At 63.6% G+C, this 51,805-nt stretch carries 52 protein-coding genes, 5 pseudogenes and 2 riboswitches; of the genes and pseudogenes, 27 read left to right on the forward strand and 30 right to left on the reverse strand.

The window, feature by feature from the left end; genetic code table 11:
* Positions 1-451: 451 nt before the first annotated feature.
* The 7 genes from COA07_RS18045 (at position 452) to COA07_RS18050 (ending at position 7,917) form a co-directional block, all read left to right on the forward strand.
* Positions 452-1,432, forward strand: coding sequence for a hypothetical protein (locus COA07_RS18045; RefSeq protein ID WP_037447557.1), 981 nt, complete (start codon positions 452-454; stop codon positions 1,430-1,432).
* The gene (locus COA07_RS16060) at positions 1,429-2,037 is read left to right on the forward strand and encodes a zinc metalloprotease (RefSeq protein ID WP_035386815.1); all 609 of its coding nucleotides are present in this window, start codon (positions 1,429-1,431) and stop codon (positions 2,035-2,037) included. The genes COA07_RS18045 and COA07_RS16060 overlap by 4 nt, the downstream gene beginning before the upstream one ends.
* Before the next feature lies 1 nt (position 2,038).
* A complete protein-coding gene (locus tag COA07_RS18640) occupies positions 2,039-2,518 on the forward strand; it encodes a hypothetical protein (RefSeq protein ID WP_231376736.1) in 480 nt (159 codons plus the stop codon).
* 827 nt (positions 2,519-3,345) lie between these two features.
* A riboswitch (cobalamin riboswitch) is annotated at positions 3,346-3,577 on the forward strand.
* Between the two features lie 176 nt (positions 3,578-3,753).
* Positions 3,754-5,685: a TonB-dependent receptor plug domain-containing protein gene (locus COA07_RS16070; RefSeq protein WP_037447551.1), complete on the forward strand. Its 1,932-nt coding sequence runs from the start codon at positions 3,754-3,756 to the stop codon at positions 5,683-5,685.
* A gap of 11 nt (positions 5,686-5,696) precedes the next feature.
* Positions 5,697-6,251: a hypothetical protein gene (locus COA07_RS16075; protein ID WP_051749615.1), complete on the forward strand. Its 555-nt coding sequence runs from the start codon at positions 5,697-5,699 to the stop codon at positions 6,249-6,251.
* Between the two features lies 1 nt (position 6,252).
* Positions 6,253-7,182 (forward strand): cobalamin-binding protein, encoded by a 930-nt coding sequence (locus COA07_RS16080; protein ID WP_037447548.1) that lies wholly within the window; start codon positions 6,253-6,255, stop codon positions 7,180-7,182.
* A 103-nt stretch (positions 7,183-7,285) separates the two neighbouring features.
* Positions 7,286-7,486: riboswitch (cobalamin riboswitch) on the forward strand.
* 182 nt (positions 7,487-7,668) lie between these two features.
* A complete protein-coding gene (locus COA07_RS18050) occupies positions 7,669-7,917 on the forward strand; it encodes a hypothetical protein (RefSeq protein ID WP_119587874.1) in 249 nt (82 codons plus the stop codon).
* Positions 7,918-8,284: 367 nt separating this feature from the next.
* On the opposite strand, the pseudogene tnpC (COA07_RS16085) reads toward COA07_RS18050, so the two are convergent.
* Together tnpC (COA07_RS16085) and COA07_RS16090 are read right to left on the reverse strand one after the other, a co-directional pair.
* A pseudogene (gene tnpC / locus COA07_RS16085) lies at positions 8,285-9,001 on the reverse strand (IS66 family transposase); the annotation flags it as partial.
* A gap of 94 nt (positions 9,002-9,095) precedes the next feature.
* A complete protein-coding gene (locus COA07_RS16090; RefSeq protein WP_015449245.1) occupies positions 9,096-9,356 on the reverse strand; it encodes a hypothetical protein in 261 nt (86 codons plus the stop codon).
* A gap of 337 nt (positions 9,357-9,693) precedes the next feature.
* Between COA07_RS16090 and COA07_RS16095 the strand changes: the two genes are divergently transcribed.
* Both COA07_RS16095 and COA07_RS16100 read left to right on the forward strand, forming a co-directional pair.
* On the forward strand, positions 9,694-10,215 hold the full coding sequence (locus COA07_RS16095; RefSeq protein WP_093067816.1) for a TonB-dependent receptor domain-containing protein: 522 nt from the start codon (positions 9,694-9,696) through the stop codon (positions 10,213-10,215).
* Positions 10,215-10,670: a PhoD-like phosphatase N-terminal domain-containing protein gene (locus COA07_RS16100; RefSeq protein WP_096641337.1), complete on the forward strand. Its 456-nt coding sequence runs from the start codon at positions 10,215-10,217 to the stop codon at positions 10,668-10,670. The genes COA07_RS16095 and COA07_RS16100 overlap by 1 nt, the downstream gene beginning before the upstream one ends.
* Positions 10,671-10,723: 53 nt before the next feature.
* Here the strand turns inward: COA07_RS16100 and istB are convergent, their stop codons facing one another.
* The 7 genes from istB to COA07_RS16135 form a co-directional block, all read right to left on the reverse strand.
* Entirely contained in the window at positions 10,724-11,452 is a 729-nt protein-coding gene (gene istB / locus COA07_RS16105; protein ID WP_017977237.1) for an IS21-like element helper ATPase IstB, read from the reverse strand.
* The gene (gene istA / locus COA07_RS16110) at positions 11,439-12,950 is read right to left on the reverse strand and encodes an IS21 family transposase (RefSeq protein WP_096641338.1); all 1,512 of its coding nucleotides are present in this window, start codon (positions 12,948-12,950) and stop codon (positions 11,439-11,441) included. Before istA ends, istB begins: the two co-directional genes overlap by 14 nt.
* A gap of 178 nt (positions 12,951-13,128) precedes the next feature.
* The gene (locus COA07_RS16115) at positions 13,129-13,536 is read right to left on the reverse strand and encodes a hypothetical protein (protein ID WP_037447536.1); all 408 of its coding nucleotides are present in this window, start codon (positions 13,534-13,536) and stop codon (positions 13,129-13,131) included.
* 17 nt (positions 13,537-13,553) lie between these two features.
* Positions 13,554-14,903, reverse strand: coding sequence for a S1 family peptidase (locus COA07_RS16120; RefSeq protein ID WP_037447533.1), 1,350 nt, complete (start codon positions 14,901-14,903; stop codon positions 13,554-13,556).
* A gap of 285 nt (positions 14,904-15,188) precedes the next feature.
* Complete coding sequence (locus tag COA07_RS16125) at positions 15,189-15,494, reverse strand: HigA family addiction module antitoxin (RefSeq protein WP_205499322.1); 306 nt, start codon at positions 15,492-15,494, stop codon at positions 15,189-15,191.
* A gap of 122 nt (positions 15,495-15,616) precedes the next feature.
* Positions 15,617-15,892, reverse strand: coding sequence for a type II toxin-antitoxin system RelE/ParE family toxin (locus tag COA07_RS16130; protein WP_037447529.1), 276 nt, complete (start codon positions 15,890-15,892; stop codon positions 15,617-15,619).
* Positions 15,893-15,971: 79 nt separating this feature from the next.
* Positions 15,972-16,541, reverse strand: a complete 570-nt coding sequence (locus COA07_RS16135; protein ID WP_051749614.1) for a MobA/MobL family protein — start codon at positions 16,539-16,541, stop codon at positions 15,972-15,974.
* 690 nt (positions 16,542-17,231) lie between these two features.
* On the opposite strand from COA07_RS16135, the gene COA07_RS18055 reads away from it, so the two are divergent.
* From COA07_RS18055 to COA07_RS16175, 9 genes are all read left to right on the forward strand, one after another.
* Complete coding sequence (locus tag COA07_RS18055) at positions 17,232-17,549, forward strand: hypothetical protein (protein ID WP_125962618.1); 318 nt, start codon at positions 17,232-17,234, stop codon at positions 17,547-17,549.
* Between the two features lie 452 nt (positions 17,550-18,001).
* A complete protein-coding gene (locus COA07_RS16140; protein ID WP_231729974.1) occupies positions 18,002-18,292 on the forward strand; it encodes a hypothetical protein in 291 nt (96 codons plus the stop codon).
* A 20-nt stretch (positions 18,293-18,312) separates the two neighbouring features.
* Positions 18,313-18,732 carry a periplasmic heavy metal sensor gene (locus COA07_RS16145; protein ID WP_046407154.1) on the forward strand — a complete coding sequence of 140 codons (420 nt, stop codon included), beginning with the start codon at positions 18,313-18,315 and terminating at the stop codon, positions 18,730-18,732.
* Positions 18,729-19,301 carry an RNA polymerase sigma factor gene (locus tag COA07_RS16150; RefSeq protein WP_066713763.1) on the forward strand — a complete coding sequence of 191 codons (573 nt, stop codon included), beginning with the start codon at positions 18,729-18,731 and terminating at the stop codon, positions 19,299-19,301. Before COA07_RS16145 ends, COA07_RS16150 begins: the two co-directional genes overlap by 4 nt.
* Positions 19,302-19,397: 96 nt before the next feature.
* Positions 19,398-21,404 carry a copper resistance system multicopper oxidase gene (locus tag COA07_RS16155; RefSeq protein ID WP_066706728.1) on the forward strand — a complete coding sequence of 669 codons (2,007 nt, stop codon included), beginning with the start codon at positions 19,398-19,400 and terminating at the stop codon, positions 21,402-21,404.
* Positions 21,394-22,692 (forward strand): copper resistance protein B, encoded by a 1,299-nt coding sequence (locus COA07_RS16160; RefSeq protein ID WP_066706730.1) that lies wholly within the window; start codon positions 21,394-21,396, stop codon positions 22,690-22,692. Before COA07_RS16155 ends, COA07_RS16160 begins: the two co-directional genes overlap by 11 nt.
* A gap of 47 nt (positions 22,693-22,739) precedes the next feature.
* Positions 22,740-23,114 (forward strand): DUF305 domain-containing protein, encoded by a 375-nt coding sequence (locus COA07_RS16165; protein WP_066486611.1) that lies wholly within the window; start codon positions 22,740-22,742, stop codon positions 23,112-23,114.
* Between the two features lie 60 nt (positions 23,115-23,174).
* On the forward strand, positions 23,175-23,624 hold the full coding sequence (locus COA07_RS16170; RefSeq protein WP_004212951.1) for a DUF411 domain-containing protein: 450 nt from the start codon (positions 23,175-23,177) through the stop codon (positions 23,622-23,624).
* A 383-nt stretch (positions 23,625-24,007) separates the two neighbouring features.
* Entirely contained in the window at positions 24,008-24,529 is a 522-nt protein-coding gene (locus tag COA07_RS16175; RefSeq protein WP_245842209.1) for a DUF2231 domain-containing protein, read from the forward strand.
* 179 nt (positions 24,530-24,708) lie between these two features.
* Here COA07_RS16175 and COA07_RS18645 read toward each other — a convergent pair.
* Positions 24,709-24,834: pseudogene (locus tag COA07_RS18645) on the reverse strand (DUF305 domain-containing protein); the annotation flags it as partial.
* Between the two features lie 24 nt (positions 24,835-24,858).
* Positions 24,859-25,842, reverse strand: coding sequence for an NAD(P)/FAD-dependent oxidoreductase (locus COA07_RS16185; RefSeq protein WP_342747678.1), 984 nt, complete (start codon positions 25,840-25,842; stop codon positions 24,859-24,861).
* Positions 25,843-26,064: 222 nt separating this feature from the next.
* Between COA07_RS16185 and copC the strand changes: the two genes are divergently transcribed.
* The 4 genes and pseudogenes from copC (at position 26,065) to COA07_RS16205 (ending at position 32,506) form a co-directional block, all read left to right on the forward strand.
* Entirely contained in the window at positions 26,065-26,433 is a 369-nt protein-coding gene (gene copC, locus COA07_RS16190) for a copper homeostasis periplasmic binding protein CopC (protein WP_007407009.1), read from the forward strand.
* Positions 26,434-26,437: 4 nt separating this feature from the next.
* Positions 26,438-27,364: a copper homeostasis membrane protein CopD gene (gene copD, locus COA07_RS16195; protein WP_066706733.1), complete on the forward strand. Its 927-nt coding sequence runs from the start codon at positions 26,438-26,440 to the stop codon at positions 27,362-27,364.
* A 249-nt stretch (positions 27,365-27,613) separates the two neighbouring features.
* Positions 27,614-30,298: a vitamin K epoxide reductase family protein gene (locus COA07_RS16200; RefSeq protein WP_066706759.1), complete on the forward strand. Its 2,685-nt coding sequence runs from the start codon at positions 27,614-27,616 to the stop codon at positions 30,296-30,298.
* A gap of 257 nt (positions 30,299-30,555) precedes the next feature.
* Positions 30,556-32,506 (forward strand): annotated as a pseudogene (locus COA07_RS16205) (FTR1 family protein).
* 127 nt (positions 32,507-32,633) lie between these two features.
* Here COA07_RS16205 and COA07_RS16210 read toward each other — a convergent pair.
* The 3 genes from COA07_RS16210 to COA07_RS16220 form a co-directional block, all read right to left on the reverse strand.
* Positions 32,634-32,966 (reverse strand): four-helix bundle copper-binding protein, encoded by a 333-nt coding sequence (locus COA07_RS16210; protein ID WP_046985870.1) that lies wholly within the window; start codon positions 32,964-32,966, stop codon positions 32,634-32,636.
* Positions 32,967-33,078: 112 nt separating this feature from the next.
* Positions 33,079-33,507 carry a Cu(I)-responsive transcriptional regulator gene (gene cueR / locus COA07_RS16215; protein ID WP_082731082.1) on the reverse strand — a complete coding sequence of 143 codons (429 nt, stop codon included), beginning with the start codon at positions 33,505-33,507 and terminating at the stop codon, positions 33,079-33,081.
* A gap of 11 nt (positions 33,508-33,518) precedes the next feature.
* A complete protein-coding gene (locus COA07_RS16220) occupies positions 33,519-35,984 on the reverse strand; it encodes a heavy metal translocating P-type ATPase (protein ID WP_281254096.1) in 2,466 nt (821 codons plus the stop codon).
* Between the two features lie 122 nt (positions 35,985-36,106).
* Here COA07_RS16220 and COA07_RS16225 point away from each other — a divergent pair, with 122 nt between their 5' ends.
* Positions 36,107-36,301, forward strand: coding sequence for a heavy-metal-associated domain-containing protein (locus COA07_RS16225; RefSeq protein WP_066706735.1), 195 nt, complete (start codon positions 36,107-36,109; stop codon positions 36,299-36,301).
* 146 nt (positions 36,302-36,447) lie between these two features.
* Here COA07_RS16225 and COA07_RS18650 read toward each other — a convergent pair whose 3' ends face one another.
* The 12 genes and pseudogenes from COA07_RS18650 to COA07_RS16280 all read right to left on the reverse strand — a co-directional run bounded on the left by COA07_RS18650 (position 36,448) and on the right by COA07_RS16280 (position 44,015).
* Positions 36,448-36,600: a DUF6118 family protein gene (locus tag COA07_RS18650; protein ID WP_007407005.1), complete on the reverse strand. Its 153-nt coding sequence runs from the start codon at positions 36,598-36,600 to the stop codon at positions 36,448-36,450.
* Between the two features lie 293 nt (positions 36,601-36,893).
* Positions 36,894-37,360 (reverse strand): annotated as a pseudogene (locus COA07_RS18065) (Ti-type conjugative transfer relaxase TraA); the annotation flags it as partial.
* 90 nt (positions 37,361-37,450) lie between these two features.
* Positions 37,451-37,816 carry a DUF305 domain-containing protein gene (locus COA07_RS18070; RefSeq protein WP_037487153.1) on the reverse strand — a complete coding sequence of 122 codons (366 nt, stop codon included), beginning with the start codon at positions 37,814-37,816 and terminating at the stop codon, positions 37,451-37,453.
* A 122-nt stretch (positions 37,817-37,938) separates the two neighbouring features.
* Entirely contained in the window at positions 37,939-38,385 is a 447-nt protein-coding gene (locus COA07_RS16240; RefSeq protein ID WP_081796470.1) for a DUF305 domain-containing protein, read from the reverse strand.
* A gap of 95 nt (positions 38,386-38,480) precedes the next feature.
* Entirely contained in the window at positions 38,481-39,083 is a 603-nt protein-coding gene (locus COA07_RS16245; protein WP_037447092.1) for a plasmid pRiA4b ORF-3 family protein, read from the reverse strand.
* Positions 39,080-40,624, reverse strand: a complete 1,545-nt coding sequence (gene tnpC / locus COA07_RS16250) for an IS66 family transposase (RefSeq protein WP_037447087.1) — start codon at positions 40,622-40,624, stop codon at positions 39,080-39,082. The genes COA07_RS16245 and tnpC (COA07_RS16250) overlap by 4 nt, the downstream gene beginning before the upstream one ends.
* A 61-nt stretch (positions 40,625-40,685) precedes the next feature.
* Positions 40,686-41,039 (reverse strand): IS66 family insertion sequence element accessory protein TnpB, encoded by a 354-nt coding sequence (gene tnpB / locus COA07_RS16255; protein ID WP_037447084.1) that lies wholly within the window; start codon positions 41,037-41,039, stop codon positions 40,686-40,688.
* A complete protein-coding gene (gene tnpA / locus COA07_RS16260; RefSeq protein ID WP_234703086.1) occupies positions 41,036-41,398 on the reverse strand; it encodes an IS66-like element accessory protein TnpA in 363 nt (120 codons plus the stop codon). The genes tnpB and tnpA overlap by 4 nt, the downstream gene beginning before the upstream one ends.
* Before the next feature lie 216 nt (positions 41,399-41,614).
* Positions 41,615-42,049, reverse strand: a complete 435-nt coding sequence (locus COA07_RS16265; protein WP_141396558.1) for a hypothetical protein — start codon at positions 42,047-42,049, stop codon at positions 41,615-41,617.
* 45 nt (positions 42,050-42,094) lie between these two features.
* Positions 42,095-43,306, reverse strand: coding sequence for an NO-inducible flavohemoprotein (hmpA, locus tag COA07_RS16270; RefSeq protein ID WP_066706741.1), 1,212 nt, complete (start codon positions 43,304-43,306; stop codon positions 42,095-42,097).
* A gap of 29 nt (positions 43,307-43,335) precedes the next feature.
* Positions 43,336-43,611, reverse strand: coding sequence for a TehB family protein (locus COA07_RS16275; RefSeq protein ID WP_066706747.1), 276 nt, complete (start codon positions 43,609-43,611; stop codon positions 43,336-43,338).
* Positions 43,611-44,015 (reverse strand): group III truncated hemoglobin, encoded by a 405-nt coding sequence (locus COA07_RS16280; protein WP_066706749.1) that lies wholly within the window; start codon positions 44,013-44,015, stop codon positions 43,611-43,613. Before COA07_RS16280 ends, COA07_RS16275 begins: the two co-directional genes overlap by 1 nt.
* 113 nt (positions 44,016-44,128) lie before the next feature.
* On the opposite strand from COA07_RS16280, the gene COA07_RS16285 reads away from it, so the two are divergent.
* Complete coding sequence (locus COA07_RS16285) at positions 44,129-44,554, forward strand: Rrf2 family transcriptional regulator (protein ID WP_066706751.1); 426 nt, start codon at positions 44,129-44,131, stop codon at positions 44,552-44,554.
* A 100-nt stretch (positions 44,555-44,654) separates the two neighbouring features.
* On the opposite strand, the pseudogene COA07_RS16290 reads toward COA07_RS16285, so the two are convergent.
* Positions 44,655-47,552: pseudogene (locus COA07_RS16290) on the reverse strand (Tn3 family transposase).
* Positions 47,553-47,647: 95 nt separating this feature from the next.
* On the opposite strand from COA07_RS16290, the gene COA07_RS16295 reads away from it, so the two are divergent.
* Positions 47,648-48,277 carry a recombinase family protein gene (locus COA07_RS16295; RefSeq protein ID WP_004213007.1) on the forward strand — a complete coding sequence of 210 codons (630 nt, stop codon included), beginning with the start codon at positions 47,648-47,650 and terminating at the stop codon, positions 48,275-48,277.
* A complete protein-coding gene (locus COA07_RS16300; protein ID WP_004213004.1) occupies positions 48,274-48,831 on the forward strand; it encodes a hypothetical protein in 558 nt (185 codons plus the stop codon). Before COA07_RS16295 ends, COA07_RS16300 begins: the two co-directional genes overlap by 4 nt.
* A 621-nt stretch (positions 48,832-49,452) precedes the next feature.
* On the opposite strand, the gene COA07_RS16305 is transcribed toward COA07_RS16300, so the two are convergent.
* From COA07_RS16305 to COA07_RS16315, 3 genes are all read right to left on the reverse strand, one after another.
* Positions 49,453-49,866: a type II toxin-antitoxin system PemK/MazF family toxin gene (locus tag COA07_RS16305; protein ID WP_066706755.1), complete on the reverse strand. Its 414-nt coding sequence runs from the start codon at positions 49,864-49,866 to the stop codon at positions 49,453-49,455.
* A complete protein-coding gene (locus tag COA07_RS16310) occupies positions 49,863-50,348 on the reverse strand; it encodes a helix-turn-helix domain-containing protein (protein ID WP_041043290.1) in 486 nt (161 codons plus the stop codon). Before COA07_RS16310 ends, COA07_RS16305 begins: the two co-directional genes overlap by 4 nt.
* Before the next feature lie 283 nt (positions 50,349-50,631).
* Positions 50,632-50,961, reverse strand: coding sequence for a hypothetical protein (locus tag COA07_RS16315; RefSeq protein ID WP_211280987.1), 330 nt, complete (start codon positions 50,959-50,961; stop codon positions 50,632-50,634).
* 330 nt (positions 50,962-51,291) lie between these two features.
* On the opposite strand from COA07_RS16315, the gene COA07_RS16320 reads away from it, so the two are divergent.
* Complete coding sequence (locus COA07_RS16320; RefSeq protein ID WP_245842210.1) at positions 51,292-51,690, forward strand: ArdC-like ssDNA-binding domain-containing protein; 399 nt, start codon at positions 51,292-51,294, stop codon at positions 51,688-51,690.
* Positions 51,691-51,805 lie beyond the last annotated feature (115 nt).

Raw genomic sequence — 51,805 nt, forward strand, 5'->3', positions numbered from 1 at the left:
GAAAGTCGTCATCGGCAGGTCTATGTTGCCCTAGTTTTCTTTACCGGGTAGATTTACGTCGAACAGGCCGGTTTGGCAACGCGAGCGGACTCGCATGGCGATGGGCAGGCAAATCTCCGTTTTCCTTACCTGCGACACGGACCGTCGGCGGTGACGCCTGGCGCCGCCGCCTTTCCCGAAAAGGATCCCATGCGAGACGGGATCGCTACGCGTTGGGGTGTCATTCCGCCCCCAACCGGACCCAGCCACCAGCGGCGCATTTTTCAACAGCCCCGGCCGTTTGTTGAACAACCGTCCTTAACAATCCGAGTGTCCGGGCAAAAAAGGCTTGCAATGTAGGATTCTAAATCGTTCACCCTTTGTTCCGTACTCATGGTGAGTCGGGCTTCGCAGGGGAACGGGTCGCTCCAGCTCCAGCGGGGATGATGAATGTAACGAACCAGGAGGATGTATGCGTAATCGCTTAATCCCGTCGGGCGCTCTCGCCTGCGGCGTGGCGGCTCTGTCGCTGCTCACGTCCGGCGTGGCCGCCCAAGAAACGAGCACACCGCCCGCCACACAGGACGAGGCCGTTCCTCAGGCTGACCCGGCTGTGGTCAACGCCCGCCAGAACCGAACCGATGATCAAGCCGTTGCCGGTTTTCTCGATCGCAAGCGTGAGCGGCAAGCCCGCCGTGAAACCGCTCTCGGTCGCCGTGGTGCCGGTGGGGACCAGCAGGAGCTGCGTCGTCTCTACCGTGCGCTCAACATCCCTCGTCCTAACCCGCGTGCACAAATCTCGGCCGCGAACCAGTCGGCGCTGGCGGAGAGCTTCGAGACTGACTCGATCCAGCTTCTCCAGTCGCTCGACTTCAAGCCGGCACGGGTGCGTCGCCTCGCGGATGCCGGGCTCAACCCGCTTCAGGCGGCCGCAGCCTATACGCGTGGGACAGCGAGTGTGACGGACTACGCGTTGCTGTCCGACGTTGTCGCGGTCGCCCGGGTTGTCGAAGTACGGAACGAGCGGCTGGGCGACGGTTTCCGTTCGACGGTGCTCCTTGAGATCACCGACTCGATCCTCGGCCGTGCTCCCAATCGGCCGATCGCACTTCGTCAGCGCTCGGGCGAGGATGAGAATGGTCAGACGCTGCGGGTAACGAGCGAGCTTCAGGCCGTCGATGGTCAGAGCTACCTCGTGATGCTGTCCGCGGGGCTTTATGGCCAGCTTGCCACCGAGGGAGCTGGAAATCCTGCTGCTTCCGCACGGGGTGCGGCCAGGAACTATGTCCAGCTCGGGCCAACGTACCTCGTCCAGGGCGACACGCTGACGCCGGTCGACACGGGCGAGGTGTCCCCCACGACGCTCTCGCAACTCAAGGCAACGCTCGCGCCGGTCGCGCGGGCTCGGAACACCGCGGATGACGCCGCGCCGGCGCAGGAGACGGTACAGTGAAGAAGATCACGCTCATCGCGGCCTTGGCCGCCATCATCAGCTCGGGCTCCGCATCGGCGCAGACGATCGGCCCGCGCTGGCCGACCACTACCAAGTCGGTGTACCTGCACATCGCCATGCCGGCGGGCTGCGACCCTGCCCTCGGGCGAGCGGTCAGCAACTGGAACGCTCAAGGGTCGCGCTTCTACTATCAGTGGGACGCGGCGAATAACCTGACCACCACGCGAGGGACCGAGACCACGGCTCAGATCGTGACCGTGGAGGACGGCTATCCCACCAACTCGACCGCCCTCGCGTCGACCAACCTGTGGACCAGCGGATCGACCATCACCCAGGCAGACGTGATCGTGAAGGCCGATTACCTCTGGTATTATGGCGATGAGTCGGGTGGGCGGTTCCATTGCCCGTCTACTCGGTCGAGCCCTCCTTCCGGCTCGTTTGATTATGAGTCGACCATGACGCATGAGCTCGGCCATGCTTTGGGCTTCGGTGAAGCCAACAACACGGCGTGCGTCATGCACTATAGTCAGCCGGCGGGCGTGGTGCGTCGCACCCCGTGCTCGACGGAGACGACAGCGCTTCGCAACGCCTACGGAGTGCGGTGATATGAGGGTCGCGGTGTGGTCGGTAGCGGGATTGCTGCTAGTGTCCTGCTCGCCGAACGCACCGCAACCCGAGGTCCCGGCCGGCTGGAAGTCGGTCGGGATCCCTTCGTGCTGCACGGTCGCCATTCCATCAGATGCGACTCTGAAGGCGGGAAAGGACCCGGTAGACGATCCGGTGTTCCTGCTGCGCGGGCCGGGCTACGAAGGCATGTTCACAGTGACAGGCCGAGGATCGGCGCTGCCGATCGCGAGCTCCGGGACCAACTACAAAGCGGATCAGCTCACGCTCGACGGCCGCCCCGCAGGCGTAGCTTCCTACCGTGTCGCCGACCCGAACTATCCCGAGCGCCGCAGCCTTCTGTGGACGTTTGCTGGGCGGAACGACGGATCGGGGAAGAACCTGGTGCTTGATCTTTCCTGCAAGGAAACGGGTTGTGCCGTATTCCTGCCTATGATCGGCTCCCTCGACGCAAAACCATGAATACTCGCTGCCTTATGGGTCAATGCCGACCGGGAAGCCGATCCGGCTTGTCGGCCGGCTGGAGCGTTCGTTATGGGGCGACGACGACTTTGGCCGGTTCCAGCTAGACGACGCCGCGGTCATCGCAGTCGACGGGCCACGTTGAGGCGGGCCCGGCTGGGCCGAAGGTCGAGCCCACGGGTTGGGTAGGCGGGATAACGACGCAGCCGCTACGATCGGGGCGGTTCCTTTATACCGGCTGGGGCATGAAGAGAATCCTATCCCGACCATTGATCCCATTCGGGACGGTCGCGGCCAGCGCGCTTCGACTGGTTCAGTCGTAAACGTATATCTGTGCCCGCTCTATGCGCCACCCGCTGTTCGCAAAAGCCTTCCTTTCTGACGACCTTGCCGGCGGGCCATGGTAAGCGTCCGGTCGAAACCGTTGTCGGCAATGGCCAGTTTCGGGATGCGGGTGGCGGCACCGGAATGACCGATTGGAGGGTGGGTGTGCGCCGGTCGGCTTTTAGGCCGCGCATTCAATATAGAGGACATTGAACCGGCGACGAAGTTGGACCGTATGCGATCTGTCCGGCTTGCGCATTAGAAACTAAAATGCTGCCGTACGGCTTCCGACACCATTCGCGATATTTAAGAAAGGGTTGAGAATCGATCTCAGACGAAAGCGAAAGCTGGTGCCAATCCAAAGGTCGACGGATCAACATCTGGGCTTTTCAGTTGGTGACCTAAACAGATACGATGGATTAAGTTCACCTACCCCCTAAAACGGCGACCATCGTCTTGCTGCGTTGCTCTGGAACTGCGCGCTTGCCGCTCATTCGACCAAAGTCTATGAGACGAGCGTCGGCAGAATCAAATGTCGATAAAGCGTGCCGGTAACGGGAACGCAGTGAGGTCTCGATAGGCCAATTCTGCGGCTGTCCCTGCAACTGTAAGCGGCGAGCGCGTAACATGGGTGGGGTTGGCTCCACAACCACTGGGCGGCAATTGTCGTCTGGGAAGGTATGTTTCGTGCGACAACCCGTGAGCCAGGAGACCGACCGGCGCGTGTCGCTCTTGCCGGGCTCATGGGATTGGCCAGGCGCGAAACGAATTTCGTCCGGGCGACGAGTAGCGGTTGGAGCCGCATCGGCAGGACTGCCGGGGGATGCACGCGTCCGTCCCTAGCAGTCTCGTCGACCGCACTCGTGCGGACGCTCCGGCCAAGTCGCCCGGCGCCCCGGAAATTCGTTCTCATGAAATACATTCACCTGTCGCTTCTGTCTTCCGTGCTTCTGCCGGCTCCATCGCTCGCTCAGACCATCGATCCCGCTGCCGATCCAGAGACATCCAACACCTCGATCGTCGTCACCGGGAACCGCGCCACCGATCCCATGCCGCTCGACCGGATCGGCGGATCGGTCACCGTCCTCGACGAGCAAATCCTCGACCGGAGGCAAGTCCGCGAGGTGTCCGACGTGCTCCGCGACGTCCCAGGGGTCGCGGTCGGACGGGTTCCCGGTCAGACACAGCTTCGGTTGCGCGGTGCTGAAGCCAACCATACGCTCGTCCTCGTTGACGGGATCGAGGTGTCGGATCCCTATGCCGGCGAGTTCGATTTCGGAACGCTTATCGCCGACGAGGCTTCGCGGATCGAGGTGCTGCGCGGACAGCAGAGCGCGATCTACGGGTCGGACGCGATCGGCGGCGTCATCCAGTACATCACTCTCGACGGCCGCGATGCGCCCGGGGCGGTCGCGCGGATCGAAGCCGGTTCGTTCGGCATGGTGAACGGTGCTGCCCGGATCGCTGGATATAGTGGCGATCTCGACTACGCGCTGTCCGCCACACTCAATACCACCGATGGCACGCCAGGCGCCCGGAACGGCACGCGCGATCTTGCGAACGACAGTGGTGCGGTCTCGCTGAAGACGACGTTCGCGCCATCAACCAATGCACGCCTCACTGGTGTATTACGCTACGCGCGCACCAATGCCGAATTCAACGACAGCGATTCCGATCCGGGAAGTCCGACCTTCGGATTCCAGGTCGATAGCCCCGGCAACCGCTTCGAGAACGAGGCTATCTATGTGCTCATCAGGGGCGAGCTAGACTTGCTCGACGATCGCTGGACCCAAGCGTTTTCGGCCCAGATCGCGGATACCCGGCGCGACGGTTTCGCTTCGACTGGACGCAGCTATGGCAGCGAGGGCCAGAGGTTGAAAGGGTCCTACGATACGACGTTGCGTATCGAGGCTGGCGGTCTGACCCACCGGGTCACGGCGGCTCTCGATGTCGAACGCGAACGCTTCCGTAACACCGATCCGACCGGCTTCGCATTCACCGGTCGCCGACAGATCGACAATGTCGGTCTCGTCGGCCAGTATGCGATCGATCTCGGAGACCGAGCGAGCGCGTCCGCATCCATCCGCAGGGACTGGAACGACCAGTTCGCCGATACAACCACGTACAGGCTTCAGGCGAGCTATCGGATCGCTGCGGCTACGCGAGTGCGCGGGGCCGTCGGATCGGGGGTGAAGAACCCCTCGTTCTACGAACTATATGGGTTCGTGGACGGCCGTTTCATCGGCAATCCCGACCTCAGGCCCGAGAAGTCGAGCGGATGGGAGATCGGGATCGACCAGTCGCTGTTCGGTGAGCGCGCTTCAATCGGGGTCACCTATTTCGAGAGCGAACTGGACGAAGAGATCTTCACTTCTTTTCCGCCCCCGAACTTCGTCGCCAGCCCTGGCAATCGCGATACCGTATCCAAGAGAAACGGCGTCGAAGTGTTCGGCGAGGCGCGCTTCGCGGAAGCTTGGCGCGTCAATGGAGCCTACACCTATCTGCGTTCCCACGAGGATGGCGCGCGCGAAGTGCGGCGGCCCTCCCATACCGCCAGCCTGGCTGTCGACTGGCGCGCTCCCAAGGATGCCGGAGGGGTCACGCTCGTTGCGCGCTACAATGGAGAGACGATCGACAGCGCTTTCATCGATCCCTCGTTCGTGCCGGTTCGCGTGCAACTGGACGACTACTTTCTGCTGAACGTCAACGCCGACGTGAGGGTGATGGATAATGTCGAGCTGTTCGGCCGAGTCGAGAATTTGACGGCCGCCGATTACGAGGATGTCTTCAGTTTCGCGACGCCCGGACGCTCGTTCGCCATTGGCGCGCGCGCGCGTTTCTAAGGAGAATTTCGATGACGGATGAAATGATAGCAAAGTCCGACATTGCGAGGTTCGCATGGCCTGTCACACTTGCCTTGGCGACGGTGGGCGGATCGCTGGTTGCCGCCTGCATGATGCCGTTCGTGGCTGTTACGATCGTGACCGCCGCGACCATGCGCCGCTCGCTCGCGTTAACGACGATCCTCGCGATCTGGGCGACCAACCAGTTGCTGGGGTTCACCGTCCTCGGCTACCCGCACACGGGATATGCGTTCGCCTGGGGCGGTGCGCTGGGCATCGCATCTATTCTCGCCATGCTCGCCGGTGCCATCATCATGGGAGAACAAAACGAGCTGAGCACCCTCCGGACATTTGGCGCCTTTCTGATCGGCTTCGCTGTTTACGAGGCTGCGCTATTCGGGTTTGCTTTGGTGGTAGGCGGGACAGAGACTTTCACGATGGCGATCGTGGGACAGATCTTCGCGAACGATGCATTATGGTTCGCAGGACTGTTGTTGGCGTCCTGGCTCCTCGCCAGAGCCGCTCCCACGCTATTCGGACCTTCTCCGCGAATACGGTTCGCCTGACATGGCGCAGCCGCGCATCGTGTCCCTCCTGCCGAGCGCGACCGAAATCGCCGTCGCACTCGGATTGGGAGAGAGCCTCGTCGGTCGCTCGCACGAATGCGATTATCCGCTTTTCGTAAAGGCATTGCCGGTCGTCACGTCGACCAGACTCGAGAAAGGACTGACGTCGCGGCAGATCGACGACCGGATCCAGGAAATCGTGAGGCAAGGACTGTCGGTATACGAAGTCGATACCGCGCTTCTGCGGGACTTGCGGCCCGACCTCATCTTGACCCAATCGCAATGCGCGGTCTGCGCGGTCACCCCTGCCGATCTGGAAGAAGCACTCGGCGACTGGATCGGAACCGCCCCGACGCTGCTGTCGCTGGCACCCGATACATTGGAAGATGTATGGAGCGATTTCGCTAAGGTCGCCGAAGCGGCGGGAATTCCCGAGCGTGCATCATCGGTCGTCGGTGACTTGAAGGAGCGGATGTCAGGGCTATCCCGAAGTAGCGCGGAGAGGATGGATCGCCCGCGTGTCGCCGCGATCGAATGGATCGATCCGCTGATGGCTGCAGGAAACTGGGTACCCGAACTAATCGAGGCGGCCGGCGGTCACCCATTGTTCGCGCGAGCCGGAGAACATTCCTCGTGGCTGAATTGGGACGACTTGATTGCCGCCGATCCCGATCTGATCGTTGCGATGCCCTGCGGATATCTGTTGCCACAAACGCTCGCCGATCTGGGGTCGCTCGTCGACCACTTCGGTTGGAAAGACCTTACCGCGGTTCGCAAAGGGAAGGTCTTTGCCGTTGATGGCCACCATCTTTTCAATCGTCCTGGCCCACGACTCGTCGAATCGGCTGAACTGATCGCGCAGTTGGTTGGGGCGACGCCAACACAGGCATTGGAGATGGGACGGGATTGGATCTCCATCGATGGGGTTTGACGATGTTTTTCGCGCTATTCGACGCGAAACGAGCGCATCAGCCCTTGTTTTCAAAGCTGCGTACCGATACTCAAAATCAGCTGCATGCAAAGTTGCGCGCATTCAGCTTCAAGTTCGCACCGGTAACGGGAACACAGTGAGGCCCTCCAAGGTCAAATCTGCGGCTGTCCCTGCAACTGTAAGCGGCGAGCGAGAAATACTGGCGGGTCACTCCGCAACCACTGGACTGATTGTTTGGTTCGGGAAGGTGTATTTCAAGTGATGACCCGCGAGCCAGGAGACCGACCGGAGCGAGTCGCTCTTGCCTGATTCATGGGATTGGTCGGGCGCGGAATCATTTTCGTCGGAGCGACGATAAGCGGCTTGGATTGCTCCGAGCACGCCCGGTCGGCGTATCGCGTCCGTTGACCAGGCTGCTCGGCCGAGGTCCGGAGATCCAAGCCACTATATCGGCGTGAAGGGCTCAGAGCCCACGGAGAAAATACCATGTTCAAAACTAAAACGAAGGTTCTGGCACTCTCGGCTGCAATCGCATTTGGCTCTTCTGCCGCGGTTGCTCAGCAAACGGATATCGGGCCATTTCTACCCGAAGTGGGACAGGCCATAGCTGCGGCCGAGCAAGGTGCGCAAAACATCTGTGCTTCGAATGGCGGTCTGGCATCTTTCAACGTCATTCGCATAATCCAGAACGCCGGTTATTTCGCGGCGCAATTTGAGTATTCATGCAACGGTTGATTCTCAGGCCACTTCGCATTGAATGAGAACGATGAACGGCGCTGGCTTAAACCCGGCGCCGTTTTCGACTGCGGTTCGCGACCGCCCTTTTGTCGACCGCTGACATTCTGAATTTTTCGCGACGATTTGTTGTGTCTCGGAGAGTGTAGCGCGTAGCTGCCGCTAATACGATCAACTGTTTTTGGGCGTTCAGATCTCGTACCAGAATGGCTGGGATTGAGGCGCGTTACCAACGACAACCGGTTCTTCATGAACGACCGCTTTTGGCGATAGGTCGAATGCGCTGCTACCACCGAAATGGGGTCGCTTGCTGAATGTCGGCTTCTGGCGGAAAATCGCAGATAGCTGCCATCGGCGCAATGGGTCCTCACGCAGCGTCGGGGTCACTGGAACGAGCCGCCTTCCACGCCCATGGCAGGAGCTCGTCGAGGCGGTTGATGGGATGGCCTTTGCCGATGCGGTCGAGGACGTCGGTCAGCCAGACCTGCGGGTTCACGCCGTTGAGCTTGGCGGTCTCGAGCAGCGAATACGTCGCGGCTGCCCGCTCGCCGCCGCAATCCGCGCCGGCGAACAGCCAGTTCTTGCGCCCGACCGCGATGCCGCGCAGCGCGTTCTCGGCAAGGTTGTTGTCGATCTCGAGCCTTCCGTCCTGGGTGTAGGCGAGCAGCGCTGGCTTCAGCTTGAGGGCATAGCGCAGCGCCTCGGCAAGCGGTGAGCGCGCCGATGCCTGGTCGAGAGCGCTGTCCGCCCACGCAAAGAAGTCGAGGGCAATGAGCTTTGATGCTGAGCGCTGGCGCAGACGCTCCTGGGGAGGTTCACCCTCGATCAACCGTTCGACCTCGTAGAGCTGCGCGATCAGGCCGAGTCCCTTGCGCGCAGCGGATCGATGATCGGCAACAAGCACATCGTGCAGCTTGCGCCTCGCATGCGCCCAGCAAGCGACGGGGGTGATGGGACCCGGCTCCCGGCCTGGGTCGTAGAGCGCGTTGAACCCGGCATAGGTGTAGGTGCTTGCAATCGTAGCGGCGTTTGCTTGCAAACAGAGCCTTTTTTTGCTCGGATTATCTGACAACCGGCTCGGCGATCTGCTCGCGCTATCTGCCAGTGTGCTCGCCATCATCCTGCGCTGCTCGCAATCATAAAGGTCTGCTCACATCCCCTGCCAGCGAAACAGGGCGTCAGCGCGGCACCCGGATGGAACCTTCCGCGATCCCCTCGGCGACATTGGAGAGCATGACGGCGTAGCGATGCAAACCGGGGAAGCGACCAGCGTTCTTGTCGATTTCACCGCCGTATCCGGCGTCGAGCAACGCCTTGAAGTCGGGCATCACGTCGAACATGCCGCCGAGCAGATCGATATCGGAGGCCCCGGTAAGCAACAGGGCGTTCGCATGGGCGTCGAGACGCTTCATCGTTTCCAGCATTTCGGTCCTGGTCATCGCATCCTGTCCGCTTGCGGGGTTCCATCGCCTAGCACGACGCGCCGGCCCTGTTCGCGAAAACCTTCCTTTCTGACGACCTCGCGGGCGGGCCATGACGACAACGCATTTCTGCGGCCCGCCGCTTGTCAGAACTGTTCTGGAAACCTGCTTCGCAAAAGCGCTTGCCGGCTACGGGTTTGGAGAGCCCATTGGCACGGAGCGTGAGCACAACGCCCCGTTTGCAAGCAGCGCCGGATGATGGCGAGCACACTGGCAGATAATTCGAGCAGGACGCTCCCCGCCAGTGGCAGAAAGCGTGAGCAGGAAATCAGGCTGTTTGCGAGCACACGCCGCTATGATTGCAAGCGCCTACACCTATGATGGCGCCACCACCAGCGTACGCACCAATGTGGGCAAGGCGCGCAGCTATGGCGGCGAGGCCAGCTTCACGATCCGCCCGGTGCGCCCGATGACCATCAATTTCGGCGTCGCGCTGCTCGACACGAAGGTCACCGCGATCGAGGCGATCACCGCTGCCGAAAAGGCGCGCCTGGGCAACGACTTGCCGTTCGCGCCGAACATGACGCTGAACGGCTCGATCCGCTACGAGTTCGCGCTGAACGATCGCATGACGCTGACGCCTCAGGTCGATGCCCGCTACGTCGATGCCTATTATGGCGATCTCGACAATACGGCGCCGGTCGGGGACTTCGCGCTCGTCAATGCGCGCATCGATCTCAAGATCGACCAGCGCTGGACCGTGGCCGGCTTCGTGCGCAACATCGCCGATGTCGATTACACGACCGGCGGATCGGCGACGCAGGCATTCAGCGGCACGCCGCGCACCTGGGGCGTTTCGCTCGGGGCGCGTTTCTGATGGCGCTGACGCGGCGCGGCGTTCTTGCGGGATCGGCGGCGGGCGGGCTTTTGCTCGCCGCCGGTCCCGCCGGGGCAAAAACGAACATGGTCTTCGCGCATGGCGTGGCGAGCGGCGATCCGCATGCCGACAGCGTCCTGCTGTGGACCCGCGTGACCGATCCTGCCCATGGGCCGGTCAGCGGCACATGGGAAATGGCCGAGGATGAACTGTTCACGCGCATCGCTGCGCGCGGATCGTTCAGCACATCGGCGGCGCGGGACCATACGGTCAAGGTGATCGCCTCCGGCCTGAAGGCGGGCCGCGAATATTTCTACCGCTTCCGTGCCATGGATGTCAATCGGCGTCCAAAAAGGACCCCCTATCGGCGTGCAAAAGGGACCCCCTTCGTCGAGCAGCGTGACGGGTATGACGGGCGCTTTGTTCGCGCTGGTTGCGGCGTAGGGCGGGCGTAGCCCGACCGGAGGCGCAACCAGCGCGAAGCGTTCTCTGCCGGTGGTCCTGGGCGTCAACTGCGGTGCTTGAAGCGCCAGCTGTCATTGCCCGTTTCGACGATGTCGCAATGGTGGGTAATGCGGTCGAGCAGCGCGGTGGTCATCTTGGGGTCGCCAAAGACGGTCGGCCACTCGCCAAAGGCGAGGTTCGTGGTCACGATGACCGAGGTCTGCTCGTAGAGCTTGCTGACGAGGTGGAAGAGCAGTTGGCCGCCCGAGCGGGCGAACGGCAGGTAGCCAAGCTCGTCGAGCACCACCAGATCGAGCCGGGAGAGCTGGGCTGCCAGCGTGCCGGCCTTGCCAAGACGCGTTTCCTCCTCAAGCCGGTTCACCAGGTCCACCGTGTTGAAGTAGCGTCCCCGGGCGCCGGCCCGTACCACATTGGTGGTGATGGCGGTGGCGAGGTGCGTCTTGCCTGTGCCCGTCCCACCGACAAGCACGACGTTGCGCCGGCCCGGAAGAAACGAGCCGCTGTATAGCGAGCGCACCAGTCCCTCGTTGATGGGGGTGTCATCGAAGACGAAGGCGTCGAGGTCCTTCACCGCGGGCAACCTGGCGGCCGACATCCGGTAACGGACCGACGCTGCATGGCGGTGCGTCGCCTCGGCACGCAGCAGGTCGGTCAGGACCTCCATGGTCGTGCGCTTGCGCTGGAGACCGGTGGTGACCGCCTCGTCGAAGGCGCCAGCCATGCCCTTCAGCCCCAACTCGGTCATGGCCGTCATCATCTCATGCCGCTGCATGGAGGCCTCGCAGGCTGTCGTAGCGGGTGCAGTCGGCGCGGGGCGGGTGGCGCAGCGCCAGGTCCTCGGGCGTGACGATGGTCAGCGGCCGGGGCGGCTCGCGTCGGCGGGCCAGGATGTTGACGATGACGTCGTCGCTGGCGGTGCCCGCCAGCAATGCTTCGCGCACGGCCGCTTCCACCGCCTCCAGCCCGTCGTCGAGCACGGCTGCCAGCACGCGCACGAACCGCCGGTCGGCATCGTCACCGGCGCCGAGCTTGCGGCGCAGTCGTGACAGCGCAGGCGGCAGCTCCCAGCCCTGGAACGGCGCGCCATTGCGCAGGGCGCCCGGCTTGGTCACCAGCACCGGCAGGTAATGCCAGGGGTCGTAGATGGTCCGGTCACGCCCGAAGAACCGGGGATGGTCGGCGACGACCTGGCCGTCGCAGCGCACGACGATGCGGTCGGCATAGGCGCGGACCTGGACAGCCCGCCGAACCGCCCGGGCGGAGACGGAGTAGCGGTTGCGGTCGAAGCTGATGAGGCATGTGCCGCTCACCGCGTGCTCGCTCTCATGGAAGCCGTCGAAGGGCGCGACGACCGGCTGGAGCACGCCACGCTCGGCAGCCCATGCCTGCGCGACGGTCAGCTCCTTCTGCTCCGGATGCCGGTGCATGTCGGCCCAGCGACGACACTCCGCCTCCAGCCAGCCGTTCAGCTCCTCGATGCTGGCAAAGCGCAAGCGCGGCTGGAAAAGCCTGCCACGCGCGGTCTGCACCTGGTTTTCGACCTGGCCCTTCTCCCAGCCTGACGCCGGCGAGCAGGCCGTCGGCTCGACCATGTAGTGGTTGGCCATGACCAGGAAACGCCGGTTGAAGACCCGCTCCTTGCCGGTGAACACGCTCGTCACCGCCGTCTTCATGTTGTCGTAGATGCCGCGCGTCGGCACGCCTCCGAAGAAGGCGAACGCCCGCGCATGGGCGTCGAACACCATCTCCTGTGTCTCGCGCGGATAGGCTCGCACATACATGGCCCGCGAAGCGCACAGCCGCACATGGGCGACCTTCACGCGCATCGGCTTGCCCGCGATCTCGACGTCCTCGTGGCTCCAGTCGAACTGATACGCCTCGCCCGGCCGGAACAGCAGCGGGATGAACGCCGGCGCATCCATCACATCGCGACGTCGCGCCTGCCGCCAGCGGGACGCATAACGCCGCACCGCGTCGTACGAGCCGTCGAACCCCTCGCGTAGCAGCAGGTCGTGGATGCGCGTGAGGCGCAGCTTCTCGCGCCGCGGCCGTGCCTCGTCTTCCTCCAGCAACGCATCCAGTCGCGTCTGAAACGGCCCCAGCTTCGGCAGCGGCTGCACCTCCCGCCGGTAGCCCATGTCCGCCTCCGGCGCCCGGATCGCCTTGCGCACCACCTTGCGCGACAGGTGCAGGTCCCGCGCTATCGCCTTGATGGCCTTCCCCGACGCGTGCTCGCGCCGGATCCTCAACACCGTCTCCAATACCAGCATCCCGATCTCGCCGCCTGACACACCGCCAAGCGAGCACCCTAGACCACCGGGATGAGGGGTCCTTTTTCGACGCCGATCACCCCGCTACCGGGGTCCCTTTTCCACGCCGATCCACAAGCGTGAGCAGGAAATAGCGCTGTTGGCGAGCAGACACCGCTACGATTGCAAGCCCCTACACCTACCCGGGCGAGCCCATGCTAAGGAGCCGTTGAGAGCATCTATCGGGCAAGCCGATCGAGGCGGCCGCCTCGCCGGCTTCGGCGCCGACCTCCGAAGCAAAGGACAGGCTGTACTCCCGCCCGATCGGAAACCGCCTACCTCCCACGACGATCGCGTCGCCGCGAGCGTCGAGGGTCGATCCTAGCGGCAGGACCGGCGTCAGGACGGTGGAGCCGACGCGGACCTGAAGGCAGCCATCCTTCACGAAGAAGGTGCCATAATCCCGTGTGGCGTTCCGCAACCGGTTCGCGGCCTCCGGCAGCTCGGTCACGACCGTCACGCCCGAGCTTTGGCCAACCGCGAACGGCCATACCTTCTTCTCCCGGTCAGCGTTACAGGCGGCGAGCGCCCCTAACGCCAACATCATCGGGACCGCTCGGGCGCTCAAGGCACCAATAGCCCTTGGGTGGTGTGGATCAGGAAGGGAACCCTGTCGTTCACCCGATCGATCGGCATATATGAGAACGAACAAGCGCTCCCGGTGCAGGGACGCCCATAAGCGTCGGTGCTGCCTCCCTTGAGAATGCCATAGGCGACGATCTCGTACGAGCCGTTCGGGTATGAGAATACAGGCGCCCCGCTGTCGCCGCCGAAGGCGATCACCTGCTGGCTCGATCCGCTGACCTTCACGAAGCTCGAATAACTCACGCCTCGATCATCGGTGCCCGACACCGAGCTTGACTGGACGGTGCCGCAGGTGAAGCCGGTCGTCATGCCGCTCTTGCACACGGGCATTCCGATATAGTGGTTCGAGTTGTAGGACGACTGCTTGAGCGTACCCCGGGTGGTGAAATAGCCATCTCCATAGAAGCCCGGAACCGTGTTCACGTAGGACGGGTAATCGGTCACCGCCTTGGAGTTCTGGAAATAGACCCAGTACCCGGTGCTAAGGCCGACCACCGGATGATAACGGAAATCATAGAGGTCGCCATAACGCGTCTCCGTTGCGGCCGGCAGTTGCACCAGGTGGCTACCATCGGACCCGACCACGTAGGGCGGGTTCGTCCGGCAGTGGGCGGCGGTCAGGATCGAGTCCCGGCCGTTGCTGTCCCTTCCGGCGAAACCGTAACTACAGGTCGCGCGCCCGGTCGAGTCGACCAGCTCCCATCCGCCATAGACCGCATCGCCTGGCCGCACGTTGGTCTGGAAGGTTTGTAGAATCGGCCCCACCTCGACCTTCACGGCCGAGCGCAACGTCGGGGGGATCAAGCCCCGGGCCGTCTGAGCAGCCGCTTGGTCTTTCACCGTGACGACATAATTCTGGCTTCTCGGCTCGAAATACGTCTCGAAGGGAAGCTTGGCGGCGGTGATGGCCTTCAAGATCGCATCCAGGTCCTGCTGCGCCGCCGCGAGCGATTTGGTCGCGTTGCGCAGCTGCACATAGCGCCGCAGCTTCGCCGGAATCTGATCCAGGAACGCCTTGCGCTCGTCCTGGCCGGTGAATGCGACGATGATCTTGAACGTCGGCGTGTGCTCCACCCACAGGCCCGCGAAGCCGTCCGGATCGCTGGCGACCGCGACGTCCACGATTTGCTGGACATCGCGGAGGACGTCGACACGCTCTGCCGCCTCCGCGGCCGAGATACCGTATTGCTGGGCTAGGTACTCGACCTGGAGGTCCTTGCCCGACCCCTTGGAGTTTTGCGGTGTCGGGAGTGGGGGAGCCTTCATCTCCTGCGCCGCGAGCGGCGTGGTGCAGAGAAGGGCCGAAATGACGGTAAGCAACGTACGCATGCATTCTCCTGATGACGATCATCTACAGCATGGACGGCCCGACCGTTGCGGCGGACCACCCAAGCCCGACTCACCATGAGTGCGGAACAAAGGGTGAACGATTTAGAATCCTACATTGCAAGCCCTTTTTGCAGGTCCGACCTGCGCTTCTCTGAAACGAGGGCGTATGAGAAAGCCCGCCTCGCTGTCGGCGTAAAGCGGGCGGCGAGGCGGGCTTTTCCCAGAATTTGTTCCCAATTCACTTTTCCCGAAATGGCTCGACCTCGACGGGAAATCGAGAAAGGATCAGGCGGCTTCCAAGGTCGGGATACGCGCGATGATATCGGCATCCTTCACGGCCTGCACGCGCAGGTCGTAATTGCGCTGCATGTTCACCCACATTTCGGGCGTGGTGCCGGTGAGCTTGCCGATCCGAAGCGCCATAGTCGGGGTGACATCCTGCTTTTCAGCGAGGATATCGTAGAGGGTCTGCCGCGACACCTCGATCAGCCTGGCGATCTCCGCCTTGGGCTTGTTGAGCGCGGGCAGAATGTCCTCCCGCAGCAGCTCACCGGGGTGCATCGGGGCAAGGCCGGATACGAGCTGGTTCATCATCTGTCTCCTGTCCGGGCCGATCCCGGATCATCATGCGTCTCTGTGTAAGTCCTATGTGTAAACTAAAGCCTTACATGTCAAGCAATGACTGACAGATTTTTAGGAGGGGGGACACCCTCCTAGTGATAGTCCTCGATGTTCACGTCGATCGCATCGCCGTCATCCCAAGCCCATGTGACCCGGTAATTGCCGCTGGCATCGACCGCATATCGTTTGGGCTTGGTGCTCAACCCATGAAAGCGAAAGCCCGGAACATTCATGTCCTCGGGCTTCGTGGCAGCATCCAGCGTGAGCAGGATGCGGCGAACGCGGTTGTGGTTCTGGACGGGAAGTTTTGAGCCATCTCCCTTGGTGGCGAAGGCTTCGAGCGCCTTGCTGGTGTATGTTTTAATCATAGACACATTGTAAGGCATTTCCTGACATTTGTCAAGCATTACCTTACACTCTGCCGAAAACGATTCTTCGACAGCGACCCTACCGCCCGAACCCGACATCCGGCCCGTCACGTCCACGCTGACGGTCTAGCTCCTGCTCTCGCTGCCGATCGCGCCCACGCTGCCCCGATTGGTCCAGCTCAATCGCCGGCACCTGGTCGCGCTGGGGTGACTGGTCGAGCGCCGGCACCGCCCCGAACCCGCCCTCGCTGCTGGTCTGTAGCCCCGATCGCATCGCCCGCGCTGCGCCCTGGACCAAGCTGGACATGCCCTGCATCGCTAGATCGGCACGCTCGCGGAGTTGGTGGGACCACTCCCGTATCCGCTCCTGACCACGCTCGATGTAGAAGCCCAGCCCCCGCTTCTCCATGATCGCCTCGTTCATCTGCCCGCGCGGGGTAACGGCGTGCGGCTCCTTGCCGGCCGCGATCTGCTCGGCCGACGCGCGCCGCTCGATCGCGGCCGACGCATGGCCCATCTTCACGGTCGGTTCGATATCCAGCCCCTGACGCTCGTAACTGCGGTGATCGACCCGCTCGGCTACCTGGGCGTGTTCCAGCGCGCTGTTGACCATCCCGGCCCACCGCTCGCGGATCGCCTCCACCTCCACCGAGGCCGTCGAGCGCTCGTACGACCAGTCTCAGAACCGAAAACTTCCCGCACCGCCCGCGCCCTCGTCAAAGACGATAAGCATCCCGGCTACGGCCAAACGGGCAAGGCGGCCCTCAGGCCACGCTTACAGCTTGTCTTGCTCGCAATCAGCGTAGATTCCTGCTCACGCTTGGTGAGAACGGGCGACCGCGCGTGCTCGCGCTCAACGACGCTGTGCTCGCATTCAGCGTAGCTTGCTCGATATCGGTGCCCTCATGCTCACATTGGGGTCACGACACGAAAGTGAGTTTTGCGTACGCTAGGAGCGAACAGAACGTGTCCGTAAACCCGTTGCGCGCCGATCTTGTCCGGCAAGCCGTCAAAACCGTGCGCTGCCGGACACTCTGACGCTGACCGGCATACCAGCGTTTGACGGCGACGGCAGGAACCGCCCAAATCCTGCCGTTCAGTAAATCGTCTCGGCGTTTCGAAACCGGCCATTTGCCGTGCAGAAATATTCCCGCTTTCCCATGTACGACGGGCTGTTTTGAGAAAACTCAATCGGGAACAGATTTCGAGAAAGTAGCTCCCCTAGGCGCATCAAGAGAACGATCCTGCCCAGCTTTCTCGCTGCGCCTTCCCAATCGGGAATAGGCGGCGAGCAGACAGCATTATTGCGGAGCCGATCATACGTGTTAGGCGTGTACGCATGACCAATACATACATGGCACTGGCGCTATCGTTAGCAGGACAGTCTCTTGGCTATCCCGTTTATGTTCATGTCGAAGAGGGGGTATGCCATTTTCAAATCCAAGATATGGTCATGTCGAAAGAGCGAGAAGTTCGCGATTGGTTAAGAGAATTGCCAGATAAGCAACGGAAAATCGATTTGGTTTCAGACGACAAGCGGGCAGCTAGTTGCGTTCGTAAGGCTGAAGCGATCGTGCGGCGATCTGGGTTCTTCCATATCGCTGTGCGCCGAGGTACAATGAACGACTACCCAGATGGCTTGCGGCCGGGAAAGTAAAAGCGACATATCGAAGGCTGCCGCCGCAACGGGAGGGATAGTCACTTTCCCATTTCTCGATCCCATGCGAGACGGGATCGCTATGCTTTGGGGTGTCATTCCGCCCCCAACCGGACCCGGCTACCAGCGGCACGTTTTTCAACAGCCCCTAGGGTTTCCAAGAGATAGCACATTCATTTGTAAACAGCGGAAGAGCCGTGCCGACCGGTGTCGCCCGGCTCCTCTATTTCTAACGCCGCGGCGTCCGCTCAGTGGCGCGCTCGGCCTGCAAACAGAGTTGCCAAGGAATTTGAACAGCGGGACGCGTGGATTGTCGGCTGCGTAGCCAGCTGCGAGCGATTGGACGCAATGGAAGAGTGCGCAGTCGCGCCGAGGGGCGTGTGGCATTCGTTCACTTCAGATTGGAGGGGTGTTCGCCGGCCGTGCGTAATGGATGTGAGGACGGCGGAGGAATGACCATGGACATGGATTTAGACAGCGCGTTGCGCCGCCTTGGCGAGCAACCGCTTGATCCCCGGCTCGCTGAACTGGAAGGCGAAGTCATGCGACTGATCGCGGCGGAGCGCCGCGCGGGTGGCGTAGTGGCGCTGCGATCCGGCATGCTGGCAGCGCTAGGCGCAGTCGCCTTGGGAGTGGTGGGCGGCGGATTGTCGTCCACAGCGGCGACTGCGCAGGTGCCGACGCTAACACCCTTCGGGCCTGCCATGCCGCTAGCGCCTTCGACCTTGCTCGCGTTCCAGTGACGAGCGGCGCCCGGAGGGCGATGCTGATCGCCATCATCGCGTTCGTGGCGGCGGTCGCAGGCGTTTGGGCTGGACGTGAGTTGTTCCCGTCCCCGCCAAGCCCGGGCGTTGAGCTTCACAGCTTGCTCCACGACGGGCTCGAGCTAGACGAAGCTCAACGGACTAAGCTCCAGGCGCTGGAGTCTCACTTCGCCGTTCGAAGGCGTGCCTTGGAGCTGGAGCTCAGAGCCGACAACGCCCGGCTCGCCGCCGCCATCGAGGCCGAACATGGTAACGGGCCGCAGGTCGCGGCGGCCGTCGATCGTTCGCACGGCGCGATGGGTGAGCTCCAAAAGGAGACGTTGAACCATATGTTCGCGATGCGGCAGATCCTGCGGCCGGATCAGACGACGGCGTTCGACCGCGCGGTGGTGAAGGCGCTGACCGCAGACGCGCGGTGAGCCTCGATCTCGCGGCCTGCACGGACGGCGAACTCGCCGCCTTGACGCTCGGCGGACGTCAGGCTGCGTTCGCTGAGATCATGCGGCGGCACCAAAAACCGGTCTACCGCCTGATCCGCTCGCATATCGGCGACGCCGAAGAGGCGCTTGACCTCACTCAGGAATGCTTCGTGGCCGCCTTTCAGAACTTGCGAAAGTATGACGGAGAGCGACCGCTCGCTGCGTGGCTGACCCGCGTGGCGATCAACAAGAGCCGCGACTGGCACAGGCGGCGGCGCATACGCCAGATACTATCGTTCGCCTCTTCGCTGCCGCCCGAGACCATGGAGAGTGGGCGGGACGAGGCGCCAGGTGCCGACGCGGTAACCTTCGATCGCGCAGAGCTTGCGCGGCTTTCGCGCGCGGTGTCCGAGCTGCCGGCCACGCTCAAGGAGACGCTTTTGCTGCGGACCGTGGAGGGCTTGTCCCAGGCGGAAACCGCCGCCGCGCTGGGGATCAGCGGAAAGGCCGTGGAGACGCGGCTCCGGCGTGCGCGTGAAAGATTATCGAAAATTCTCGACTTCGCGTGAGGGGATGAGCCTATTTGCGCGTAATGAAAGATAAGGTCGGCGGCCCCCCCCCCCCCGCCGCCGGCCGCAAGCATTGAACTGGAGCGAAGGAAAGGCATGAGCCGCAATCTAAACCGGCGCGACGTAATGCGCGGAACCGCCATGCTTGGCGGCACGCTGGCCATGTCGGCCTACCTGCCGGCTTGGGCGCAACCTGTGTCGCGCGGCATCGCCAGGCCCCTGCCGACCGTGTCGGGCACAAACATCGCGCTGACGATCGACAGGATGAAGCTCGTCATGGACGGGATCACGACGCCCGCGATCGGGGTAAACGGCACGGTCCCGGCACCACTCGTCCGCCTCAAAGAGGGCCAGAAGGTCCGCCTTGCGGTGACCAACAACCTCGACGAAGATAGCTCGATCCACTGGCACGGGCTCATTCTGCCGTTCCAAATGGACGGCGTACCCGGGATCAGCTTCCCCGGCATCAAGGCGCGTTCGACCTTTGTGTACGAGTTCCCGATCTTGCAGTCCGGCACCTACTGGTATCACAGCCACTCGGGCGAGCAGGAGCAGGCAGGACTCTACGGACCCATCGTGATTGATCCGGCGGGTGCCGACCCAGTCGCGTTCGACCGCGAGCATGTGATCGTCCTCTCCGACCATAGCGAAATGACGGGCGAGGAAATCTTTCGCAAGCTCAAGCAGATGGGCGGCGCCTATTTCAACTATCAACGCCCGACGCTGAGTGGGCTGCTGGCCGGCCGCGAAATGCGCCTTAAGGATCGCCTCGATTGGGGGCAGATGCGGATGGACCCGGCGGACATCGCGGACGTCACTGGTTCGACCTACACCTTCCTGGTCAATGGCTTTGGACCTTACGACAACTGGACGGGTCTCTTCCGACCGGGCGAGCGGGTTCGGCTGCGCATCGTCAATGCCGCGGCGCAGACGAACTTCAACGTGCGCATCCCTGACCTGCCGATGACGGTGGTGCAGGCCGACGGCCAGAACGTCCGGCCGGTAACCGTGGACGAATTCCAGATCGGCGTCGCGGAAACCTTCGACGTGATCGTGACGCCCGAGGACCGCGCCTACAGCTTCGTTTCCGAGGCGATCGACCGATCCGGCATGGGGCGCGCGACACTGGCCCCGCGCGAGGGCATGATCGCCCCGGTCCCGCCGCTCCGCCCACGCACGTTGCTGACCATGACCGACATGGGCATGGACATGAGCGGGATGGAGGGGATGTCCGGTATGGCGGACGAGAACCCGGTCGCAAAGCGCGGGCCGGATCCCACGTTGATGCAGAATGCCTCGCGCAACCTGTGGAAGCTCACCGGGTGGAAAGAGCCCACCGATCACGGAACGAAGGCGATAGGCGCTGCGATGGCCAGCATGGCTGGGATGGGGGGCGACCAGATGAGCGGCGCTATGCCTGGGATGGACCATAGCCAAATGGCGGCGGGCGCTGCCGGGATGGCGGGCATGGACCATGGTCAGATGAGCAGCGGCGGCATGGACGGGATGGATCATGGGTCAGGCGGCAGCATGGACATGAACATGCGCAACCCCAAGAACGCGCCCGGCGTCAAGATGGGGCCGGGAGTGCAGACCATCTCGCCGATGCCGAAGGACCGCACGGGCGAGCCGCCGCAGGGGCTGGAGGATGCGGATCATCGCGTGCTCACCTATCGCGACCTTGTCGCGCTGGACCGCAACCCGGACGTTCGCGCCCCGTCGCGTCAGTTGGAGATCCACCTCACGGGCAATATGGAGCGCTACATGTGGGGCTTTGACGGCCAGAAGATGAGCGACCCTGCCGACCCCATCCCGTTCCGCAAGGACGAGCGCGCGCGCGTTACCCTGGTCAATGACACGATGATGCCGCACCCCATCCATTTGCACGGCCACTTCTTCGAGTTGGTGACCGGACATGGCGACTTTGGGCCTCGCAAGCACACTGTGAATGTGGCGCCAGGCGGTAAGATGACATTCGACGTAACGGCCGATGCGCCCGGCGACTGGGCGTTCCACTGCCACAATCTCTATCACATGACCGCGGGGATGATGCGTGTCGTGACGGTTCGCCCGATGGGCGAGGAGAATCGCGATGCAGCCTAAGTTCCTCCTGATCGCCGGCGGCGCGGCGCTTGGCCTCGCAACGCCGGCGGCCGCGCAGATGGACCATTCCAACATGCCCGGCATGAAGATGCCGCCGCCAAAGGCGCCAGCGGTAAAAAAGCCTGCCGCCAAGAAGCCCTCAGCGACCAAGCCCGCCGTGCACAAGGAGTCCGCGAAGCCTGCCGCCAGGTCGACACCGCGCGCGAAGGCGGGATTGGGGGCCAAGCCTGCCGCAAGTCGGTCCGCCAAGCCTCCGGTCGGTGGACCGGCTGTTGCTGATCCTCACGCCGGTCATGACATGTCCGCCATGCCCGGTATGAATATGCCTGAAGCCAAACCTGATGCCAGTTCGGGGCACGACATGTCCGCGATGCCAGGTGCGTCCGGCGGCGCCAACCCCGCTGAGCCAGGTGCTATGCAAGGCATGGACCATGGATCGATGCCGGGAATGGGCCAAAGTTCGGGCGCGATGCAAGGCATGCCGGGACACGGCATGGGAAGCATGCCCTCAGCCACGGGCGCGGCGATGATCGGCACCAACCTTCAGGCCGGCACCGCTCCGCCGCCGCCCATCCCGACCGATCGGGCCGCGGACCAGGTCTACTCTGCCGCTGCTATGGCGCATTCGCAGCAGCATCTGCGGTCGATGCACGGCGGGCAGAATTTCTCCCAGGTCATATTCAATCTGGCTGAAGTCCAGATCCGGGACGGTCGCGATGGTTACCGGTGGGACGGCAGTGCCTGGTATGGGGGTGATATCAACCGGCTGGTGCTCAAGACCGAGGGCGAAGGGAATATCGGGGGAAGTCTGGAAGCGGCGGAGGTACAGGCGCTTTATTCGCGCGCCATTGGCCCATACACCGATATACAGCTTGGCGTCCGCTACGATTTCAAGCCCAACCCCTCGCGCGTCTATGCGTCGGTCGGCTTCGAAACGCTGGCACCCGGCTTCTTCGATGTCGAGGGCGCACTGTTCCTGTCCAACAAGGGCGACCTGCTGGGGCGCCTGGAAGGTTATTACGATCAGCGGATCACGCAGCGGCTGGTTCTTCAGCCACGCGCCGAACTCAACTTCGCCGCGCAGGACGTGCCGGAAATCGGCATCGGCTCAGGCCTTTCCACGGCCGAACTCGGTCTGCGTCTCCGCTACGAGATCAGGCGCGAGTTCGCGCCCTATGTGGGCATATCGTACGACCGCAGCTTCGGGGACACAGCCCGCTTCGCGCGCGCCGAAGGCCAGGGCGCGGCGTCGACCAGCCTCGTTCTGGGCATTCGCACATGGTTCTAAGGCCAACTAGTCTTGTTGCGTTGGCCAAGGCCAAGAAGGAGAAATCGATGTTCAAGGCAGTAACGCTTCTGGCTCTGGCCGCGATGTCGGCGAGCCCCGCTTTGGCTCAGCAGGGCATGGACCACTCGAAAATGCAAGGCATGAACCACGACAACATGCCTGGCATGAACACGCCCTTCATGCCCGCCGAAATGGCGATGCATGAAAAGATGATGAAGGCCAAGGGCGCTAATGCGAGCGAGACGTGGGTCCGCAAGATGATCGAGCATCACCGCGGTGCGATCGCCATGTCGCAGATCGTTCTCCGGGAGTCGCCCGATGCGAAGACCCGGCAAATGGCTCAGAAATCGATTGCCGAGCAGAACAAGAGCATCGGTGAACTCCAGGCGATGCTCCGGTCGATGGGCAAGCGTCCTCAGTAATAAGCCTCATTCCTCCCGCCCCCAGCGAGCAACGGGAGGAATGACCAAGGAGATTTTTCCATGAAGTCAGCGTTGCGATTTGCGCTTACTGCCGCAGCCTTGTTGGTTCCGGTTGCCGCCAGCGCGGCTACCCCGATCGTTATGCACCGCGACCCCGGCTGCGGCTGTTGCGCCAAGTGGGCGGCGCAGGTGCAGCAGCAGCTCGGCCGGCAGGTGCGCGTCGTCGATGATTCTAACCGCCCGGCGCTGCAGAAGCGCGCGGGCGTTCCCGCGGACCTCTCGTCCTGCCACACCGCGATCGCCGATGGCATGGCTTTCGAGGGCCACGTGCCGATCGCCGACATGAAGCGGGCTCTTGCGACCCGGCCCAAGGGCGTGCGGGGCCTGGCGGTCGGCGGTATGCCGCTCGGCTCGCCGGGAATGGAAGTGCCGGGCGTCAAGGCGCAGGCCTATGACGTGGTCGCCTTCGGCACCGGCGGACGCCGCTTGTTCGCCCGCCACGGCAGCTGATCGGCGATTTTTCTGGTTAGGGCCGGCAGGACGCGCCTGCCGCTGCCAGCGTGACTCCTCCATCCAGTTCGCGTCGAAGCAGACGAAAAGTCTCACGGAAAGAGCTAGTGGGCGGGTGAGGGGAGAAGGCCGGGCGTGCGTAAACGGGAATGGATGAACACGGATCAAGGGGTCAGGTGATGGGCGGCAAACGAGGCGGGACCTTCGCTATACTTCTTGCGGTTGCAATATCAGTCAGCACGTCGGCATCGGCGCACGAAGATCACAATGCGCTCGGGGCGGGTCCCGGGCCGGTCGCTAACAGCGCAGCCGAGACGCAGAAAGCAGATGGGGCGGACGCTGGCGACGGCCACATGGGCATGGGCTCTATGTCGACTGTGGACATGAACATGGGTGGCCGCGACATCGCCGGCGACGACATGGACATGGGCGGCATGCACGAGGAGACCGCCAACAAGAACAAGAGTTTCGGCGAACGGCTTGTGAGCTGGCTGGGCCGGCTGCACACCATGGTCATTCATTTTCCCATCGCCATGTTCATCGGCGCGTTCGGGTTAGAGCTGTTCGGGTTATGGCGCCGCAACCGGGACTATCAGCATGTCGCACACATAATGCTGGTGGTCGGCGCGCTGGGAGCGATCGCAGCGGCGTTCCTGGGCTGGTTCGCAGGCGGGTTCTACCTGACCGACCGCAACCCTATCCTGATGACGCATCGCTGGCTCGGAACATCGATCGCGGTCTTCGGCGTCGTGCTGGCTTGGATGGCAGCCCGCCACCGCAAGGGTCCCGAGCGGTCGCGGTCGTTGTATTGGGTGGTGCTTGGCCTGATGACGCTCGCGATCTCAATTCAGGGGTTCCTCGGCGGAACCTTCATGCATGGCGGAATAAACCACTTGGCGTTCTGAGGGGCCCGACGCTTAGTAGCCGCTCGCGTGTTGGCGCGGTTCGAAGGAGAATGCGGCAGCGCCGACCTTCGTGCCGTAGGATGCCGCCAGCGATCCCGGCTCCGCTCGGGCGTGTCGAGGAACCCCGACCCTGATAATAGCACACTGTCTCGATGCACTCGCGCGCGAGCCACGGGATCGTGGTACGGGATCATCGAACGGAGAAAGGCCGTGTCGCCGATCGTCGTGTGGATACGAATAAGCGCGAAGCAGCCGAAGAAGATGACAAGCGAGCCGGCGATCAGCGCTTTGTTGGCGGTGTTCGCTCGTCGCACCGCCAGTGGCTCCCGCTACGTCGGCGGTACGCTCCGAGCGGAATACAGCCCGGCGAGGGCGGATGACAATCCACTGTCGCGGTCGCGCAACAGGTTATGAATTGCGGTCGCAGCGATCGCCGCTTGTCCGGCTGCGACGCTGATCTGATCGAGCCCTTCCACGACGTCGCCGACTGCGTAGAGACCCTTAACCGAGGTTTGTTGGTGGGCATTGGTTAGCACGCACCCGGATTCGCTGAGCTGTGCTCCGAGCAAAGAGGCAAGCCGCGTCCGAGGTGATGAGCCGAGTGCGGGGTAAAGCGTGTCGAATTGTAGCTCCAGGCCATTGGCCAGCCTCACCTCGACACACTCGCCAAGACGCAACTGCCCGACAGGCGAGGGGGCGACATCAATGCCCTGCTGGTCCAGCTTGGCAAGTTCGGTCGGCCCAAGATCGAGCGAGCGTTCGGCCAGAAGCGTGACCTTGGCCCCATAAGCCCTCAGGAATTCGGCTTCTTCAGCACCATGACCATCGCCGCCGAGCACCGCCACGTTCATGCGCCGGGCCTCATAACCATCGCAGATCGGGCAATAGCGGAGAAGCCCACGCGCCACGCCGATGTCATGCATCGCATCAGGCATCTCGGGACGCCGGTTGACGACGCCCGTCGCAAGGACAACGGTCCGCGCATACAGGACGTTCAGTTCGCAGCTTGCCGAGAAGTGGTCGCCTGACGCGACGATTGCGTCAATCTCACCTCTCTGGACCGTACCGCCATATTCGCGCAGCTGAGCCTGCAAACGGGCAAGAAACGTGACGCCGGAAATGCCGCCGGGAAATCCTGGCAGGTTGTGCGAGCGCGGGATGGACGCGGCGCGTCCTGCCGCCGCATCGTAGACGACGCAGCTCCTGAGAAACCGCGACAGATAGATCGCGGTCATGAGGCCCGCTGGACCACCGCCCACTATCAGACAGTCGATGACCTCCTCAGGATCTCCAGTCCAGCCCTGATCGGTCAACCGCAACCTCATCATTACCCCGCGCATGCGCCTATCAGGCCCTCGGCACAGTTGGTTTAAGGGGAGACGCAGTGAAAAAGCGCTCCATGCTCCCTTCTGAATACGCGCTGCCACCGCCGACCCCTCATCGAGAGCGGTGCGTCGGCACGAAAAAAGATCGTGAGGGGTGACCCGTCCAGCTGCGTAATACAGGTGAGCCCAATTGAAATGGAGATTACCTAAATGCGCCGCTTGTTCATCACGACTGCCGCCGCCGCCCTGTTCTTCGTAGGCGGCGTGGCGAACGCGCATCCGAAGCTGGTGTCCGCCAGTCCCGCTGCCAACGCGGCGGTCGCGACCCCCGAGAAGATCAGCCTCCAGTTCAGCGAGAAGCTCGTGCCGGCTTTCTCCAAGGCCGACCTTACCATGGCCGCGATGCCTGGCATGGCGGCCATGAAAATGCCCAGCAGCGCCGCAGTCGGCGCCGATGGCCGGACGCTCACCATCACCCCGAAGCAGCGTCTCCCGCGTGGACGCTACAGCGTCGACTGGCAGGTCGTCTCTGGCGACACACATAAAATCACCGGCAGCTACAATTTCACGGTGAAGTGAGCGAATGCTCGACTGGCCGACCGTCGCCATCCGCTTGGCGTTGTACCTGGTCCTGGCGGCGCTGTTCGGCCTGTCGGCCTTCAGCCTCTACGGCCTTCGCCTTGGCGAGCGCGATGATGCAATCGCGCTGCGGCCTTGGCTCACGGCAAGCGCGGCGCTCGGGTTGCTTCTCTCGGCCGCTGGCCTGATCCTCATGGCCTCGGCGATGGCCGGATCTCCGTTCTGGCCGATCGATCAGGCTGCTGCGGCCGCGCTGCTCGGAGGGTCGGCGGTTGGCACCGCCTGGAAGGTGCGTATGGTGGCGCTCGTCATCGCCGGCGGTGCAGCCCTGCTGGCGCGAGGCAGAGCATCATGGCTGGCTATGGCCATGATTGCGGCAGCCGCGGCATTGGCGACACTCGCGTGGAACGGGCATGGTGCCGCGAGCGAGGGAAGCACGGGATGGCTTCACCTCACTGCGGACATCCTCCATCTCCTTGCTGCCGGTCTGTGGGTCGGGGCGCTGTTCGGATTGCTTCTCCTGATGGCGCGGCGCGCCGAGGAGATCGATGCTGCGCACCTTCGGCTGACCCATCGCGCCCTGCACGGGTTTGGCTCCGTTGGTACGCTCGTTGTTGTTACCCTGGTGGTAACTGGTTTGATCAATAGTTGGCTGCTCGTCGGGCCGACCAATTTTATGGCTCTGGGAACGACACTTTACGGCCTGTTGCTGCTCGCCAAGCTAGCCCTGTTCGCCGGGATGCTGGGGCTCGCTTCGCTCAATCGGTTTCGCCTCACGCCGGCCTTTGAGCGCTCGATTGCCATGAACGACCATGGCGGGGCGCTTACGGCGCTGCGGGTCAGCCTTGCGGTCGAGACAGCCTGCGTGATCGGCATCCTGGCGCTCGTGGCATGGCTAGGCACCCTCGCGCCACCCGCGTCGGGCATGTAAGCGCTATGGACCAACCGTCCACGCAAGCGCCGCTCAGGCCTTCCACCTTCTTTTACCCACTTACGCGGCTTAACCCTCGCCTCCCAAGACACCCCCCGCTTGGACTGAGCTTACGTGTCCGACGCCCTAAGTCGCCCACAGGCGCTTGCGGGAAGGCCGCGTCGCGCTGCAAAGCTGGGCGTGCGAGAGGGTTGGTCCGGGTGGGCCTGTCAGTGTTTTCAGAGATGAATGAACAAGGGTGGCAAAGTCATGACCGATGGCAAACGCAGTGAAGCCGGCAGCGGCCAGGGTGGCGAAGTCGTCCTCATCACGGGCGCGAGCGGCTTCATCGCGGCCGCGTTGATCGCCAAGCTTAGCGAGCGCTATAGGGTCGTCGGCCTCGATCGCGCTGGTCCTCCCGATCCGCCGCCGCCCGCCGCAGCAGTCGACTTCGATCTCGGCTCTGACGAGGCAGTGCGCGCTGCACTTGATGAGGTTCGTGCCCGCTATGGCAACCGCATCGCCTCGGTGATCCATCTCGCCGCCTATTACGATATTACGGGCGATGCCAATCCGCTTTATGACAAGGTCACCGTGCAGGGCACCCGCCGGCTGATTGACGGGCTGCAATCGTTCGAAGTCGGACAATTCGTCTTCGCCAGCACGATGCTCGTTCATAAGCCGACCCCCACACCCTACGAGCGCATCAACGAGGACTCGCCGATCGGCGCGTCCTGGGCCTATCCGCAGTCCAAGGTCGACGCCGAGACATTGCTGCATGAGCGCCACGGAAACATCCCCGTCGTTTATATGCGCGCCGCCGGAGTTTACGACGACGACGGACGCTCGGCTTTTCTCGCGCAGCAGATATCGCAGATTTACGAGCACCGCCTGATCTCGCACTTTTATCCCGGCATGCTGTGTGCGGCGCAGTCATCGGTGCACCGCGACGACTTGGCTGACGCCGTGCTGCGTCTGGTCGATCGGCGGCACGAACTGCCGTCAGAACTGCCGCTGCTCATCGGCGAGCCCGACGCACCCGGCTATGCCGAGATCCAGGACATCGTCGGCGAGGCGCTCCACGGCGAGGGCTGGAAGACGATCCGGATTCCGCAGCCGCTCGCGAAAGCCGGGATCATCCTGCAGAACGAAGCGCTCGGCAGCGACGACTTCATCCAGCCCTGGATGATCGACAGCAGCAACGACCACTATATCCTCGATATTTCACGCGCCCGCTTGCTGCTCGGTTGGGAACCGAAGCATCGCCTCCGGGACACGCTGCCGACGATCGTCGCCGCGCTGAAGCGCCACCCGCGGGCCTGGTATCGGAACAACAAGCTTAACGAGAATCTGGTTGCCTGGCACGATAAGCTAAAGGCCGAACCTGTAGCGCCGGGCCAACAACCCGCAGCGGCAGGCGGTGGAATGGCCGGTATGGATCACGGGGCTGCGGACCATAGCAGCATGGACCATGCTGCCATGGGGCACCGACCTGGCGCGGCGGACATGGCGATGACCGGTCACGGTGCACACGGCGATCACATGGCCATAATGGACCGCGACGAGCGCCGTGCGCGCTGGGCTCTTTACGCAAACATCGGTCTTGGGCTGTGGCTCGCCTCCAGCCCGCTTATCTACGACTCCGTGACCACTCACAGTGTCGGCGAGGCGGCGCGCTTCGTAACTATTGATCGCGGGCTGCCGTCGATCGAGTGGCGGGCGAACGCGCTGGCCATCAGCGATGTCGTCAGCGGCCTCGCCATCGTGCTGTTCGGCGCGCTGTCGCTCGTTCCGCGCACCAAGACATGGGCGCAGTGGGCGGTCGCGTTCGTCGGCATCTGGCTGTTCTTCGCCCCGCTGATCTTCTGGAGCCCGAGCGCCGCTCAGTACAACAACAACCTGCTCATCGGCTCGGCCGTGATCGCCCTGTCGGTGCTCGTGCCGATGATGCCGGGCATGAGCATGGCGGGCATGATGGACCCCAAGAACATCCCGCCCGGCTGGACTTATTCGCCATCCACCGACGCACAGCGGCTGCCGATCGTCGCCATGGGTCTGATCGGCCTTCTCACCTCGCGCATCCTCACCGCCTACCAACTGGGGCATATTGACGGCGTTTGGGAGCCGTTTTTCGCCGGCTCCCTGAGCGATCCACGCAACGGCACCGAGGAGATCATCACCTCGGACATGTCCAAGGCCTGGCCGATTCCCGATGGTGGGCTCGGCACGGTCAGCTATGTCCTCGAGATCCTGATGGCGGTAATGGGCACCCGCGACCGCTGGCGGACCATGCCGTGGATGGTGACCTTCTTCGGCATCCTTGTCATCCCGCTCGGCGTCATCAGCATCTATTTCATCATCAGTCAGCCCATCGTCATCGGCACGTGGAGCACGCTGGCGCTGATCGCCGCGCTCGCCATGCTGATCATGATCCCGTTCGCGCTCGACGAGGTGATTGCGATGGGTCAGTTCCTTCTCTGGGCGCGCCGGCAAGGCAAACCGCTGATCCGCACCTTCTTCCAGGGTGACGCGATAGAGGCGGGAGCGGTGGACGCGTCGGACGCGATGGCCTCGCCAAGCACCTTCTGGGCGGACGCAAAGAAGGGTCTGACCCTGCCATGGACGCTGACTGCGAGCATCGTCATCGGCGTCCTGCTGATGCTCACCCGGGTATTGTTCGGCACGGAAGGCGGGATGGCGAACAGCGATCACGTTGTGGGTGCGCTGGTCATCACGGTCGCGATCATCGCCACAGCGGAGGTTGCCCGCGTGCTGCGGCTGATCAATGTCGCGTTCGGAGCCTGGCTCGTGGCCGCGCCTTTCCTCCTGGACGGCGTTGGTCACCTTGGTGCCGTGGCCTCGGTCGTAGCGGGCATTGCGCTCGTCGGCCTCAGCTTTCCAAGGGGGAAGCGCAGCGCCGAGCATTATGCAGGCTGGGACAAGTACGTGATCTGAAAGTATCCTCGATCACTGCTGGCTCCATTGCGGACCTTGATCGCGCATCGCCCCGTCTCGCGTGCCTTCGTCGCCGCTTTCTTGCGTCGTTCAATCGGGACCGGTTCACGGTCACGATCTGTCGCCGGCGACGATCGCCCGTTGACGCGGCGATGTTCATCATCGGCTGCCTTGGTGATCGCGCCCTCCGCCCAATACTGCTAATGAGAGCTGTTCGCATAGTGCGCGACGAGTAAAGCTTGGAGACGATCACCCATATGCTGTCACTTCGGGTCGCGCTGATTAAGCCTGCACTCGCGCTGGTCGCGTCGCTTATGCTGCTGTTGATTCCCGCTGCGGCGACGGCCGATCCCGGCGACGTGCAAACCGCTTGGCGTCTGCTCGATTATATGGCGGTCGATTATGGCGGTGCGGTCGCCAACGGCGCGGTCACAAGTGCGTCCGAATACGCGGAGATGACGGAGTTCGCCGCAGGCGTGTCCACCCGCCTGCGCGCGCTCCCTGCGACACCTGAGCGGCAATCCCTGATCCAACGGGCTTCGCAGCTCCAAGGCGTGATTGCCCGCAAGGGCTCGGCCCAACAGGTCGCGGCGCTCGCCTACGGGCTCGCCGCCGATCTGCTCAAGGCCTATCCGGTTCCGCTCGCCCCGGACAAGACACCGGACATCTCCACAGCAGGAGCGGTTTTTCGACAATCCTGCGCGTCCTGCCACGGCATGACAGGCAACGGGCACGGTCCCGACGCCGCCAAGCTCGACCCGCCACCGATCGCCTTTACTGATGCCGAGCGAGCGCGCCAGCGCAGCGTGTTCGCGCTCTATCAGGTGATAAGCCAAGGCATCGACGGAACCGCGATGCAGAGCTTCGTCGATCTGTCTAGCGATCAGCGCTGGGCGCTCGCGTTCCGCTCCGGCAGCTTCGCCTCCACCGACGCACAAGCGGTCGAGGGTGAGCGGCTGTGGAAGTCGGACGCGAGCTTGCGGGCACGAATTCCCGACCTGAAAACCCTGGTCGCGCTCACCCCCGCCGCGCTTGCGGGCAGCATCGGGCAGGTGAAAGCCGACGCGGTGCTCGCCTATCTGCGTCGCCACCCCGATCAGGTGATGCAACAAGCCCCAAGCCCGCTCGCCGTGGCGCGCGCCAAGCTTGCGCAAAGCCTCGCCGCGTTCCAGCGCGGCGACCGGCGCGCTGCAAAGGAACTGGCGCTGTCCGCCTACCTCGACGGGTTCGAGCCGATCGAACCGACGCTCTCGGCGCGCGACCCGAACCTCATGTCCCGGATCGAAGGCGCGATGGGAGAATCGCGCCGCTGTGGAGAGCAGCACGTCAGCCGATGACGTGACCGAACGAGTGGCAGTGCTGGGCGGCCTGTTCGATGATGCCGAGGCCGCGCTCGCGCCCGACGCCGCGACGCAGGCGTCCACCTTCTTGGGAGCCTTCACGATCCTGCTGCGCGAAGGGCTGGAAGCTCTCTTGATCGTGGTGGCCATGATTGCGTTCCTCCGCAAAGCGGAGCGGCCGGAAGCCATGCGCTATGTGCATGGTGGCTGGGTCGGCGCGCTCGTCGCCGGCGGGATTACCTGGGCGGTTGCCACCTATGCGATCGGTATAAGCGGCGCGAGCCGGGAACTGACGGAAGGGTTCGGCTCGCTGTTCGCGGCCGTGGTCCTGCTCTCGGTCGGAATCTGGATGCACGGCAAGGCACAAGCTGATCAATGGCAACGCTATATCCGCGAGAAAATGTCACGGGCGCTATCGGGCGGGTCGGGATGGTTCCTGTTCGGGCTCGCATTCCTGGTTGTCTATCGGGAGGTATTCGAGACGATCCTTTTCTACGCCGCGCTCTCGACACAGGGGAACACCGCGATGCTGCTGGCCGGGGCCGGCGCAGCGATCAGCCTTCTCGCCGTCATCGCCTGGGCAATGCTCCGCTACAGCCGGACGCTGCCGATTACGCAGTTCTTCCGCTACAGCTCATGGCTGATGGCCGCTCTGACGGTCGTGCTGGCCGGTAAGGGAGTCGCTGCTCTCCAAGAGGCGGGGATCATCGACATAGCGCCGCTCGCCAGCGTGCCACGTATCTCGATGTTGGGCCTGTTCCCGACATTTCAGTCGGTGCTGGCACAACTCCTGATGCTTGCCGCGATCATGATCGGGTTCGCCTGGAACCGCCGCGCCAAGCCGCGGACGGGCGGGCCGCTAGCCTAGCGGCAGGGCAGGTGACGCCCCTCTCTAAAGCGTTGCTGCCAACCCTGACCGTGCATCGCACCGTCTCACGCGCCTTGGCTCGCAATGTAACGGGAGGGCGGCGGGGAAAGCGCCGCCCTCGGGCCATTTACGCGGCCATCTTGTCGCAAGCGTCGGCGCACTTGCGACACGCGGCGACGCAATCCTCCATGCCGTCCAGCCCTTCGCAGCTCGACGCGCACGCCCGGCAAATCTCGGCGCACTCGCGGCAGATATGCCGGTGGTGCTCGGACTTGCGCGCCATGAAGTCGATCGCGACACTGCAAATCTGAGCACAGTCCAGCATCAGCTTCATGTGCTGAGGCTCGGCGTGTCGCCCGCCCGCCTCCAGGCAGTGATTCATCGCCATGTGAAGGCAGGTGATGTGGCATTCATGGCAGGCGTCCATGCACGCCTTCATCTCGGGATCGATCTGATGCATTGTCTTTCCTTCCATATGCGCCCCCCTCCCCTTGTATATACGCGCTTCTTGGCGCTTTCCCTCGCCGGGGTCGGGACTTCACCGTCCTTGCGGCTCGGACCATGGTCCAAGGTCAACCCTTTTCTTTAGCGCAACGCAGACTCACATGTTCCACTCCGATCGCAAGATCGTCCAGGATCGGGCAATCCGGTCGATCTCCGCCCGCGCAGCGACGCGCCAGATCTTCGAGCGACTTGCGCATCGCTCGGAGCTCGTGCTCCTTGCGCTCCATCTCCGCGGCTCGTGCAAGCGCGAGGGCCTTGACCTCACCACTCGCCCGATCGCCGTCCTGCCACAGCGCGACGAGCTGGCCGATCTCCGAAATTGGAAAGCCCAGATCGCGTGCGCGGCCGATGAAGCGCAACATGTGGACTTCGCGTTCGTCATAGTCGCGGTAGCCGGAATCACGCCGCGTGGCCTTCGGAATGAGGCCGATCGCCTCATAATGGCGGATCATCCGCTGGCTGACGCCCGAAGCTTTGGCCGCCTGTCCTATATTCACGTATCGCCTCCTCAAGCCGCTGTCGGACGCCAACGGCGAAGCGTCAGAGCATTGGCGACGACGCTGACACTCGACAGCGCCATCGCCGCGCCGGCGATCACCGGGCTTAGATACCCGAACGCTGCCAGCGGGATGCCGACCAGGTTGTAGATGAACGCCCAGAACAGCCCCTGGCGGATCTTGGAATATGTCCGTTTGGAGATGTCGATCGCGTCCGCGACCAGGCGCGGATCGCCCCGCATCAGCGTGATGCCCGCTGCGTGCATCGCAACGTCTGTTCCGGTTGACATGGCGATGCCGACATCTGCTGCAGCGAGGGCAGGGGCGTCGTTGACGCCGTCCCCGACCATCGCGACCGTGCGGTCCCCGCCCCGCAATGCTGCTACCGCATCCGACTTTCCTTCCGGCAGGACATTGGCAACGAAATCGTCGATGCCGAGCTTGGCCGCCGCTGCGCGGGCGCTTCCCGCATTGTCTCCGGTCAGCATCACGCTGCGTATGCCACGGCCATGCAGCGCCGCCACGGCAGCAGCGGCGGAAGCCTTGACCTCGTCGCCGAACGCCAGAAGGCCGAGAAGGCGGCGTTCGGGCGCGCGTTCCGCGACCCAGGAGACCGTCCGTCCCTCGGCTTCCAGCCTGGCCGCCTCACTCGCCAGCGGTGTCATCACGATAGCTTCGTCGTCCATCAAGCGCGTGCTGCCGAGGATCAGGTTGCGGCCGTTGACGTCTGCAGCAACCCCGCGGCCGGGCAGGCCGCGCATCCCGTTGGCGCGGGCGGGTTCGACGCCTTCCGAGCTGGCCCACGCCAAGACGGCCCGGGCGAGCGGATGCTCGCTTCCAGCCTGAAGCGCCGCGGCGAGCGCGATCAGCTCGGCGCGTTCGGCCCCCTCGGCCGGCAGTGCGGCCAGCAGCGAGGGCTTGCCCTCGGTCAGCGTGCCGGTCTTGTCGAACGCGACGATGTTGATGCGGTGCGCGGTCTCCAGCGCCTCCGCGTCCTTGATGAGGACACCGGCCCGCGCGGCAACGCCCGTGCCGGCCATGATCGCGGTCGGCGTGGCCAGGCCGAGCGCGCACGGACAGGCGATGACGAGCACCGCGACCGCGTTCAGGATCGCGACTTCCACTCCGGCGCCGGCGATCAGCCAGCCGGCGAGGGTCAGCGCGGCTATGACGAGGACGATTGGCACGAACACGGCGCTGACCTTGTCGACGAGCCGCTGGATCGGAGCCTTGGCGCCCTGCGCGCTTTCGACAAGGCGCACGATGCGAGCGAGGGTGGTCTCAGCCCCCACCGCCGTCGTCTCGACCAGGATGAGGCCGTCCGCGTTGATCGATCCGCCGGTCACTGGGTCTCCAGCGGCCTTGGCGACCGGAAGGCTCTCTCCGGTGAGCATGGATTCATCGACATGGGTTGCTCCCTCGATCAGTCGTCCATCGACGGGGATGCGCTCGCCGGGCCGGACGCGGACGCGGTCACCCGAGCGCACCTCCGCCAGGGCAATCTCTCGTTCGCTGCCGTCGGTGCCGACAACGCGAGCCTGGTCGGGCCGCAGCGCCATCAGCGCGCGGATCGCCTCTCCGGTCTGACGCTTGGCGCGGCCTTCGAGCCATTTGCCGAGCAGGATAAGGGTGATGACGACGGCCGAAGCCTCGAAGTAATAATGCGCATCCATGCCGTGCATCGGCGCGAACAGCAGCTGGTAGAGGCTGAGCCCGTAGGCGGCCGATGTGCCGATCGCGACCAACAGGTCCATGTTGCCGGTTCGGGCGCGCGCGGCCTTCCAACCCGCGCGATAGAAGCGCGCGCCCAGCCAGAACTGCACGGGCGTCGCGAGCAGCAGCTGGATCCAGCCCGGCACCGCCACCTCGATACCGAACGGGGCCAGCAGCATCGGAACGACCAGCGGCAGCGACAGCGCCGCGGCGATCAGCACGTGGCGGAGCTCTCTTGTTGCGGCTGCGTCGCGGCGGGCGTCCTCGGCGCTTCGTTCCGCCTCCGCCGATCCGGTGCGCGCGAATGCGGTGTAACCAGCGCTTTCGACGGCCTCGACCAAGACATAAGTGGGGACGCCACCCACCGTTTCGATCCGCGCCGTCTCGGCTGCCAGGTTGACACTCGCGGAGCGGACGCCGGGCACTTTCAGCAGCGCCTTCTCGACCCGGCCGACACATGAGGCGCAGGTCATGCCCGTGATCGTCAACTCGGTCGTTTGCGTCAACGGGGTGTAGCCCGCCGCAAGAACCGCATCGGCTACGGCAGCGACATCGGATCGTCCATCGACGAACTCGACGTTCGCGCGCTCCGTCGCGAGATTGACCGAGACGCCGGCGACGCCCGGCACCCCGGCGATGGCGCGCTCCACCCGCCCGACACACGTCGCGCAGGTCATGCCATCGATGGCCAGCGACAGCCTGTCTTCGCTTCTCGCCTGTGTCTGCATTGGCAGCTGCGCCGGGGCGCTCATGGTCGTCTCCACTACTGAGTCGATGGCCTTATCGTCCCTCACATCGTGTCAAGGTCAACAGCTAAATACACCCCTTGACCCTGACACAGTGTCAAACCCCACATCTGCTTCATCCACCTCATGGAAGAACGAAGATGATCGATTTCAAAGTTCAGGGAATGACCTGCGGAGGCTGTGCGCGCGGTGTGACCAGCGCGCTTCAGCGCGTCGATGCCAAGGCCGTCGTCAACGTCGACTTGGCGAGCAAGACCGTTTCGGTAAGCTCGACGGCCGATGTACAGCAACTCAAGCGGGCCATAGAGAAGGCCGGCTTCGCGGTGACGCAATAGAGAGCCCTATTTTGCCTGAGGGCTTTCGGGGCGGGCGCGTAAAAGGATTGTGCGTTGATCCGCACGCGCCCGCCTCGCGATCATAAGTGCACCGGCCTGAAACGGTCATGACACCGGCTGAAGCCTCAAAAGTCCGCGTTGTTACTTTATGGGGCGGGCGCGACCTTGACGGTGCATCGCACCGTCTCACGGGCTTTCGCAGCAGCTTCTACGCACCTTTCAATCGCTTCGCGATTAACCGTCACGATTCTGTCGGCCGCGACGATCCCACGGAACGCGGTCGGGCTGGCGCTCTGCATTAGGCGCTGCCCTGCTTCCCAACGTGGTAGGCCGAGCGTTCACGCCGCGATGCGCTGCGCCATCTGCTTGGGCGTCATCGCCATGACCGGGGCTTTGGAAAGAATATGGACAACATGGTCGATGCGGCCGGTCGCCGTGTCCACGCCCTGCTGAAGCACGCCAAGCGCCTTGCTGTAGTCGGGCACGTTGATCGCGCGGCGCGCTCGGCCGCCAAGCCCTCCACGGCACGGCGTAGCAATGCCAGCTCACGGTCCTGACCTTCTATCGCGGCACGCAACCGGTCGAACGCGCGGGCCTGGTCCTGCTCGGGCCGGGCATGGTCGCCCGCCATGTCCCTTGCCCCGGTCGCGCGACAGGGCGCGGACGAGCTGGCGCTGGTCGGCGAAGTCGCGCGGCCGTAATGGAGATGCACGTCGTCGCGATGCCGCGACATGCCGACATAGGCGCTGTGCCGGTCCATGCCGGGGGTGGCGAGGACAGGGGCGCGATCGACCGTCACCCCCTGCGATTTATGGATGGTGGCGGCATAGCCATGATCGACATGGGCATAATCCTTGGTGTCGAACGCGACACCGCGCCCGTCATCGAGGCGCACCGCCATGCCCTCGGGCGATACCCGCTCGATCGGGCGAGCGTGCCGTTCTTGACCCCCATGCCCCGTTCGTTGCGAAGGAACATGATGCGGTCGCCGGTCGCGAACTGGCGTGTCCCCCGCTCGGCCTTCACCGTCACGTCGCCGCCAAGGTCGTCCGACGAACGCCCAGCGCCAGCGCGGCGATCAGGTAGCGCATACAGATCTTGGTCGAAGCATCGTTGGCGGTCCCGTCCGATTGGAGCGGGACCATGCGGTTATTGAGCAGGCTTGCCCATTTTGCGGAGCATCGCATTCAGGGTCGCGATTTCGCGGTTCTGGCTTGTGATGGCTTTCTGCGCCTCGCCCCGGACCTCTGCATTCTGGGAACTGCGAAGCGCGATCTGCGACATCGCGACCGCACCGCGGTGATGCTCGATCATCTTGCGAATCCACGTCTCGCCGGCATCGGCTCCCTTCGCCGCCATCATCTTCTGGTGCATGTCCATCTCGGCCGGGCCGTAGGGGTTGGCCGCGGTTGGCTGCATCATCTTGGAATGATCCATGCCTTGATGGTTCATGCCCTGATGCCCCGCCTGCTGGGCTAGGGCCGGGGTAGCGAGCAAGGCAAGGGTCGCCAGCACGGGTACAATACGCAGCTCGATCTCCTCGGGTCGTGTCAATTTTCTACGCGCCGGAAGCGCGCCCCCCTCATCCGCCGAAGCGATAATCGTTGGGTGGCTTGTCCTATCAGTCGCGCTTCGGTTCAAAGCCGGGGAAGAATGGCCTTCATCTGATCGATCTCGCGGCGCTGCCCCTTGATGATTTCGCCGCATAGCGCTTTCAACTCGGGATCACGGAGCGACGCCTCTTGGCACATCAGGATCGCGCCCGAGTGATGCGGAATCATCGACCGCGTGAACGCCCGGTCTCCGATCGTCGTCTGCGTCCGGATCAGCGCGTAGCTGCCGAGGAAGACCGCGATCGAGCCGATAATTAGTGCGCTGTTCGCCGCCCTGGAAGGAAACATATGGCGCATGGCGAGGATCATCGCGACTACCATCGGCGCGACCATCATCAGCGTCATATAGAACATATTCAGGTTGTTGTAGAAGCTGCCTAAACTGTCGATCATCACGAACATAACGAAATACATGATGATGCCGCTGACGACGGTCTGCACCGCCAAGCTCACATATGCGTTCTTCATCATCGCTACTCTCCCGTGTTGATGCCGCCCGCCCGCATAAGTGCGCCGCGCCGTGTCGCGCGTCGCCGGACAGTAAGCGTGGGCAGCAGACCGCCTTGCTATTGAGTGCGGCTCTTTTGGTAGGCGAGTTTGCCGGCGTGGCGGCGGATGGCGATGGCGGCGACGGCGCGGCGGGTGAAGCGTTCGTCGATGTCGTCGGCGTTGTAGGGGCCGCCATACCATTCACGTAAGCGGTCGTGTTCTTCGTGGCCGGGGTCGGCCATGGCATCGAGGAACATCTCGAACCCGGGCAAGCCGCCGACATCTTCGGGCGGGCAGCGCCGTTCCCCGTCGACGAAGCACGGATATTTGACGTCGGGTTCGCCGGGGCCGACCGTCTCGACGGTGATGGTGTGCCGCCAGTCGTCGCCCATGTCGTAGGTATAGACGAACTCCCGCACGCCCCGGTTGATGAGCGTCGCGAGCTTCACGTTCTTTGCAGCGGTCATGCCGCTCTCCGGCCACATTGGGTCGGGGATGCCGTAGCGCCGATCGGCGGCCTCGAAATGCCACAGATGATAGTCCTCCCAACCCATCGCAGCCTGGACGATGTCGTGGAGCATCTTGAGGCTGGCGGTGGCCGGCACGTCGACCCGGCGCCAGATGGCGGGTTCGATGTCGTTGAGGATGATATGCAGGCGGGCGATGGTCTCGACGCTCATGCCGCCAGTCTGGCAGGTTCGGGGGACCAGTTCCACGGCATGAGTTCGTCCCAGCGGCTGGCTGGCCAGTCACCGGCCACCTTGGCGATGACATCGGCGATATACGCCGGTGGGTCGACGCCGTTCGCCTTGCACGTCTGGATGATGGTGTAGATGGCCGCGGCCCGCTCGCCGCCTGCGCGCGAACCGGCGAACAGCCAGTTGCGGCGTCCGACCGCGACACCGCGCAGCGCACGCTCCGCGATATTGTTGTCGATCTCCAGGCGACCATCACCCAGGAAGCGCGACAGCGCTAGCCAGCGTTTCGTGCCATAGGCGATGGCCCTTGCCATGTCGGACCTCGACGACAGGCGGCGCAAGCTGGCGTCGAGCACCTCGCGCAAGGCGTCGACCAGCGGTCGACTTTTCTCCTGTCGGGCTCGCCATCGCACGTCGGGTGGTTGGCCACGGACCTCGGCCTCGACAGCGTAAAGCGTGCCGATCCGCTCGAGGATATCGGTGGTCAGCGGTGTAGGCGACCGTTCGTGCAGGTCGAAGACCTTGCGCCGGAAATGTGCCCAGCATGCCACCTCGGTGACGCCACCCCGATACAGTCCGTCATAACCGGCATAGGCATCCGCCTGCAGGAAGTTGCGGAAGCCGGCGAGATGAGACAGCGGGTGCGCGGCGGTGCGGTCTGGCGTGAAGCGATACCAGGTCGCGCGCGGCGCCGTGCTGCCGGATGCCTGGTCGTCGGCCGCGTACACCCATAACCGGCCAGTCGCGGTCTTGCCCCGGCCGGGGTCGAGCACCGGCACCGGCGTGTCGTCGGCATGGATCTTGTCGGCCTTGAGCACCTCGTCGCGGATGCGGCTGACGATGGGGTCGAGAAGTGCTGCGGCCTGTCCGGTCCAGCTCGCCAATGTCGAGCGGTCGATGTCGATACCTTGCGCTGCCATCATTTCGGCCTGGCGGTAGAGCGGCAGATGGTGGTCGAACTTGGAGACGACGACGTGCGCCAGCGTCGCGAAGGTCGCCTTGCCTCTGGCCACAGCGCTCACCGGTGCGGGTGCCTGGACAATCTTCTCGCATACCCGGCAACTGTATTTGGGGCGGACGTTGCGCACGACGCGCCAGCGCACCGGCACAATGTCGAGCATCTCGTGTGTGTCCAAGCCGAGCGCGCGCAACGCACCGCCACAGTCCGGGCAGGTGCAGGCACCCGACGCCGGCTCGTGGACGACCTCCTCGCGCGGCAGATGTCCGGGCAGACTGCGGACGGGCACCGGCCGAACCGCCACGCCAGGGTCAACCATCTCAGGCCCAGGCGCATCGCGCTCGGTCTCGAGTTCCTCCAGCGCCAGTTCGAGTTGCTCAATCTCGCGCCCCAGCTTTTCGGACGACGCGCCGAACTGCATTCGCCGCAGCCGCGCGATCTGTCCGCGCAGCGTATCGATGAGCAGGTCGCGGGCGGCAAGCGCGGCATTGGCCCGGGCGAGCGAAGCCTCCAGCGCGGCGATCCGCGCGGTCGCATCAGCAGGGGAAACAGGCGCTTCCGACACTCCGTTTCCATAGCAGATTGCAGGTCGGCGAGCGAGAGAAAGTGGCGCAAAACCGCCGTTCCTACCCTGCCAGCGTCGGCGTGAACGTCCGCTCGGGGCGCCGCCAGTCGATGCCTTCCAGCAGCATCGACAATTGCGCTGGCGTCAGCGTCACCGTGCCGGTCGCTGTCACTGGCCAGACGAAACGGCCACGGTCGAGCCTCTTGGAAAACAGGCAAAGCCCCTGGCCGTCGAACCACAGCAGCTTGACCAGATGCCCCCGCTTGCCACGGAACGCGAACAAGCCACCCGAATGCGGGTTCTGCGCCAGCACCTGCTGCACCAGCACCGCCAAGCCATCGAACCCCTTGCGCATGTCGGTCACGCCGCACGCCAGGAACACCCGCGTCGGCAACGGCACTGGCACCGGGCTCATCGCAGCACCGACAAAACCCGTGCAAGCACATCTGCATCCACGCCTGCGTCGACACTCACCCGCACGCCGCCCGGCAACTCGATCTGGATGAGCCCCGATGGATATGGCGCCGGCTGTGGCGCTGGCGGCGTCAGTTCCGCCACCTGTACCTCGGCAAATACCGGCAGCGACGGCATCGCCCCGGCCAACTTGCCTTCGCGCAGCTGCTTGCGCCACGTGTAGATCAGGCTGCTCGATACCTCGCGATGCGCGATGACATCGCAGACCCGACCCCCCGGTCGGAACGCCTCCGCCAGGATCTCCAGCTTCTCCGTGTCCGACCATCGGCGCCGGCCTGACACCCGGCCAACCACCTCCATCCGACCAGTCATACGAGTGCTCGTATGACTGGTCGTAGAATCCAAAACTTCCCGCACCGCCGCGCCCTCGTCAAAGGCGACAAGCATCCCTGCTACCGGCGCTACCGCAAGACGGCCTGCTGACCACGCTTACAGAGATCGACGATCTCTCCCGGTGCAGCATGGTGTAGGGCCATCGAGTTCTCCTGACGCAGTCGTTAGAGGCAACCACCTCGTTCAGTGTGAGGGCCTCTCCCAGATCCAACCAGGAGGATCGCTCGCCGGAAAGGATTCCTCGGAGGCCTCGTCCACCTCCTGGTTCCGCTCATTTGCTTCAGCTCGCGCGAGTTGTCGCTCGACCTGGCCGCTCACCTCGCGGACAAGCGTCTCATGAATGCCAGACCGGCGGTGTTCGATGCTGTCTTCAATATCGATTGCGCACGAGCAGATGCATTCATGGACGGCCTGCTCCACGTGCACCTCGAGCGACTGGCCAGGGGCTTCATTTCTGAGTGCGAGCGTTCTCGCAACCGCCGCTGCGATCGCCTGTTCATTGAACGGATCGCCATACTCATGGGTCATGCTGAAGCTCTCAAATGCGCTAAAATGCTCAACGAAACTCACCGTCCTTAAGAACAGTTGCGAGCGAGCTGTTCGGACAGCACGCTTCAACAACCCAACATCCCGCTAGAACCGCGGCGTTCCCCCAAAGGGGCTTCAGGCAGCCAGCAGCTCGTCGGCGGGACCGAAGAACTCATAATGGATGCGATCGGAAGGTACGCCGACGAGCGACAGCGTGGAGACGAACGTGCGCAGGAACGGACGTGGCCCACAGAGATAATAATCGGCTTCGGTGCCCATCGTCTCCTGGCGCAGCCACTCCTCGTCGATCACGCCTGTCTCGTCGAAGTCACGCTCGGCTACGTCCTCGGCTCGCGGCTGCTGATAGAAGGTCGTTATCCGGATGTTGGGGTGATCAGCCGCGAGCGAGCGCACATGATCGCCCATCGCGTGCGTCGAACCATTTAGTGTCCCGTGGGCGAAATGGACGGGCAAATCCGGATGGCGCTCAGCGATCGTCTCCAACATCGCGACCATCGGCGTGAGACCGACGCCGCCCGAGAGCAGCACGACGGGACGTTCCGGGTGATCGGCTAGGAAGAACTCGCCTGCGGGAGGAGAAACCTTCAACACCGTTCCCGGCGCGACATGATCGTGGAGCCAGTTGGAGGCGAGGCCTTGCGGTTCGCGTTTGACCGAGATGCGATAGGTCGTGCCGTTCGGAGCAGCAGAGATGCTGTAATTGCGCTTGAGCGGCGGACGACCGGGGATTTCGAGCCAGAAGGTGAGATACTGGCCCGGCTTGTGCGCGACGACGGGTCGTCCATCCGTCGGTCGGAGCACAAACGAGGTGATGATCGCGCTTTCGGGCTGCACCTCGTCAACGGCGAATGTGCGCCACCCGGACCACCCGCCCTCAGCGGACGCCAGGTCGCGGTAGAGGTGGTCCTCACGCGCGATCAGGATGTTGGCGAGGAACCAATAGGCTTCGCCCCAGGCCGCGAGGATTTCGTCGGTTGCGGCATCGCCCAGCACCTCCTTGATCGCGCCCAGCAGCGCGTCGGCCACATAAGGGTAATGCTCGGGGAGGATCTGCAGGCCGACATGCTTCTGCGCGATCCGCTCCACCGCTGGCGCGAGCGCGCCGAGATTCTCGATGTTCCGTCCATAGGCGAGGATGGCCGTCGCGAGAGCCTTGGGCTGCGACCCCGTCTCACCATGATGCGACTGATTGAACAGATCACGGATCATGGGGTTCTCGAACATCCGCGCGTACATGGTGCGGACAATCTCCAGACCATGCTCTTCGAGAGCGGGAACGGTGGCTTTGACGAGCGCGATCGTCTGATCGCTCAAGGGCTGCGACATGGAGGTTTCCTCGGTGGAGAATGCGAAGGTTAGACGACCGGTAGTTCGTTGTAGAAATCGACCTGCATACGCATCCGGCCGATCGGTTCGACGAAATGGGGCTGTTCCGGGAGGATGAGGCCCGGGTTATCGGGCGTCAGTGTCTTGTCGAGGCGCGGATCAGGGAAGCGCAGCTTGAGGCTGCCTTCGATCACCCGGAGTACGCCCCATACGCCCGCCTTGGTGCGGTGCTCGCCGCGCAAGGCAGCGGGAAGCGTCACCTCGTCGAACACAGGTGTCGAGCGGTAGGGAGCGGGTTGCGGCATCACGCAGCGACCCGGCTAGGGCTGCGAACGGGATCAAGCTTGAAGAACAGCGCGAGCTGGAGACTCTCAGCGATGCGCGCTGCCTTAGCCTGGAGCGCGGCAGCAGCGGGCGATGGCATCGCCTCCGCGGTAGCTTGCTGCCAAAGCGCGAGCCAACGCTGGAAGAGCGCCGGCGTGATCCGCTCCCGATGGAGGAAGTGCGCTGCTACCGGATTTCCCTTGTAGCGTCCGCTGGTCAGCATCACCGATGACCAGAAGGCGGTGAGCTTTTCCAGATGCTCCGGCCAATCGGAGACCGCATCGTTGAAGATCGGTCCCAGCTCGGCATCGTCGCGGACCCGTGCATAGAACAGCGCCAGCAGCTGGCTCAGCCCTTCCTCGTCAATCTGTCTGTCACGGTCCATCCGACGACTCCGTAATCATGTACTCCCGCTGCATGTATCATCTACTTGGAAACATGCATCGGAAATGCATATATTGAGTCTGCGCCTGTGAGGCGCTGTGACCGGAAAACCTCATGAAGCTGACGCGCTATACCGACTATGCCTTGCGTGTGCTGCTCTACCTCAGCGCTCGGCCCGAGCGGCTATGCTCGATCTCTGAGATGTCTCGATCCTACGGCATTTCGCAGAACCATCTGATGAAGGTGGTGCACGATCTCGGGAAGGCAGGCTTTGTGGCCAGCGCCCGTGGGCGGCTTGGCGGTATCCGTCTGGCGCGCCCGCCTGAGGAGATCATCATCGGATCGGTTGTCCGGCACACAGAGGACGGGTTCGACCTGGTCGATTGCGGCAGTTGCATCATCGCGCCCGCTTGCGGATTAACCGGCGTGCTACGCGAAGCGCTCGGTGCCTTCATGACCGTGCTGGACAGTCACACGCTGGCAGACCTCTTGAACAATCAGGTCGATTTTCTCAGCCTGTTCGCCCCCAAGGCGGCGTGAGCATCGCGACGGGTGAGGAGGAGACTGCTCGATACCCTTGCATCGGGGACGACGGCTCGCCGCTGATGGGGTCGGTTCCGGCTGAGGGCGGAATGACACCCTAAGCGCCGGCGTCCTTGGGCCAAAGGTACTCGCCAGTGAGGAGGATGTGTGCCCATCCGAGCGGCGAAATATGGGCGAGAAGATGGTCGGGGGTATCGAGCCCTTCGCGGCGCCGGGCCTCAACGGCATGGCCAAGGTGCAGGGTGTTCCAGTAGACGATGATGGCGGTGAGCAGGTTGAGGCCGGCGATCCGGTAATGCTGACCCTCCGTCGTGCGGTCGCGGATTTCGCCCTGACGGCCGATGCGCAGGGCATTTTTCAGCGCATGATGTGCCTCGCCTTTGTTGAGGCCGACCTGTGCACGGCGCTGCATGCCGACGTCGAGTATCCATTCGATGATGAACAGCGTCCGCTCGATCCGGCCCACCTCGCGCAGCGCGGAGGCAAGATCGTTCTGGCGCGGATAGGAGGCGAGCTTGCGCAAGATGCTGCTCGGCGCGACCTGTCCAGCGCTCATGGTGGCGGCGCAGCGGAACAGATCGGGCCAGTTGGAAACGATCAGCGCCTCACGCGCCTTGCCGCCCACCAGCGGGCGCAATTCGCTCGGCGTCGCGGCAGGGTCGAACACGTACAGTCGTTTGGATGGGAGGTCGCGGATGCGCAGTACAAGGCGGCAGCCGAGCATCGCGCTGATCCCGAACAGATGATCGGTGAACCCGCCAGTGTCGGCGTACTGCTCTTCGATCCGTCGCCCTGCCTCATTCATCGTCAGCCCGTCGAGTAGATAAGGTGCTTCGCTGACCGTGGCTGGAATGGTCCGCGATGCAAACGGCGCGAAGCGGTCGTTGACGTGGGTATAGGCCTTGATGCCGGGATCGTTGCCGTAGCGGGCGTTGATCGTATTCATCGCTTCGCCCTGCCGTGCGGCGGGGAAGAACTGGCCATCGGCCGATGCGGATCTGCCCATACCCCAGACCTGGGCCATCGGCAGCGCCCCTTGCGCCGCGACCACGTTGGCCAGCGCCTGGTCGATCGCCTCGCTTTCGACGTGCCAGCGAGCGAGACGGGAGAGTTGCCAATAGTCGTGAGTGTTGGAAGCCTCTGCCATCTTACGCAGACCCAAATTCAGGCCCTCGGCAAGCAGGACGTTGAGCAGGCCGATTCGGTCGCCGCATGGCACGCCGGTGCGCAGATGCGTGAAGGCATCAGTGAAACCCAGCGCGGTATCGACTTCGAGCAGCAGATCGGTGATGCGGACGGGCGGCAGCCGGCGATACAGATCAAGCACCAGATCCTCGATCCCATCCGGCGCGTCAGCGGTGAGCCGATCAATGCGCAGCGTGCCGTCCTCGATGCTGCCTTTCGGAATTGTACCGCTGCGCGCGGCGCGACCGAGCCGGGCAAGGCCATCAGCGAGACGCACTTTGCGGTCAGCCAGCCAGACATGCGGGTCGGACGGGACCGCCAGCTTCGCGGCATGCGCGACCGCCATCGGCACGAGGACGTGGCGCAGGTCACCATATCGATGCGAGCGGTCGAGCCATATGTCGCCCGAGCGCAGCGCGTCGCGCAGGTGAAACATGACCGCGACTTCCCGGAGGCGGGCATCATCATCGCCCTTCGCCCGCAACTGTCGCCGCCATTTGGAATGCGGGCGCAAGAAATCGTCGGCCGCCGGAACTGCGCCCTTGGTAGCGATGACGGTAGCCGCGTCCAGCAAAGGCCGTGCAACCGCCGCAGCTTTGAGGTCGAGGCATCGCAGCATGCGCGGGGCATACCGACGGAAGCGGTGATACCCCTGATCAACATAGGCCAGCGGATCATCGCCCAAGGTGTCCGTCAACGTCTTGGCCGTAGCGACGAGGCTGGTGAGCCGTTCCCATCCCGCCCCGCCCGCGACCGCATCTTCCAGCGACGCGCCGTCGCCATGCGCTTCGAGCAATGATTAACCGAGTGCAGTGAAGCCGTTCAAAGTCGCAGTGGTAGCGCCTCTGGTTTCTACGACCCGCGCGTCATGCAGTTGCTTCGCGTCGCGCCAGGTGCGGCCAACGATCCGGTCATGTGTTTCGATCACCGCATCCGCAGTCGCCGTGGCCCATTCAATGACGCAGACCGCCATGATAGCGCGGCGCCGATCGGCGCCGAGGTCGCGCAGGCCATCGGCGAAGTAGCGCTCGCCCTGCCGGCGTAGCCGGGCGACGCGATGCGGTGGAACACCGGCAAGTATACCATCATTGAGGTTCATCGCGCGCAGGAACTCGAGCCGGTCGAGCAGCCGGTTCGCCGCGGCGGAGTTGTTGCCCGGCTCAATCCGGCGCAGCCAGATGAAGCGGCTGATCGCCCCCGGCAGCATCTCGGTAGTCAGTCGGTCGAGCCCATCACAGGCGACGGGATCGAGACGGGCCGCGATCCGCTTCTCGATCCGACGTTCGGCGGCGACGAGCGCGTCCGCGCACAAACGCTCGATTGTCGTGATCGCCGGCAGGATGGTCATGGTTTCACGGCAGCGGGCAATGAAGCGCCGGGCAAGGTCGTCGTTTGAGCGTGCCTGCTCGGCTTCGGCGAGAAGCCAATCGCGGAAAGCCCTGGCATACGGTCCCCGTCCGGGGAACATTCTGTATCCGTAGATACGGCGCAGCGCCTCCATGTGCTGGTGGCGGGTTTGGCGTCGAACGGCATAGGCCGCGAGCGTCTCGCCAGCGATGCCAAGCTGGGCGCCTAGAAAGGCAGATACAGTGTGGGGGATCAGTTCGCCGGGAGCAAGGGTCCGGCCTGGATATCGCAGCGCGCACAACTGCAGGGCGAACCCGATGCGGTTCTCCGGTCGGCGACGCCGGTCGATATGAATCAGGTCATCGTCTGCCAGAAGATAATGGCGCAGCAGCGCCGCTTCGTCAGTCGGTAGGTCGAGTAGGGCCGAACGCTGTCGGGCGCTGAGGATATGGCGTCTCGGCATGCACGGCTTGTCCCCATTGAACAGAAGTCTGTTTTGGACAACACTGACCCCACGCAAATCAAGGCTTTTCGAGGCCTAATTCCAGAAGGGTTCAATTGGGACAGCGCGCCGCCATCTACGCCAGGGTTTCGACAGCCGACCAGTCGTGCGAACGGCAGCTCCGCGACCTGGCCGGCTTTGCCGAGCGTGGCGGCTATGAAGTGGTCGAGGTCTTCCGCGAAACCGCGTCGGGCATGAAGGCAAACCGTTCGGCGCGGGCTGAGGTGATGAAGCTGGCGCAGGCACGCCATATCGATGCGATCCTCGTTACCGAACTCAGTCGCTGGGGGCGTTCGACCCAGGACCTGCTCGATACACTCAACCGGCTGTCGGGCTGGCGCGTGTCGGTGGTCGCGATGAGCGGCATGACGTTCGAGGTCGATACGCCGCATGGGCGGATGATGGCGACGATGCTCGCAGGTATAGCCCAGTTTGAGCGCGACATGCTGAGCGAGCGGGTCCGCTCTGGCCTTGCTGCAGCGCGGGCACGTGGCCGCAAACTCGGTCGGCAACTGGGGGAGCGACCCAAGTCGGACCGCCTCGCGCCCAAAGTGTTGGCGCATATCGCCGAGGGGCGGAGCTATCGCTGGATCGCTCGCGACCTGGGACTCAGCAAGAACACGGTCGCCGGGATCGTGGCTCGCGCACGGGGTAACGTGAGCCCTGATGTCACGGTGACGACATGACCGGGGCGTCTGGACGGCTGCGTCCCGATCCCCGGCGCAAGGCGCGGTTTCGCGAAATCGCCCGAGGCATTGTCGCCAAGGATCGCTACAATCGGAAGTACGGGATCGCCGTCGACACTGCTGGCGCCATCGCGCAGGCGCTAGAGCGCGCGTACCGCGATGGAGTCCGGGACGACCCGGCCGCAGCCGTTCAAGCGCCCGAACAGGATGATGCCGGCCCGCTGGAATGGGCGTTGATCCCACCACGACCGCGAGATGCCTTCTGGAGTATCTGCCTATACACCCTGGGCCGCGATACCGATCTCCCACGTGACGGCCATCTCGCTCCGGCTATTACCGAACGCGGAACGCCCGGATGGACACTCGTGGCAGGAGGGTACACCCCTGACAGGGTGATCAGCGATAGGAGCATTGGCCCGCTTGTCCGCCTCGGCCTTATCGCGCTCGCAGTCGATTTACCGGTTCGCATGATCGTAACCGCACAGGGGAAGGAAACATGGGCTCTCTTCTGCCAGCGCGGTGGGATGTACCCTGAGGATCTCACTGACATTTGATCCATTTGATCGACATCCATCCGGCGGAATGGTGAAGGGCAGCATCCGCCCCGTTGCAGACGTTCCCAATGGTCGTCATCCCGGCGCATGCCGGGACCGTGGGCTGTCTTTAGAAGCAGCCTCACGTCCGGGCGCCCTGGCGATAGCTATCGCCTCAAGACTTGCCCACGGTCCCGGCATGCGCCGGGATGACGGATGACCGCGCCCCACCCCAAATCAGCCGTCACCCTGAACTTGTTTCAGGGTCCATCAATCCGAAAGCCCAGTTTATGATCGGCCAACCGAGATGGCGGCACGAGCCACCACGCTCCGGCACCAATCGCCCGATGGATCCTGAAACAAGTTCAGGATGACGCAAGGCGGGGGCGCGATGTCCGCTCCCCACCCCTTCTTGCCGTTTCGCTTAGGGTGTCATTTCGCCCTCAGCCGGAACCGACCCCGGGAATGCGGCACCGGCGCGGGGGCGGCAGATAAGCCAAGGGCCGCCCTTTTGAGGCGGCCCCGACCGTTTAGTTCCCTCGCGGGAAACGGACACTCCCCGAGGGGGAGGCCGCAGATGCCTCCCGATATAGAACCCGCTACTGAAGATTCAACTAATATCTAATCGCTCCAGGGCGGCCCTCAGGCCTCCGGCGCCGGTGTCGAGGGCACGGGCAGCCAGGCGAGTGCTACCCGAAGGATGCCGTCAAACTCGGCTTCCGTCATCCGCGCTATGCCGCCCTTGTCCGGCACGAGCCGGCTGACCGCTACCGTGGTCATCTTGTCGCAGATCGCGAACGCCGCGCGTCCGTCAATGGTGGTTTGGAGCGGGACTGCCCATTGATTACCTGGCTGCGCCTGCGTCGAACACGGGATCACCGTCACCGCTCCATGCAGCGTGTTCCGATACGAAATCACGATTACCGGCCGCCGCTTCCAAAACTCCGGTAGCTGCGCGTCCTGAGGGAAATCGCACCAGAAGAGCTGACGGATCTTCGGCGCACCTTTCAGGCGCGGCGCTACCCGAGGCGGCGCTTCCTGAATGTGTGCATTCACGCGTCATCATCCTTGACCAGGCGCAGCTTGGGAGCCCCTTTACGGTTCTGGCGGATCTTCTTGATCTCGGACTTCTCCTTGATCTCCGCGAGCTTCTCATCCGCAAAGGGTTTGGCCGCCTCGATCAGTCCGTCGAGATGGTAGATGTTCGTCCGGCTTCCCTGGTCGGTTCGACGCTCTTCGCGCCGGATGTATCCGGCAGCCTCCAGACTGGCGATGTGCTTCTGGATCGTGCGCGGGTGGACGTTCATGGCTTGCGCCATGGTGCTTTTGGACGGGTAAGGTTTCCCTTCCGCCGTCCACCATTTGCTCGCCAGATACAGCACGATGTTGAGATCGAGCGGTTCGAGGCCAAGCTGACGCTGGTTCTCGATGATGACGCTCGGCAGCGCCGTCCAACCCGCATCCATCAGCGGCTTGGTCCACTTCTTCTCGTTCGTTCGCAGATCGGAGCTGCTGTCAGTTTGCTTCTTGGCCGCCATGGGGCTATTCCTTTCTCCCGGCGGATATGCCCCTCGCGCGTAGGCGGTTCAAGTTTGAGGGGTAGCCTCTAGCGCCGCCCCCGTGAGGCGCCAAGGGCGCCCGGGGGAGCGCCTCTCAGGGCTCCGGCCGGGAGCCGCAGCGGCCCTGCAAAGTATAGAAAGTATAGAAAGTATAGAAAGTATAGTCAGTGCCCATGTAGACGTCACTCAGGGCATACCCATGGCGTATCAACCGAGTAACCGCAGGGGGGAGCCGCAAAGACCTCCCTCTCGGCCGTGAATTTCACGCGAAGGCTTCGTCGGTGAGGTTGCCGTCCCGACTCTCCACGATCAGTGCCACCGTGTCTTCCCGGTCCCTCGGGTTGAACACACGGCCGACCACCGTCCAGATCGACCGATGTTGCGGATCGTTCCGATCCTGACCCACGATCACGCCGGGATCGAGGATCGTGTCGCCGATCGCGGGCACCTGGCCGGCAAACTGCTCCACCCCATACTCGACGCCCCCGTCAAAGACCTTGCCGGTTGGGTCGCGGTGCAGGATCCGAATGCTGGTCACGCGCTGTCGCTCCGCCACGGCGTTGTGCCGATCATCCATCAACAGATCGCGCAAAGCACGCCCGCTGCCAAGACTATGCCATGCGGCAAAGGACGGGCCGTTGGCCCGGCACAGGCTCGCCGGCGCCGCAGCCCTCCCCCGGAGGCCCGCCGGCGCGGGGAACACCAAGGGCGGCTGCCCTTTCGTTCCCGAACGACAATCAGGCCCCCCGTGTAATCCGCCAAGCGCGGCACCCGACGCCCTCTGGGCGTCGGCCACGCTAGGGCGGCCCGCCCGCGCCAGGGACCATATTCTCGCCCTCCCTCCCCATCCCGTTCCTCGCCGGAAAGGCAGAGCCGGTTGCTGTTGCGACCGGCTTTCAGCCTCGAAGGAAAGGAAGAGACCATGGCACGGATCACCGACAACCGGGCTGACATCTACCAAGAGATCACCGACCAGATGATCGCCATGATCGAGGCGGGCACCCGGCCTTGGTCGAAATCGTGGAACGGCAGCACCGCTCCCAACATCCCGCTGCGCTCGACTGGTGTTCCTTATCGCGGCATCAACGTCCTGACCCTTTGGGTAGCGGCCATGACGAAGGGCTATGCCTCGCCGCATTGGCTGACCTTCAAGCAGGCGCTCGCGCTCGGCGGGTGCGTCCGCAAGGGCGAGAAGGGCTCAACCGTCGTTTATGCCAACACGATCGAGGTGGACGCCGACAGGAGCGGAGAAGCCAGCGACGATGGCAAGCGCCAGGTAGCATTCCTTAAGCGCTACACCGTCTTCAATGGTGCGCCGTAACGGCGGAAGTATAAAGGAGCTCTACCATGAGTAGATGATCTTGCTGGCTATAGATCATGCCCACTGGACTAACCTCGGCTAGCAATAGCTGTAATCCCGAAAGGGACGGGGAAAA

The sequence above is a fragment of the Sphingomonas adhaesiva genome (assembly GCF_002374855.1).
GTDB lineage: Bacteria > Pseudomonadota > Alphaproteobacteria > Sphingomonadales > Sphingomonadaceae > Sphingomonas > Sphingomonas adhaesiva.

Coding starts and splice junctions, on each gene's coding strand:
- COA07_RS16165 (WP_066486611.1), top strand. CDS start 22,740: ATGTTCAAGGCAGTAACGCTTCTGGCTCTGGCCGCGATGTCGGCGAGC.
- COA07_RS16070 (WP_037447551.1), top strand. CDS start 3,754: ATGAAATACATTCACCTGTCGCTTCTGTCTTCCGTGCTTCTGCCGGCT.
- COA07_RS16120 (WP_037447533.1), bottom strand. CDS start 14,903: ATGCGTACGTTGCTTACCGTCATTTCGGCCCTTCTCTGCACCACGCCG.
- COA07_RS16175 (WP_245842209.1), top strand. CDS start 24,008: ATGAACATGGGTGGCCGCGACATCGCCGGCGACGACATGGACATGGGC.
- COA07_RS16240 (WP_081796470.1), bottom strand. CDS start 38,385: ATGATGAAGAACGCATATGTGAGCTTGGCGGTGCAGACCGTCGTCAGC.
- istA (WP_096641338.1), bottom strand. CDS start 12,950: ATGCTGGTATTGGAGACGGTGTTGAGGATCCGGCGCGAGCACGCGTCG.
- COA07_RS18650 (WP_007407005.1), bottom strand. CDS start 36,600: ATGCAGAGCGCCAGCCCGACCGCGTTCCGTGGGATCGTCGCGGCCGAC.
- COA07_RS16155 (WP_066706728.1), top strand. CDS start 19,398: ATGAGCCGCAATCTAAACCGGCGCGACGTAATGCGCGGAACCGCCATG.
- COA07_RS16300 (WP_004213004.1), top strand. CDS start 48,274: ATGACCGGGGCGTCTGGACGGCTGCGTCCCGATCCCCGGCGCAAGGCG.
- tnpB (WP_037447084.1), bottom strand. CDS start 41,039: ATGAGCCCGGTGCCAGTGCCGTTGCCGACGCGGGTGTTCCTGGCGTGC.
- COA07_RS16130 (WP_037447529.1), bottom strand. CDS start 15,892: ATGATTAAAACATACACCAGCAAGGCGCTCGAAGCCTTCGCCACCAAG.
- COA07_RS16100 (WP_096641337.1), top strand. CDS start 10,215: ATGGCGCTGACGCGGCGCGGCGTTCTTGCGGGATCGGCGGCGGGCGGG.
- COA07_RS16080 (WP_037447548.1), top strand. CDS start 6,253: ATGGCGCAGCCGCGCATCGTGTCCCTCCTGCCGAGCGCGACCGAAATC.
- COA07_RS16310 (WP_041043290.1), bottom strand. CDS start 50,348: ATGGCGGCCAAGAAGCAAACTGACAGCAGCTCCGATCTGCGAACGAAC.
- COA07_RS16075 (WP_051749615.1), top strand. CDS start 5,697: ATGACGGATGAAATGATAGCAAAGTCCGACATTGCGAGGTTCGCATGG.
- copC (WP_007407009.1), top strand. CDS start 26,065: ATGCGCCGCTTGTTCATCACGACTGCCGCCGCCGCCCTGTTCTTCGTA.
- COA07_RS16320 (WP_245842210.1), top strand. CDS start 51,292: ATGGCACGGATCACCGACAACCGGGCTGACATCTACCAAGAGATCACC.
- COA07_RS16115 (WP_037447536.1), bottom strand. CDS start 13,536: ATGATGTTGGCGTTAGGGGCGCTCGCCGCCTGTAACGCTGACCGGGAG.
- istB (WP_017977237.1), bottom strand. CDS start 11,452: ATGCAGCGGCATGAGATGATGACGGCCATGACCGAGTTGGGGCTGAAG.
- COA07_RS16125 (WP_205499322.1), bottom strand. CDS start 15,494: ATGAACCAGCTCGTATCCGGCCTTGCCCCGATGCACCCCGGTGAGCTG.
- COA07_RS18640 (WP_231376736.1), top strand. CDS start 2,039: ATGAGGGTCGCGGTGTGGTCGGTAGCGGGATTGCTGCTAGTGTCCTGC.
- COA07_RS16245 (WP_037447092.1), bottom strand. CDS start 39,083: ATGAGCGTCGAGACCATCGCCCGCCTGCATATCATCCTCAACGACATC.
- COA07_RS16280 (WP_066706749.1), bottom strand. CDS start 44,015: ATGGACCGTGACAGACAGATTGACGAGGAAGGGCTGAGCCAGCTGCTG.
- COA07_RS16285 (WP_066706751.1), top strand. CDS start 44,129: ATGAAGCTGACGCGCTATACCGACTATGCCTTGCGTGTGCTGCTCTAC.
- copD (WP_066706733.1), top strand. CDS start 26,438: ATGCTCGACTGGCCGACCGTCGCCATCCGCTTGGCGTTGTACCTGGTC.
- COA07_RS18050 (WP_119587874.1), top strand. CDS start 7,669: ATGTTCAAAACTAAAACGAAGGTTCTGGCACTCTCGGCTGCAATCGCA.
- COA07_RS18055 (WP_125962618.1), top strand. CDS start 17,232: ATGACCAATACATACATGGCACTGGCGCTATCGTTAGCAGGACAGTCT.
- COA07_RS16170 (WP_004212951.1), top strand. CDS start 23,175: ATGAAGTCAGCGTTGCGATTTGCGCTTACTGCCGCAGCCTTGTTGGTT.
- COA07_RS16210 (WP_046985870.1), bottom strand. CDS start 32,966: ATGCATCAGATCGATCCCGAGATGAAGGCGTGCATGGACGCCTGCCAT.
- COA07_RS16225 (WP_066706735.1), top strand. CDS start 36,107: ATGATCGATTTCAAAGTTCAGGGAATGACCTGCGGAGGCTGTGCGCGC.
- hmpA (WP_066706741.1), bottom strand. CDS start 43,306: ATGTCGCAGCCCTTGAGCGATCAGACGATCGCGCTCGTCAAAGCCACC.
- COA07_RS16160 (WP_066706730.1), top strand. CDS start 21,394: ATGCAGCCTAAGTTCCTCCTGATCGCCGGCGGCGCGGCGCTTGGCCTC.
- COA07_RS16090 (WP_015449245.1), bottom strand. CDS start 9,356: ATGACCAGGACCGAAATGCTGGAAACGATGAAGCGTCTCGACGCCCAT.
- tnpA (WP_234703086.1), bottom strand. CDS start 41,398: ATGGAGGTGGTTGGCCGGGTGTCAGGCCGGCGCCGATGGTCGGACACG.
- COA07_RS16095 (WP_093067816.1), top strand. CDS start 9,694: ATGATTGCAAGCGCCTACACCTATGATGGCGCCACCACCAGCGTACGC.
- COA07_RS16200 (WP_066706759.1), top strand. CDS start 27,614: ATGACCGATGGCAAACGCAGTGAAGCCGGCAGCGGCCAGGGTGGCGAA.
- COA07_RS16275 (WP_066706747.1), bottom strand. CDS start 43,611: ATGCCGCAACCCGCTCCCTACCGCTCGACACCTGTGTTCGACGAGGTG.
- COA07_RS16145 (WP_046407154.1), top strand. CDS start 18,313: ATGCTGATCGCCATCATCGCGTTCGTGGCGGCGGTCGCAGGCGTTTGG.
- COA07_RS16140 (WP_231729974.1), top strand. CDS start 18,002: ATGACCATGGACATGGATTTAGACAGCGCGTTGCGCCGCCTTGGCGAG.
- COA07_RS18045 (WP_037447557.1), top strand. CDS start 452: ATGCGTAATCGCTTAATCCCGTCGGGCGCTCTCGCCTGCGGCGTGGCG.